At 66.5% G+C, this 57671-nt stretch carries 50 protein-coding genes (1 of these 50 running past the window's edge); 22 read left to right on the plus strand and 28 right to left on the minus strand.

The window, feature by feature from the left end:
- The 6 genes from G7Y85_RS07225 to der form a co-directional block, all read left to right on the plus strand.
- A protein-coding gene (locus G7Y85_RS07225; protein WP_166254141.1) for a RodZ domain-containing protein crosses the window boundary here: on the plus strand, nt 1-681 show its 3' portion. 270 nt of this gene lie to the left of the window's left edge; only the last 681 of its 951 coding nucleotides appear in the window; the start codon falls outside the window, past its left edge; its stop codon occupies nt 679-681.
- A gap of 30 nt (nt 682-711) precedes the next feature.
- On the plus strand, nt 712-1851 hold the full coding sequence (gene ispG, locus G7Y85_RS07230; protein WP_166254664.1) for a flavodoxin-dependent (E)-4-hydroxy-3-methylbut-2-enyl-diphosphate synthase: 1140 nt from the start codon (nt 712-714) through the stop codon (nt 1849-1851).
- A gap of 3 nt (nt 1852-1854) precedes the next feature.
- Nucleotides 1855-3141: a histidine--tRNA ligase gene (gene hisS, locus G7Y85_RS07235; protein ID WP_166254144.1), complete on the plus strand. Its 1287-nt coding sequence runs from the start codon at nt 1855-1857 to the stop codon at nt 3139-3141.
- 26 nt (nt 3142-3167) lie between these two features.
- Nucleotides 3168-3806, plus strand: coding sequence for a YfgM family protein (locus G7Y85_RS07240; RefSeq protein ID WP_166254148.1), 639 nt, complete (start codon nt 3168-3170; stop codon nt 3804-3806).
- Nucleotides 3803-4972 (plus strand): outer membrane protein assembly factor BamB, encoded by a 1170-nt coding sequence (gene bamB / locus G7Y85_RS07245; protein WP_166254151.1) that lies wholly within the window; start codon nt 3803-3805, stop codon nt 4970-4972. Before G7Y85_RS07240 ends, bamB begins: the two co-directional genes overlap by 4 nt.
- Nucleotides 4973-5062: 90 nt before the next feature.
- On the plus strand, nt 5063-6463 hold the full coding sequence (gene der, locus G7Y85_RS07250; RefSeq protein WP_166254154.1) for a ribosome biogenesis GTPase Der: 1401 nt from the start codon (nt 5063-5065) through the stop codon (nt 6461-6463).
- A 132-nt stretch (nt 6464-6595) separates the two neighbouring features.
- Here der and G7Y85_RS07255 read toward each other — a convergent pair whose 3' ends face one another.
- The 4 genes from G7Y85_RS07255 to G7Y85_RS07270 all read right to left on the minus strand — a co-directional run bounded on the left by G7Y85_RS07255 (nt 6596) and on the right by G7Y85_RS07270 (nt 10968).
- Entirely contained in the window at nt 6596-7813 is a 1218-nt protein-coding gene (locus G7Y85_RS07255; protein ID WP_166254157.1) for an MFS transporter, read from the minus strand.
- 8 nt (nt 7814-7821) lie between these two features.
- Complete coding sequence (locus tag G7Y85_RS07260; protein ID WP_166254160.1) at nt 7822-8487, minus strand: DUF502 domain-containing protein; 666 nt, start codon at nt 8485-8487, stop codon at nt 7822-7824.
- Complete coding sequence (locus G7Y85_RS07265) at nt 8487-9116, minus strand: fumarylacetoacetate hydrolase family protein (protein WP_166254163.1); 630 nt, start codon at nt 9114-9116, stop codon at nt 8487-8489. Before G7Y85_RS07265 ends, G7Y85_RS07260 begins: the two co-directional genes overlap by 1 nt.
- A gap of 163 nt (nt 9117-9279) precedes the next feature.
- The gene (locus G7Y85_RS07270) at nt 9280-10968 is read right to left on the minus strand and encodes a winged helix-turn-helix domain-containing protein (RefSeq protein WP_166254166.1); all 1689 of its coding nucleotides are present in this window, start codon (nt 10966-10968) and stop codon (nt 9280-9282) included.
- A gap of 200 nt (nt 10969-11168) precedes the next feature.
- Here G7Y85_RS07270 and G7Y85_RS07275 point away from each other — a divergent pair, with 200 nt between their 5' ends.
- A complete protein-coding gene (locus tag G7Y85_RS07275) occupies nt 11169-11588 on the plus strand; it encodes a hypothetical protein (protein WP_166254169.1) in 420 nt (139 codons plus the stop codon).
- A gap of 110 nt (nt 11589-11698) precedes the next feature.
- Here the strand turns inward: G7Y85_RS07275 and G7Y85_RS07280 are convergent, their stop codons facing one another.
- The 10 genes from G7Y85_RS07280 to gshA all read right to left on the minus strand — a co-directional run bounded on the left by G7Y85_RS07280 (nt 11699) and on the right by gshA (nt 23002).
- Nucleotides 11699-13351, minus strand: a complete 1653-nt coding sequence (locus G7Y85_RS07280) for a phosphoenolpyruvate carboxykinase (ATP) (protein WP_166254172.1) — start codon at nt 13349-13351, stop codon at nt 11699-11701.
- Nucleotides 13352-13579: 228 nt separating this feature from the next.
- A complete protein-coding gene (locus tag G7Y85_RS07285) occupies nt 13580-15589 on the minus strand; it encodes a methyl-accepting chemotaxis protein (protein ID WP_166254175.1) in 2010 nt (669 codons plus the stop codon).
- Between the two features lie 30 nt (nt 15590-15619).
- Nucleotides 15620-15985 carry a response regulator gene (locus G7Y85_RS07290; protein ID WP_166254178.1) on the minus strand — a complete coding sequence of 122 codons (366 nt, stop codon included), beginning with the start codon at nt 15983-15985 and terminating at the stop codon, nt 15620-15622.
- A gap of 228 nt (nt 15986-16213) precedes the next feature.
- On the minus strand, nt 16214-17551 hold the full coding sequence (locus tag G7Y85_RS07295) for a dihydroorotase (protein WP_166254181.1): 1338 nt from the start codon (nt 17549-17551) through the stop codon (nt 16214-16216).
- Nucleotides 17548-18549, minus strand: coding sequence for an aspartate carbamoyltransferase catalytic subunit (locus tag G7Y85_RS07300; protein WP_166254184.1), 1002 nt, complete (start codon nt 18547-18549; stop codon nt 17548-17550). The genes G7Y85_RS07295 and G7Y85_RS07300 overlap by 4 nt, the downstream gene beginning before the upstream one ends.
- Nucleotides 18550-18609: 60 nt before the next feature.
- Nucleotides 18610-19023: a Holliday junction resolvase RuvX gene (ruvX, locus tag G7Y85_RS07305; protein ID WP_166254187.1), complete on the minus strand. Its 414-nt coding sequence runs from the start codon at nt 19021-19023 to the stop codon at nt 18610-18612.
- A gap of 156 nt (nt 19024-19179) precedes the next feature.
- Nucleotides 19180-19740, minus strand: a complete 561-nt coding sequence (locus tag G7Y85_RS07310) for a YqgE/AlgH family protein (RefSeq protein WP_166254190.1) — start codon at nt 19738-19740, stop codon at nt 19180-19182.
- A gap of 61 nt (nt 19741-19801) precedes the next feature.
- The gene (gshB, locus tag G7Y85_RS07315; RefSeq protein WP_166254193.1) at nt 19802-20761 is read right to left on the minus strand and encodes a glutathione synthase; all 960 of its coding nucleotides are present in this window, start codon (nt 20759-20761) and stop codon (nt 19802-19804) included.
- Nucleotides 20762-20819: 58 nt separating this feature from the next.
- Nucleotides 20820-21593, minus strand: coding sequence for a hypothetical protein (locus G7Y85_RS07320; protein WP_166254196.1), 774 nt, complete (start codon nt 21591-21593; stop codon nt 20820-20822).
- 74 nt (nt 21594-21667) lie between these two features.
- Nucleotides 21668-23002 carry a glutamate--cysteine ligase gene (gene gshA / locus G7Y85_RS07325; RefSeq protein ID WP_166254199.1) on the minus strand — a complete coding sequence of 445 codons (1335 nt, stop codon included), beginning with the start codon at nt 23000-23002 and terminating at the stop codon, nt 21668-21670.
- Nucleotides 23003-23367: 365 nt separating this feature from the next.
- Between gshA and G7Y85_RS07330 the strand changes: the two genes are divergently transcribed.
- From G7Y85_RS07330 to G7Y85_RS07360, 7 genes are read left to right on the plus strand one after another with little or no spacing between them, the layout of a single operon-like run.
- Nucleotides 23368-23721 carry a response regulator gene (locus G7Y85_RS07330; protein WP_166254667.1) on the plus strand — a complete coding sequence of 118 codons (354 nt, stop codon included), beginning with the start codon at nt 23368-23370 and terminating at the stop codon, nt 23719-23721.
- 16 nt (nt 23722-23737) lie between these two features.
- Nucleotides 23738-24295, plus strand: a complete 558-nt coding sequence (locus G7Y85_RS07335) for a chemotaxis protein CheW (RefSeq protein ID WP_166254204.1) — start codon at nt 23738-23740, stop codon at nt 24293-24295.
- Nucleotides 24292-30504, plus strand: coding sequence for a hybrid sensor histidine kinase/response regulator (locus G7Y85_RS07340; protein ID WP_166254207.1), 6213 nt, complete (start codon nt 24292-24294; stop codon nt 30502-30504). Before G7Y85_RS07335 ends, G7Y85_RS07340 begins: the two co-directional genes overlap by 4 nt.
- Nucleotides 30501-30992 (plus strand): chemotaxis protein CheW, encoded by a 492-nt coding sequence (locus G7Y85_RS07345; RefSeq protein WP_166254210.1) that lies wholly within the window; start codon nt 30501-30503, stop codon nt 30990-30992. Before G7Y85_RS07340 ends, G7Y85_RS07345 begins: the two co-directional genes overlap by 4 nt.
- Nucleotides 30989-31915, plus strand: a complete 927-nt coding sequence (locus G7Y85_RS07350; RefSeq protein ID WP_166254213.1) for a cation diffusion facilitator family transporter — start codon at nt 30989-30991, stop codon at nt 31913-31915. The genes G7Y85_RS07345 and G7Y85_RS07350 overlap by 4 nt, the downstream gene beginning before the upstream one ends.
- A 51-nt stretch (nt 31916-31966) precedes the next feature.
- Entirely contained in the window at nt 31967-32908 is a 942-nt protein-coding gene (locus tag G7Y85_RS07355) for a helix-turn-helix transcriptional regulator (protein WP_166254216.1), read from the plus strand.
- 43 nt (nt 32909-32951) lie between these two features.
- Nucleotides 32952-33923 (plus strand): MBL fold metallo-hydrolase, encoded by a 972-nt coding sequence (locus G7Y85_RS07360; RefSeq protein ID WP_166254219.1) that lies wholly within the window; start codon nt 32952-32954, stop codon nt 33921-33923.
- Here G7Y85_RS07360 and G7Y85_RS07365 read toward each other — a convergent pair whose 3' ends face one another.
- Nucleotides 33924-34946: an AI-2E family transporter gene (locus G7Y85_RS07365; protein WP_166254222.1), complete on the minus strand. Its 1023-nt coding sequence runs from the start codon at nt 34944-34946 to the stop codon at nt 33924-33926.
- Nucleotides 34947-35166: 220 nt separating this feature from the next.
- Nucleotides 35167-37029 (minus strand): CocE/NonD family hydrolase, encoded by a 1863-nt coding sequence (locus tag G7Y85_RS07370; RefSeq protein WP_241696053.1) that lies wholly within the window; start codon nt 37027-37029, stop codon nt 35167-35169.
- Between the two features lie 69 nt (nt 37030-37098).
- On the opposite strand from G7Y85_RS07370, the gene G7Y85_RS07375 reads away from it, so the two are divergent.
- The 3 genes from G7Y85_RS07375 (at nt 37099) to cysS (ending at nt 39875) form a co-directional block, all read left to right on the plus strand.
- Complete coding sequence (locus G7Y85_RS07375) at nt 37099-38166, plus strand: aminopeptidase (protein ID WP_166254225.1); 1068 nt, start codon at nt 37099-37101, stop codon at nt 38164-38166.
- Nucleotides 38167-38289: 123 nt separating this feature from the next.
- Nucleotides 38290-38412, plus strand: a complete 123-nt coding sequence (locus G7Y85_RS20430) for a hypothetical protein (RefSeq protein ID WP_277817138.1) — start codon at nt 38290-38292, stop codon at nt 38410-38412.
- An 86-nt stretch (nt 38413-38498) separates the two neighbouring features.
- Complete coding sequence (gene cysS / locus G7Y85_RS07380) at nt 38499-39875, plus strand: cysteine--tRNA ligase (RefSeq protein ID WP_166254228.1); 1377 nt, start codon at nt 38499-38501, stop codon at nt 39873-39875.
- Between the two features lie 129 nt (nt 39876-40004).
- Here the strand turns inward: cysS and G7Y85_RS07385 are convergent, their stop codons facing one another.
- From G7Y85_RS07385 to G7Y85_RS07420, 8 genes are all read right to left on the minus strand, one after another.
- Nucleotides 40005-40832 (minus strand): MerR family transcriptional regulator, encoded by an 828-nt coding sequence (locus tag G7Y85_RS07385; RefSeq protein WP_166254231.1) that lies wholly within the window; start codon nt 40830-40832, stop codon nt 40005-40007.
- A gap of 43 nt (nt 40833-40875) precedes the next feature.
- Nucleotides 40876-41757 carry a metal-dependent hydrolase gene (locus G7Y85_RS07390; RefSeq protein ID WP_206675521.1) on the minus strand — a complete coding sequence of 294 codons (882 nt, stop codon included), beginning with the start codon at nt 41755-41757 and terminating at the stop codon, nt 40876-40878.
- Nucleotides 41758-41898: 141 nt separating this feature from the next.
- A complete protein-coding gene (locus G7Y85_RS07395) occupies nt 41899-44448 on the minus strand; it encodes a heavy metal translocating P-type ATPase (RefSeq protein WP_166254234.1) in 2550 nt (849 codons plus the stop codon).
- Nucleotides 44445-44879 carry a MerR family transcriptional regulator gene (locus G7Y85_RS07400; protein ID WP_166254237.1) on the minus strand — a complete coding sequence of 145 codons (435 nt, stop codon included), beginning with the start codon at nt 44877-44879 and terminating at the stop codon, nt 44445-44447. The genes G7Y85_RS07395 and G7Y85_RS07400 overlap by 4 nt, the downstream gene beginning before the upstream one ends.
- A gap of 56 nt (nt 44880-44935) precedes the next feature.
- A complete protein-coding gene (locus G7Y85_RS07405; RefSeq protein WP_166254676.1) occupies nt 44936-46276 on the minus strand; it encodes a multicopper oxidase family protein in 1341 nt (446 codons plus the stop codon).
- A gap of 1 nt (nt 46277) precedes the next feature.
- Entirely contained in the window at nt 46278-47777 is a 1500-nt protein-coding gene (locus tag G7Y85_RS07410; protein ID WP_166254240.1) for a TolC family protein, read from the minus strand.
- Between the two features lie 54 nt (nt 47778-47831).
- The gene (locus G7Y85_RS07415) at nt 47832-48212 is read right to left on the minus strand and encodes a hypothetical protein (protein ID WP_166254243.1); all 381 of its coding nucleotides are present in this window, start codon (nt 48210-48212) and stop codon (nt 47832-47834) included.
- 65 nt (nt 48213-48277) lie between these two features.
- Entirely contained in the window at nt 48278-48838 is a 561-nt protein-coding gene (locus G7Y85_RS07420; RefSeq protein ID WP_166254246.1) for a DNA-3-methyladenine glycosylase I, read from the minus strand.
- Between the two features lie 132 nt (nt 48839-48970).
- On the opposite strand from G7Y85_RS07420, the gene G7Y85_RS20170 reads away from it, so the two are divergent.
- Nucleotides 48971-49459, plus strand: a complete 489-nt coding sequence (locus tag G7Y85_RS20170) for an SRPBCC family protein (RefSeq protein WP_206675523.1) — start codon at nt 48971-48973, stop codon at nt 49457-49459.
- Entirely contained in the window at nt 49456-49800 is a 345-nt protein-coding gene (locus G7Y85_RS20175) for an ArsR/SmtB family transcription factor (protein ID WP_206675524.1), read from the plus strand. The genes G7Y85_RS20170 and G7Y85_RS20175 overlap by 4 nt, the downstream gene beginning before the upstream one ends.
- A 24-nt stretch (nt 49801-49824) precedes the next feature.
- On the opposite strand, the gene G7Y85_RS07430 is transcribed toward G7Y85_RS20175, so the two are convergent.
- A complete protein-coding gene (locus G7Y85_RS07430; RefSeq protein ID WP_166254249.1) occupies nt 49825-51147 on the minus strand; it encodes a dihydroorotase in 1323 nt (440 codons plus the stop codon).
- A gap of 84 nt (nt 51148-51231) precedes the next feature.
- Here G7Y85_RS07430 and G7Y85_RS07435 point away from each other — a divergent pair, with 84 nt between their 5' ends.
- The 3 genes from G7Y85_RS07435 to G7Y85_RS07445 all read left to right on the plus strand — a co-directional run bounded on the left by G7Y85_RS07435 (nt 51232) and on the right by G7Y85_RS07445 (nt 54388).
- Entirely contained in the window at nt 51232-53427 is a 2196-nt protein-coding gene (locus tag G7Y85_RS07435) for a molybdopterin-dependent oxidoreductase (RefSeq protein WP_166254252.1), read from the plus strand.
- 129 nt (nt 53428-53556) lie between these two features.
- The gene (locus G7Y85_RS07440; RefSeq protein ID WP_166254255.1) at nt 53557-54030 is read left to right on the plus strand and encodes a DUF2780 domain-containing protein; all 474 of its coding nucleotides are present in this window, start codon (nt 53557-53559) and stop codon (nt 54028-54030) included.
- Nucleotides 54017-54388, plus strand: coding sequence for a hypothetical protein (locus G7Y85_RS07445; RefSeq protein ID WP_166254258.1), 372 nt, complete (start codon nt 54017-54019; stop codon nt 54386-54388). The genes G7Y85_RS07440 and G7Y85_RS07445 overlap by 14 nt, the downstream gene beginning before the upstream one ends.
- Nucleotides 54389-54406: 18 nt before the next feature.
- Here the strand turns inward: G7Y85_RS07445 and G7Y85_RS07450 are convergent, their stop codons facing one another.
- The 3 genes from G7Y85_RS07450 to G7Y85_RS07460 form a co-directional block, all read right to left on the minus strand.
- The gene (locus G7Y85_RS07450) at nt 54407-55078 is read right to left on the minus strand and encodes a DUF2799 domain-containing protein (RefSeq protein WP_166254261.1); all 672 of its coding nucleotides are present in this window, start codon (nt 55076-55078) and stop codon (nt 54407-54409) included.
- A gap of 166 nt (nt 55079-55244) precedes the next feature.
- Nucleotides 55245-56744, minus strand: coding sequence for an aldehyde dehydrogenase family protein (locus G7Y85_RS07455; protein WP_166254264.1), 1500 nt, complete (start codon nt 56742-56744; stop codon nt 55245-55247).
- Between the two features lie 148 nt (nt 56745-56892).
- A complete protein-coding gene (locus tag G7Y85_RS07460; RefSeq protein ID WP_166254267.1) occupies nt 56893-57630 on the minus strand; it encodes a 16S rRNA (uracil(1498)-N(3))-methyltransferase in 738 nt (245 codons plus the stop codon).
- Nucleotides 57631-57671 lie beyond the last annotated feature (41 nt).

The raw sequence follows: 57671 nt of genomic DNA on the forward strand, positions 1-57671 counted from the left end.
AAAGCGCTGATCGACGCCTATGCGTCGCGCGTTGCGCAGCGTGCACCGCAGGCGCCGGCCAAGCTGCGCCTGGCGTCCGGAACCGAGCTCGGTTCCAGCAGCCGTCTGCCGATGGCGATGGCCGTGCTGTTCGTGATCATCGCGGTGGCCATCTGCGCATTCCTGTGGTGGGTGCGTGGTGCAACGTCGAAGTTCGATACGGCCCGCCCGGGGCTGCCGTCGATCAATGCGACGCCGAGTCCGGCAGCACCGAGCGCACTGACGCCGCTGGCCAGCGATACCGTGGCGGCGCCGGCTGAAAGTGCAACGGCGGGTGCGGCGCAGGGCAATGCGATGCCGCCGGTGCCGCAGGCGGGCGAATCCGCGGCGCCGGCCGGTGAGGCGGCCGCGAACAGTGACAATCCGGTGCCGGCCTCGGCAGCGGCGGTCGGCAGCGGCAGGCTGCAGCTGGTCTTCACCGGTCAGTCCTGGGTTCATATCACCGACGCCAGCGGCAAGACCCTGCTCGATGGTCTGATCGCATCCGGAGCACGACGCGGACTGGATGGCCAGCCGCCGTTCGAGCTGGCGATCGGCAAGGCATCGGCGGTCAGCGTCCAGTTCGACGGTCAGACGGTCGATCTGCAGCCGTACACGCGTGACAACGCGACCGCGCACCTGAAGCTGCCGGCAACGCCCTGAACACCGTCTTGCCGAGGTAGACACATGGCGATGACCAGTCACCACCAGATCGAACGTCGACTGTCGCGGCAGATTCGCGTCGGCCGCGTCGCCATCGGCGGCGGCGCACCGATCGCGGTGCAGACCATGACCAATACCGACACCGAGGACGTCGCCGCGACCGTCGCGCAGATCCGCGCCGCGGTGAAATCCGGCGCCGACATCGTGCGTGTGTCGGTGCCGACACTGGCCGCCGCCAAAGCCTTCGGCGAGATCAAGAAGGAAGTCGGCTACGTGCCGCTGGTTGCCGACATTCACTTCAACTACAAGTGTGCGCTCGCGGCGGCCGAGGCCGGCGCCGATTGCCTGCGCATCAATCCCGGCAACATCGGCAGCGACAAGAAGGTTTCGGAAGTCGTGGCCTGCGCGCGCCATCACGGCGTGCCGATCCGCATCGGCGTCAATGCCGGTTCGCTGGAAGCCGAGCTGCAGGAAAAATACGGCGAGCCGAATGCCGATGCGCTGGTCGAATCGGCGCTGCGCCACATCGAGATTCTCAAGCGGCACAACTTCGAGGACTTCAAGGTTTCGCTGAAGGCCAGTGAAGTGTTCCTGACCGTGTTCGCGTACCGCAAACTCGCCAGGCTGATCGACCAGCCGCTGCATCTGGGCATCACCGAAGCGGGCGGTCTGCGTGCTGGCGCCGTCAAGAGCTCGATCGGGCTGGGCATGCTGCTGGCCGATGGCATCGGCGACACGATCCGCGTCTCGCTGGCTGCCGATCCGGTCGAGGAAGTGAAGGTCGGCTGGGACATTCTCAAGTCCCTGCATTTGCGTTCGCGCGGCATCAATCTGGTCGCCTGTCCGTCGTGTTCTCGCCAGAATTTCGATGTGATCAAGGCGGTCACCGAACTCGAATCGCGTTTCGACGAGGTCGACGAGCCGCTCGATCTGGCGGTGATCGGCTGCGTCGTCAATGGCCCCGGCGAAGCGCGCGAGGCGGCGATCGGTGTCGCCGGCGGCTACCCGAACTCGATCTACGTGGACGGCAAGATCCAGCACAAGGCCCACAATGCCGAGCTGGTCGATGTGCTGGAAAAGCTGGTGCGCGAAAAACTGGCGCAGCGTCGCGCGGAGCGCGCGGCGGCGGTGGACCGCAACGCAGAAGACGCCGAAACGGCGCACTCCTAGATCATGGCGAATCTCTTCCGATCCGTTCGCGGATTCAATGACGTATTGCCTCCCGATGCCGCCGCCTGGCAGCAGCTGTACCGGATTGCCGCCGAAGTTTTCGCGGGATACGGGTACGGCGAGATCAAGCTGCCCTTGCTGGAGCAGACGGCGCTGTTCAAGCGCTCGATCGGGGAGGTCACCGACATCGTCGAGAAGGAGATGTTCAGCTTCGTCGATCGCGAGGGCGACAGCTTGAGCCTCCGTCCGGAAGGCACCGCGTCCTGCGTGCGCGCCGGTCTCGAACATGGTCTGCTGCACAATCAGCAGCAGCGGCTCTGGTACGCGGGCCCGATGTTCCGTCACGAACGGCCTCAGGCGGGTCGCTACCGCCAGTTCCATCAGTTCGGAGTGGAGGCCTACGGCATGGCCGGGCCGGACATCGACGCCGAGGTGATCGCCCTGTCGGCGCGTCTGCTCAAGCGACTCGGCCTTGGCGATGTGACCCTGGAGCTCAATTCGCTGGGTGGCAGCGACGTGCGTCTGCGCTATCGCGAAGCCCTGCTCGAATTCCTGTTGCGGCACGAGTCGTCGCTGGACGCCGATTCCCAGCGGCGGGTGCGTACCAATCCCCTGCGCGTGCTGGACGCGAAGTCGGCGCAGACCCAGGCGATTCTCGCCGACGCGCCGAGTATCGCCGAGTCGTTCGACGACCACGCCCGCGCCCATTTCGACGGCCTGCAGCAGGCACTTGGCGATCTGGGCCTGGCTTTCACGATCAATCCGCGGCTGGTGCGTGGCATCGACTACTACACCAGCACCGTGTTCGAATGGACCACGAGCCAGCTCGGCGCCCAGGGCACCGTGCTCGCCGGTGGCCGCTACGACGGCCTGGTCGAGCAGCTCGGTGGCAGCTCGACGCCGGCGGTTGGCTGGGCCTGCGGCATCGAACGCCTGTTGCTGTTGATGAAGGCGCAGGGCGTGGCGATCGACAGCGGTGCGGCGCACCTCTATTTCTGCTCGCTGGGCGATGCTGCGCAGCGTGCGGCGGGACAGCTGGCGGAGCAGCTGCGCGACGCCGATCCGTCGCTGCGGGTGGTGCTGAACGCCGGGGGCGGTAAACTGGCCGCCCAGCTCAAGCGCGCCGACCGCAGTGGTGCACAGTTCGCGCTGGTCCTCGGTGACGCCGAAGTCGAGGCTCGTACCGTTCAAGTAAAATCGCTGCGCGGCGAGCCCGGCAGCGGCGCTGCGCAACAAATTCTGCCTTGGCCGGAACTGGCGAGTCGCCTTGCCGGTCTTGTGAAGCACTGAAGAATCAATACCAAGAGTATCCATTCGTGACTACGCATTACGACGACGAAGCACAGGCCGAACAGCTCAAGCTCTGGTGGAAGGAAAACTGGATGGCGCTCGCCGCCGGTCTGGTGATCGGCCTGGCCGCGATCTTCGGATGGGAGGGCTGGCAGAACCACAAGACGCAGCGCGCCGCCGACGCGTCGCAGATGTACGAAGAGCTCAAGCAGGCGCTCGCCGACGGCAAGGCCGATGTCGCCAAGCCGCTGGCCGACAAGCTGGTTGCCGAATACACGGATACGCCGTATGCCGCCGGCGCGCAGCTGCGCATGGCGGCCGACGCGGTCAAGAACAGCGAGTTCGATGATGCCGCCACGCGCCTGCAGTGGGTGCAGACGCATGCCAGGGACGACGGCCTGCAGCAGATCGCCGAGCTGCGCAGTGCGCGCGTGCTCTGGCAGCAGGGCAAGCTGGACGACGCCCTGAAGCTGGTCGACGGCAAGACCGGCGCGTTCGCGCCGCTGTTCGACGAGCTCAAGGGTGACATCAAGCTGGCGCAGGGTGACCGCAGTGCCGCGCGCAGCGCCTATCAGAAGGCTTTCGCCGCGACGCCGGAGGATCAGCCGAGCCGCAAGCTGTTGCAACGCAAACTCGACGATCTCGCCGACACGGAGCAGTCATGAGGCGCACCTTGCGGGATCATGCCCGCGTCGCGGCTGTCGTCGCGCTGGCGCTCGGCGCGGTGGCGCTGGTCGGCTGCTCGAAGAAGAACCTTCGCAAGCCTGCCGAGCTTCAGGACATCGTCAATCCGGCCATCAAGCTGCAGACCGCCTGGACCGCATCGGCAGGCAACGGCGGCGGCAAGTACTACAGCGAAATGACCCTGTCGCTGGCGCCGGACGCGCTGTTTGCGGCGGACGTCGAAGGTCGCATCTTCGCCTTCGATCCGGTCAAGGGCGAGCGGATCTGGACCGCTGATACCCGGAAGCGCCTGATTGCCGGACCGACGGTCAGCGGCGACGCGGTGCTGGCCGGCACGATGGATGGCGAGCTGCTCGCAGTGAAGCGTGCCGACGGCAAGCCGATGTGGTCGTCGCGTCTGGCCAGCGAGGCGCTGTCGCCGCCGGCCGGTGACGGCGATCGCGTGTTCATGCGCACCGGCGACGGCAAGATCTACGGTCTCGAAGCGACGACCGGCACCGAGCAGTGGATGGTCGATCGCAGCGAACCGAGCCTGACCCTGCGTGGCCTGTCGCCGCCGCTTGCGGTCGGCAACCGTGTGTATGTCGGTCTCGACAACGGTCGCGTGCTGGCATTGCGGGCGAGCGACGGGCAGGTCGCCTGGGAGCAGGTGGTGTCGGCGCCGACCGGCCGCAACGAGCTCGAGCGCATCACCGATATCGACGCGCCGCTGCTGTCCGACGGCGGGCAGCTGTACGTGGCGAGCTACGGTGGCGAGATCGCCTGCCTCGATGACGACACCGGCCAGATTCTCTGGCGCCATGCCGTCAAGAGCTACAGCGGCATCGCGCGTGTCGACAACACGATCGTGGTGACCGACGACGACGGTACCGTCTGGGGTCTGGATGCGACCAGCGGCACCGAGATCTGGAAGAACAGCGATCTCAAGTATCGTCAGCTGTCGGCGCCGGCCGTGTTCAAGGGCTACGTCGTCGCCGGCGATTTCAAGGGTTATCTGCACTGGTTCGACGCCAAGGACGGCCATCTGGTCGCCCGCACCCGTGTCGGCAGTGACCCGATTCGCGTCGCGCCCGTGGCCAGCGATGATCTGCTGTACGTGCTGTCGAGCGAGGGACGCATCGCGGCGATCAAGATCGAGCTGCGCTGAAAGCCTGAACTGAACGACGGAGGCGGGCAGGGCCGACCAGGCCCTGCCCGCCTTTCTTGTTGTACCGGCATCACCGACAATCATCCCTTCATGAGCGACAAGCTGCCCACTCTCGTACTCGTCGGCCGACCCAATGTCGGCAAGTCGACGTTGTTCAATCGCCTGACCGGTACGCGCGACGCGCTGGTCGCCGATCTGCCGGGGCTGACGCGCGATCGCCAGTACGGCAGCGGGGTGTTCGATGAGCGTGCTTTCATCGTCGTCGACACCGGCGGCCTGATGCCGGACTCCGGCGATCCGCTGGCCGCGCTCGCCGAGGAGCAGGCGCAGCTGGCGCTGGCGGAAGCCGACCACATCCTGTTCCTGGTCGACGTGCAGCAAGGCCGTACCGGCGCCGACGAATCGATCGCGCGTCACCTGCGCAAGTTCGGCAAGCCGCTGACACTGGTCATCAACAAGTCCGAAGGCTATCCGCGCACCAGCGCCACTGCGGATTTCTATGCGCTGGGTCTGGGTGAACCGCTGACGATCTCGGCCGAACAAGGGCAGGGTGTCGACGCGCTGCTGCGTCAGGTGCTGGAGAAGTTGCCGGTGGTGGCGCCGGAGCCGCCGGACGACGACGGTACCGTGCGGGTCGCGATCATCGGTCGGCCGAATGTCGGCAAGTCGACGCTGATCAATCGCCTGATCGGCGAGGAACGGGTGCTGGCGGCCGACTTTCCCGGCACCACGCGCGATGCGATTGCCGTGCCTTTCGAGTACGACGGCCACCCGTACACACTGATCGATACCGCCGGCATCCGTCGCCGCGCACGGGTCTGGGAGGCGGTCGAGAAGTTCTCGATCGTCAAGACCCTGGGCGCGATCGAGCGCGCGCACGTGGTGATCGCGGTGGTCGATGCGCAGAGCGATATCGGCGAGCAGGACGCCAAGCTGATGGGGCTGGTCGCGCAGCGTGGTCGCGCCATGGTGTTTGCCGTCAACAAGTGGGATGGCCTGGACAGCGGCGAGCGCGAACGCGTGCGTTATCAGGTGTCGTTGAAGCTGCCGTTCCTGGACTACGCGCCGCTGCATTTCATTGCCGCGAAGCACGGGTCGGGACTCGGCGAACTGATGGAAGATGTACAGCTGGCGTACGAGTCGACGACCCGCGAATTCTCGACGCCGGAGCTGAACCGCATTCTTGGCGAGGTCGTCGAAGCGCATCCGCCGCCGGCGGTGCTGGGCCGCCGCATCAAGTTGCGCTATGCGCACCAGGCCGGCAGCAACCCGCCGCGGATCATGGTGCACGGCAACCAGACCGACAAGCTGCCGGACCACTACAAGCGCTATCTCGCCAACCAGTTCCGTGCACAGCTCAGGCTCAAGGGCGTGCCGCTGTTGATGAGCTTCAAGACCGGCGACAACCCATTCAAGGACAAGAAGAACGAATTGACGGGTCGGCAGATCAAGAAGAAGCGCCGGCTGATGGCGCGCGTCAAGAAGCGCTAGGTGTAAAGGTTCGAGGCGTCAGGCACCGTCACGGCGTGCCGGGCAGCAAGCCGCCTTCGGCAGTGTCGCGCGCAAGGCACCTGAGGGGCTTTTCGCAGGGCCGCGTGCATCGCACACATCCCGGCGGGCAATTCAGGATGCTGTCTGCGCGCGCCATACCGCTCGCAGGCGCGCGGGTCCGCGTCCGCGATCGAGCGCCGTGATCAGCATCAGGCAGCCACACGCCGACAGCAGCACGCTGGCGAGGAACATCGGTGCATAGCCGAACAGCTGGGCGACGACACCGGCGCTGAGCGTGGCCGCACCCTGCGCGATCACGACCGCGCAGGCCAGCAGGGTGTAGTCGCTGCTGGCGTGCTCGCGATCGGCGGCGTCCATCATCAGGGTGAACAGTGCGACGGTCGCGGCGCCGCCCAGCACGTGCTCGGCGATGCAGGCACCGGCGATCAGCGGGTAGGCACCGATGCCGGATGCCGCAGCTGCATACAGGGCAAGACTCAGGGTCTGGCTCAGGCCGCCGATCAGCAAGGCGGTGCGCCGACCGAACGAGAATGCGAGCCAGCCGCCGGCCGCGGCACCCAGCAAGGCCGCTGCCGAAGCCAGCGTGCCTTTCAGCCAGGCGATCTGCGCAAGGCCCAGGCCGGCATCCTTCATGAACGGGCCGACCAGCGCCGCGCCCATCGAATCGCCGAACTTGTAGAAGCAGATCAGCATTGCAAACATCGGAAAGCCCGGCTGGCGCAGGCGACGCAGCCACGCGTGTCGTGCCGGAGCGACCTCGACTGCCGGCGCACGTGGTGTTTCGTGCAGCCCCAACACCGGCAGCACGGTCAGACCCAGCAGGATGGCCATCGTCGCGAACATCGGCCGCCATCCGGCCAGACCGTAGATCCACAGCAGCAGACCGCCGCCGAGCACCATGCCGAGCCGATAGCCGCCGACCTGAATGCCGTTGGCAAGGCCGCGGTCGCGCGGTCCGAGCAGGATGACGGCGAGGCCATCGGTGACGATGTCCTGTGTGGCCGCCAGCAGGTTGAAGATCAGCAGCGCTACGAAAACCAGGCGCAGCGAGCCTGAAAAGTCGATGCCGGCGAGCAGCGCGGCGCCGATTGCGCTCGCCAGCTGCAGCGGCAGCAGCCAGCGCCGACGTGTGCCGTAGCGATCGACATACGGTGCCCACAGGAATTTCAGCGCCCAGGGCACGAACAGGAAGGTCGTGGCACTGATGCTGATCAGCGAATAGCCGGCGTCACGCATCAGGACCGGCAGCGCCTGTGTAAAAAATCCGTAGGGCAGGCCCTGGGCGAGGTACAGCGCGGAGAACAGCAGCAGCCTGGCGCCGCGTGTCACCGGTGAACTTACAGCTTCGTCGTGCGCGGGATTCGTGATTCGCCATCCGCCGCCGAACGCGACACGCCGGCGGTGACGACGAAGCGCATCGCATCCTCCAGGCTCATGTCGAGCGGCGTCAGGAATTTGCGCGCAATGAAGACCGTATGGCCGCCGATCTGGTAGCTCATCGGCAGGTAGACGGCAACGCAGTCTTCGTCGTCGGCGATCTCGAAACGACTCAGGTCCTCGACCGTGATGAAGCCGACCATGCGCACCGGCTGGCCCGGCCACTGCAGCATGACGACCTTGCCGAGCTTCTGTCCGCCCTTGTTCGAGACCAGCTCGGTGAGATCGCGGACCGCGCCGTAAATGGTCTTGATCAGCGGGATGCGATGCAGGTTCTGGTCGATCCACGCCAGCACCTGCTTGGTCACCAGCCCCTGCATCGCGACACCGACGACGAAGATCAGCGCAATGCCGCCGACCAGTCCCATGCCGCGACGATAGGCGTCGCTGGGCAGCACGACGCTGAGCATGCCGCCCAGCACCGATTCGGCGGCGCCGATCAGCCACATCACCAGACTGATGGTGACCAGAATCGGCAGTACCGCGAGCAGGCCGGTGAAGAATATCGACGTCGCCTTGCGCATGGTGGCGCGCGCGGCGTCGGACAGCAGCGGACGTACGGCCATTACACGCATCTCCAGCTGAAGCGGCCGATCGCGGCGCCGTCGAGAACGATCTCGTCGCCCGCGACCAGCGGACCGACGCCCTTGGGGGTGCCTGTATAGATGATGTCGCCGGGCGCCAGCGACCAGGTTTGCGACAGGATGTGAATCTGCCGCGCGACCGGATAGAGCATGTCGCGCGTGTGTCCGTGCTGGCGCAGTTCGCCATTGACGTGGCAGGTGAATTCCAGGGCCTGCAGATCCTGTCCGAGGTAGGGCCTGAAGTCGCCCAGCGGTGCGGCGCCGTCGAAGGCCTTGGCCAGTTCCCAGGGCTTGCCCTTGTTCTTCAGTTCGGTCTGCAGATCCCGCAGGGTCAGGTCGAGCCCGAGCGTGATGCCGGCGACGCAATCGAGCGCTTCGTCGAGCGGAATGTCGCGACCGCCGCCCGTCAACTGCACGACGAGTTCGGTCTCGTGATGAATGCTGCCGCGCTGCTTCGGCAGTTCGATCGCGCGGCCTTCTTCGACGATCGCCGACGGTGGCTTGAGAAAAATCACACATTCGCCGTCCGGCGCGTGGCCGAGATGGGCGAGTTCTGCAACATGCTCGGCGTAGTTCTTGCCGATGCAGAAGATGCGTCTGACGGGGTTCATGAAGTAGGGGAGCAGAATCTTCGGCCCAGTATAAGCTGGCCCTGGCGGATGCCGGGTGCCCCGCGACCAGATTTGCCCTTGCGTCGCAAGCTCTTTCGGCTGATGCGAACTTGATCAGGTCGGCTCGGCGTGATTGGCCAGGCGCCCGTGGTTCTTACGCACCCTAACGCCTGATGGGCGCAGACGCGATTTCGGCGGCGAATCGGTATCCATAGCCGTGCGCGGTCTTGATGATGCACTGGTTGTCGTCGCGAAGCGCTTCGCGCAGGCGACAGACACACTTGGTGACAGCGGTGTCATTGAGCACGCGCCCCGGCCAGACGGCGTCCAGCAGTTCCTCTTTGGTCACTACGTCGCCAGCATGCCAGAGGAGATAACGGAGGACCTCGAGCGGTTTACGTTCCAGATTGATGAGCGTGCCGGCGACGCTCAGTTCGAGACTGCCCTCGTTGAACACTGTGTCGCCAAATTGCCAGATCGTGGTGCTGGAGTTCGCAAGTGCAGGTGATCCGGATTCGGGCGTATGTCTGGCCTGATACAGGGTCGGCTGCTGTCGCAGTAGTGACTGGATGGCATAGACCTGCAGTGGGGCGCCCAGACCGGCAACCGGAAGTTCGCCGTGTTTTACGCAGCGAATCTCGTCGTGGACCAGCGCCCAACTCGAATGACTCATCAGCACACCCCCTGGCTCGCATTGGCTCTGCAGGTGCTTGGCGAGCCTCGTTTGCACACCAATGCCGGCGTACAGCTTGCGGCCGGCCGAGCCAAAGTCACCGACACTGGCATACCCCGTGTTGATTCCTATGCTGATCTGGAATGGACGGTTCAGCCCGTATCGCGACCACATGTCGCGTAGGTTTTCTATGCAGTCCTGCATCTCGAGCGCCATGCGAGCGGCGCGCAGGGCGTGATCCCGGTCGCTGGTCGCACGAGGGGCGCCGAAGAAGACCATCACGCCATCGTCCACGATCTGGTTGACGGTGCCGCCGTGACGATCGGCGATTGCCACCATGTCCGCGATGTACTGCGCCAGTATGGAAGCGAGATCTTCAGCCTCCAGCTCCTCCGCTGCGGCCATGAACTGCTCGACGGCGGCGTAGACAACGGTCAGTTTGAGGCGTTCCGGTTTGGCACTCTCCACGTAGTGGCCCGACGCAATCTGGTCGCCGAGCTGGGCTGGTACATAGCGGCGAATCAGGCGGTTGGCCTGTTCCAGTGCCTCGTGCGCCGCCAGCAGCCGACGCTGCTGAGCGCGCTGAGTTCGCTGAAATAGAACGCATAGCGAGGTGACGAAGCCAAGCAGGATCAGAATGTGCATCGATACTGCGGTAAACCAACGTGGATCGTTCTGAACGTCAATCTGCCGGGTCAAGATGGCAGGCGCATAAGGCAACAGCTGTGCGATTTCCAAGGTGCCGACAATGCCCATCCACACCACAAGGTTGCAGAAGCCAAAAAGTCCGATCCACTCGTCCAAAACCAATGTCCACAGGATCACGATCGCCGGGTAAATGGCCACCAGCGGCGTGCCCATGGTTCCGAACAGGTGCAACAGTCCGACGATGAAAGGGGACTGCACCGCAGCGAAGAGATAGGCTGCCCACTTGCCTTCCCGGCCAGCCCGACCGGCGGGGATCGCCGTCGCCGTGACGGCGATCTGCACGACGATCCACGTGCTCATGTAGTGATCGATCAGGCCAAGGTCCAGCGCCGATCCTCGGCTCGCCCCGAAGATCAATTCGTTCGCTACTACGGCCAGTGTCGTGGTCAGCGCGCCAGTGAAGCCGAGCAACAGCAGCCGACGGCTCGTCGGCCAGTGAATAAAGCCGCGCAGATGCGCTCGAATGACCATGCGTCCCCACCCAGCAGATGCACGCAGCTTAGCGCGGCGTATGGCTAAAAAGTGCGCAACACTGTGCGCTCTGTCACAGCTGGACGGTTTCGTCATAAGAATGGAAGGAAATTTCCAGCCGTCGGGAAGAACTTCCGAGGATCACGGCGCTAGGCTTGTTCTCACGGCGGTTGTCTTTGCGACCGGCAGAAGGGGGCGACATGGGCACGCGTTCAAAGGCGGCGCAGCGGTGCTTTCGAGTAGTCCGGACCAGTGCCGTCGGGGCGGCGATCAAGACCGGCAGCGCCGCGGCGGGCGGCGCCGGGCTGGGACAAACTATGGTTCCGACTCTGCTGGCGGCGCCACTGTGGGTCTTGCCGGCCGTCCTATTGGCTCTCTGCCTGTCCGCTCTGGTTGTCCTCATCAGCCTGGACTGGCTTGAGGAGCGACGGCTCAAACCGGCCTCCACCCCGACGACCACGACATCGACGCCCGCCGTCCGAAGGCCCGCCCGCCCCATCGCGAAGAAGGCGAAGAAGGGCAAGCCACAGAACTTGCGGAAGCGTTCCCTGAATGCCATCCGGTTGTCCAAACGGGTGTCGCATCGAGGCCGCTCCTCGCGCCGGGCCGAGCTTTCCTGAGACTCCTGTGCGGCTGCGGTTGCGGCGCGCCAACGAAAATGCCGCAGCATTGCGCTGCGGCATTGCCTACTTCTGAGACTCGGGGCGGCCGGCCCGGGCGGGCCGAGCGTTCAGATCCGTTCTTCGATGCCGTAGTCGGCGAATCCCTTCTTCTTGAAGTTGTCGCGGAACATGTCGCGCAGCTTGGTTGCCGTCGCGTCGTACGCATCCTTGTCGGACCAGGTGTTGCGCGGGTTGAGAATGGCGCTGTCGACGCCGGGGCAGGACTTCGGCATTTTCAGATTCAGGATCGGCTGCGTCTCGGTTTCGACACCGTCGAGTTCGCCGTTGAGGGCTGCGTTGAGCAGGGCGCGCGTGACCGACAGTTTCATGCGCTTGCCGGTACCGTAGGCGCCGCCGCTCCAGCCGGTATTGAGCAGGATGCAGCGCGCGTGGTGCTTCTCCATCTTTTCGGCCAACAGCCTGGCGTAAACATTCGGCTTCTGCGCCATGAACGGGCCACCGAAACAGGCCGAGAAAGTCGGCTGCGGCTCCGAGACGCCGACTTCGGTGCCGGCAACGCGCGCGGTGAAGCCCGACACGAAGTGGTACATCACGTCCTTCGGTTCGAGAATCGAGATCGGCGGCAGCACGCCGAAGGCATCGGCCGTCAGCAGCACGATGGTGCGCGGGTGCGGACCCTGACCGTTCGGCATGACATTCGGGTTGGCTTCCAGCGGGTAGCTGAAGCGCGTGTTCTCGGCGATGGAGCCGTCGAACAGATCGAGCTCGTCCGGATGGCACTCCTCCATCTTCTTGCCGGGCAGCGGCGGCACGTTCTCGATGATCGTGCCGGCCTTGCTCAGGGCGTCGGCGATGACCGGTTCGGCGTTCTTGTCGAGGTCGATCAGCTTGGCGTAGCAGCCGTCCTCGAGATTGCACAGGCCGTTGTCGGACCAGATGGTTTCGTCGTCGCCGATCAGGCGCCGCGACGCGTCGGCCGACAGCGTGGTCTTGCCGGTGCCGGACAGGCCGAACAGGATCGCCGCGTCGTTGTTCTTGCCGACGTTGGCCGAGCAGTGCATCGACAGGCGGCCTTCCTTCGGCATCAGGTAGTTGCCGACCGTGAAGATGGTTTTCTTGTTGACGCCGCAGTAGTCGGCACGGCCGGCGACGAGACAGATCTTGTTGCGCGTGTCGATGATCACCGCAGCTTCCGAGCGGGAACCGTCACGCGCCGGTTCGCAGACGAAGCTCGGCACGTTGAGCATGGTCCAGCGGCGTGCGTCGACGTCCTTCACGCCGGCGAGGTTCTTCGGAAACATGTTGTGCACGAACATCGCGTGCGTCGCGTATTCGCCGACGAAACGGTACGGCACCGCAAAGTCCGGATCGGAGCCCATGAAGACGTCCTTCACGTACAGCGTCGCCTTCTTCGCGTTGAGATGGTCGATGACGCGCTTGAGCAGGCCTTCGTACTGGGCAGGCTCGTAGCGGTTGAGGTCGGCCTTGAACCAGATTTCGTCGGCGACCTCCGGCCAGTTCACCGCGTAGGTGTCCTTGGTGCGGCGGCCGGTGCAGTCCGGATCGGTGTAATAGACCAGCGGACCATTGACGCCGAGCCGGGTCGGGAAGGCCTTCTGTTCGTCGCTCGGACCGTCGCGATGGACGCGGCCCCGGTCATTGGCAATTGCCTCGTGAAAAAGCTCGGCTTTCGACAGTTCGTATTTGTAGGAAATGTCTTTGAGTCCGAACAGCTTCTCAAGATCGGCCTGAAAGCGCATGCAAAGTCCTCGGAAATGGCGGAATTCGATTTGGCGGCCGCGGGCCGCAGGCGCCGGCAGGCGCGAAAGGGGGCAAATGGTAAGGGGAGCTCTAATATCGGCGCAAGCGAGCAAGCCGGGCGCACTTTTTACCAGTTCGGAGCTTGCCTGACACTGACCGCAAAACCAAAAAAACCCGGCGCTGGGGCCGGGTTTTTGCGACAGCTTTTGTGCTTTTTGGCGGGATACCTACTGCGGCAGGGTGAAACCGGCGACCGACTCGCGGAGCTTTTCCGACATCGTGTTGAGGTTGCCGACCGCCTGGGCGGTCTGGCTGGCCGAACCCGAGGTCTGCACGGCGATGTCGCGAATGACCTGCATGGTGCCCGCGATTCGCGTTGCCGCCGCCGACTGGTTGCGCGCCGAATCGGCGATTTCCGTGATCAGCTTCGACAGGTCCTGCGACGAGCTTTCGACCTTGGTCAGCGCCTGGCCGGCTTCCTCGGCGCTCTTCGCGCCGCTCACCACGTTCTGCGTCGAGCGTTCCATCGAGGTGATCGCTTCCTGCGTGTCGGCCTGAATGGTCTTGACCAGGGTTTCGATCTGGCGCGTGGCGGTGGCGGCGCGCTCGGCGAGCTTCTGCACTTCGTCGGCGACCACCGCGAAGCCGCGGCCCGCTTCGCCGGCCATTGCCGCCTGGATCGAGGCGTTCAGTGCCAGCGTGTTGGTCTGTTCGGCGATGTCGTTGATGAACTCGATGATGTTGCCGATTTCCTGCGAAGACTCGCCGAGGCGCTTGATGCGCTTCGAGGTGTCCTGGATCTGCTCGCGCAGCGCGCTCATGCCGAGAATCGTCCGATTCACGGTGCCGGCACCGTCGTGGGCAACCTGCACCGAGGCCTGTGCCTGCTGTGCCAGACGTTCGGCCTGGCTGGCCACCTGCTGCATCGACTGCGAGGTGGCGGCGATCGTGCTGGTCACGGCGGTGACCTCACGCGCCTGGCGTTCCGAGGCGGCGCTCATCTTCAGCGCGGTCTCCTGGGTGCCCGATGCGGCGTTGGCGACGTCGTCCGAGGTCGACGTGATGGTGCCGACCAGGTTGCGCATGTTCTGCACGGTGTAGTTGATCGAGTCGGCGATGGCGCCGGTGAAATCCTCGGTCACGGTAACGTCGACCGTCAGGTCGCCGTCGGCGAGATTGGTGATTTCGTCGAGCAGCGACAGAATCGCCTGCTGCTGGCGGGTATCGCGTTCTTCGGCGCGTGCCAGCCGGCCGCGGGTCGCGACGACCGTCAGCACGCCGAACGCGATCAGCGCCAGGATGGCCAGCGCACCGGCGACGTACACGACGATCGGCAGCACCAATTGCTGGGTGCGCGTGTCGATCAGGCGTTGTTCGAGCTCGGACGCGGCCGAAATGACATTGGCGGCGCGTGCCTTGAGGTCGGCGGCGGCAATCTGCATCTGCGCCACAGCCGGCGCCGATGCCTTGATGTCGGCCACGGCGCTGCTCAGGTTGCTGAACTGGTCCTGGGCTTCGCGCGCGGCGGCGGCGGTGGCGGCGTCGGTGATCAGCGCTTCGTTGTCGGTATTGAAACCCTGCAACTCGTCGACCAGCGCGTCGGCATGGACCTGCGCGTCGCGGCCCTCATTGAGCACGCGGCGCGCTTCGCTGGTGATCCGCTCCAGCCGGACGACCTGCTGCACGGCGCGGGCGATCTGGTCGGGCGAACCGCTGCGGCTCAGTCGTTTGGCGGCCTGCTGGTAGAGATCCGACAGGCCCTTCTTGTCGGGATCGGCCGGGTGGATGGCGTCGATGATGGCCGCCGTTGCCATCGCCGTCTTGCCGTACGGGTCTTCGGCCTTGAGGATCGTCCGTGTCGCCTGCTGCATGGATTTCCACGCGGCGTCGGTCGCGGCCAGTTCCTTGGAGACGGCGTCGGGCACCTGGCTGACGCCGGCGTCGCTGTCGCCATTGCTCAGGCCCTGGACGATGGCATCGATGTCTTCCGAACGTGCCGACAGCAGCAGGAAGTCCGGCTTGCTGCCGCGCGCGGCTTCGTCACCGACCTTGCTGATGTCGCCGAGATTGGTCGACAGTGCGTGCGCCTGCTGAACCCAGGTTTCCTCGCGGCCCTTGGTGTGCTGCGACAGAAAGAAGCCGACCAGTGCGATCGTGATCAGAATGACGGCGCTGGTGAACAGCAAGGTCTCGCGCCGATTGCCCAGCGAGCGTGCCGATGCGGATGGTTCCGCCATATGTCCTCCCCTGGGACGGTGTGACCGGCGTCAGACGCCGAGCACGGTTTTGATCTTGGCGAGCAGGTCGCTTTCCTTGACGGGCTTGACCAGATATTCCCGGGCGCCCTGACGCAAGGCCCAGACGCGATCGGTTTCCTGGTTCTTGCTGCTCACGACGATGACCGGAATGTGTGCGGTACCCGGATCCTTGGACAAGGTGCGCGTGGCCTGGAAGCCGTTCACGCCGGGCATCACGACGTCCATGATGACGACGTCCGGCTTTTCGCCCTTGACGCGCGTCAGCGCATCCTGTCCGGAGGTCGATTCGATGACCTCGTGTCCGGCTTTCTGCAATATGCCCTTGAGATTCAGAACATCCGTGGGTGAATCATCCACGATCATGACCCGCGCCATACGTTCTCCTGCGCCCCCCGCGGGCGTCGTCCGTCACTTTATACCGTGCATCGTGCGGCGAGGGAATGGCTCGCCAGCGCCATGCCATCGGCAAACCGTTCGTTCCAGGTGCGTTCCCGTCGTGCCGGCAGGCGCTTGCGTGTCGTCGTCGCCGGCCCTTCGATCCGGGTTGCCGTCGGCACAAGGCCCGGCAGCACTCGCCGGCGTTTCCTCCGTGTCGGAGCAGCGCTAGCCGACGAACACCGGTTCGCCGCGATACAAGGTGGTGCTTGCGCAGCCTCTGAAGCTGCGGCCGTCGAACGGCGTGTGGCGTCCGGCGCTGCGCAGATGATCGGCGCGCAGCACCCACTCGCGCGCCGGATCGATCAGGGTCAGATCGGCAGCCGCACCGACGGTGATCGTCCCGGCGTCCAGTCCGGCGATGCGTGCCGGACCCAGACTCAGGCGCGCCGCGGCATCCAGTGCCGTCAGCACGCCTTCATGGACCAGCGCCAGACTCAGCGGCAGCAGGGTCTCCAGTGCCGAGATGCCGGGCTCGGTCATCGGGAACGGATTGATCTTGGCGTCGGCTTCGTGCGGCTGGTGATCGGAGCAGATCGCGCCGATCACGCCGTCGGCGACCGCCTGGCGCAGGGCATCGCGATCCTCGCTGCTGCGCAGCGGCGGCATGACGTGGCAGAGCGCATTGAAACCGTCGACGTCGGTGTCGGTCAGGAACAGCTGATGCGCCGCCACATCCGCGGTGACCGGAAGACCGCGTTCCCGGGCGAGGGCGACCAGTTCGGCGCCGCGCGCGGTGGACAGCCGGCAGAAGTGGATGCGCGCGCCGGTGTCCTCGACCAGCGAAATCCAGAAGCGGATGCCGGAGACTTCGGCGGCAACCGGAATCGAGGCCAGGCCAAGACGCGTCGCGACCGCGCCTTCGTGCGCACAGCCGCCGGCCGCCAGCGCCGCGTTCTGCGCGAACACATGCACCGTCAGTCCGAGTCCATGTGCGTATTCGAGCGCGCGGCGTGCGACCAGCATGTCGCGAATCGGCTGCAGGGCCTGGCTGGCGCCGACCGCTCCCGCGCTGCGCAATGCCGAGAGCTCCGCCAGCGCTTCGCCACCCAGACCTTTGGTCAGGGCGCCGAGCACGCGCACATCAAGCCCGCCGACCTGAGCAGCGATGCGCTGCACGCGCAGCAGCGTCGCCGGCGAATCGATCGCCGGCTGGCTGTCGGGCGGCAGGATCACGGTGGTGATGCCGCCGACCTGCGCGGCCGGCGTTTCGCTGGCGAAGCTGGCCTTGTGTGTCTGCCCGGGTTCGCGGAAGCGCGCACACAGATCGACGATGCCGGGCATCAGCCACTGACCGCGGCCATCGATCGTCTGTTCGAAACGGTCCGTCGGCAGACTTGCGCCGATGTCGCTGACGACGCCATCGCGAATGCCGACATCGGCGATGCCGTCATGGCCGCTGGCCGGATCGAGCACGCGGGCGCCACGGATCAGCAGCGAGCGTGGTGGCGTGCCGGCTGCCGGGGCCGCGCGTGCTGCCGACCAGTCCTGTGGGCCTGCTGTCATCGGCGGCTCCGTCGGGCGCGCGCGCGTTCCGTTGCCGGCGCGCCGAGGATCATCGACATCACCGCCATGCGCACCGCAATGCCGTGGCTGACCTGCTGCAGGATCAGCGATTGCGGGCCGTAGGCAACGTCGCCGCCGATCTCGACACCGCGATTGATCGGGCCGGGATGCATGACGATGGTTTCCGGCTTGAGCCTCGCCAGGCGTGCCTTGCTCAGGCCGAAGTCGCGATGGAATTCCGCAAGCGACGGCAGGAAGGCGCCGAGCATGCGTTCCTTCTGCAGCCGCAGCAGGATCACGACATCGGCGCCGGCCAGGCCCGCGTCGAGGTCGTGGAACACTTTGACGCCCATGTCGGCGATACCGGCCGGTATCAGGGTCGGCGGCGCGACCACGCGAATTTCCTTCGTGCCGAGCGTGCGCAGGCCGTGGATGTCGGAGCGGGCGACGCGCGAATGCAGCACATCGCCGACGATCGCGACGGTCAGCTTTTCGAAACAGTCGTCGGCCGGACCCTTGTAGCGGCGGATCGTAAACAGATCGAGCAGCCCTTGCGTCGGATGCGCGTGGCGGCCGTCGCCGGCATTGAGGATCGCGACGCCCGGCGCCGCGTGTTCGGCGAAGAAGTGCGCGGCGCCGGAGGCTTCGTGGCGGACCACGAACATGTCGGCCTGCATCGCCTCCAGGGTTTTCAGCGTGTCGAACAGGGTTTCGCCCTTCGAGGTCGACGATGCCGAGACCTGAAGGTTCAGGACATCGGCCGACAGACGCATCGCCGCCAGCTCGAACGTGGTTCGGGTGCGCGTGCTCGGCTCGAAGAACAGGTTGATGATCGAACGCCCGGCGAGCGTCGACTGCTTCTTGTCGGCACCACGCAGCGCCTTGTCGTGGGCCTCGGCTTCATCGAGGATCTTCAGCAGCAATTCGCGGGACAGGCCTTCCAGCGTCAGCAGATGGCGCAGGCGGCCTTGTGCGTCGAGTTGTAGCGTCGGCTTCATGCGGGCGTATTCATGCGATTTGCATATTCTCGCCCACTGCGCCGCCAATTGCGAAGTACCTCAGCTTTCGCCGGCAAGCCACTGCTCGAGAATGACCCGCGCCGATTGCGCGTCGCGGTCGCCCTTGCGGATACGGCGCGTCATGCGGCCGCTGGCGCGGGCGTCGCGCAGGGCATCGTCGGCGGCGCGCGACGAATAACGTTCGTCGACGTGATGGACCGGCAGTCGGTAGCGCTGCGCGAGTTGCGCGGCGAAGCGTCGAGCCGCGACGCTGGCCTTCTGTTCGGCGCCATCCTCGTTCAGTGGCAGTCCGACGATCAGCGCCGCCGGCCGCCACTCGGTAATGATGCGTTCGATCGCCGCCCAGTCGCCGTCCGCCAGCGCCGGCAGCGGTCGCGCGGCACCGGTCAGATCGTCGCCGAGTGCGACGCCGATGCGTTTCTCACCGTGATCGAAACCGAGATAGACGGGCATCGTTTGATTGAGTGGGAATCGCTTCAGAAACCGTAGCGAGCGAAGGCCTGTGGCGCTTCGAGCAGCGCAGGCACCGCAGCGTACAGACAAGTACGTGAGGATGCCGGGCAGCGCAGAAGCGTCACAGGCCGAGCGCAGCGGGTCGATGAAGCGATTTCAGGCGTGGCCGGCGTCGCCGGTCAGTTGTGTCACATCGACGCCCAGCAGGCGCGTTGCGGCCTGCCAGCGGTCGCGCGCCGGCATGTTGAACAGGATCTGCTCGTCGACCGGCGTGTTGAGCCAGGAGTTGTGCATGATTTCGCTTTCCAGCTGGCCCGCGCCCCAGCCGGCGTAACCGAGCACGACGATGTAGTCGTCCGGGCCTTCGCCGAGGCCGATCGCACGCAGGATGTCGCGCGATGTCGTGATGTAGAGGCCGCGCGCCACTTCCATGCTCGATTCCCAGCCGCCGGGCTGGCGATGGACGACGAAGCCGCGTTCCGGCTGCACCGGTCCGCCCCAGAACACGATTGCCTCGTCGGCAAGGGCCGCGTGTTCGAGGTCCATCTGTTCCATCATTTCGCTGAGCTTGAGGTCGGTCGGGCGGTTGATGACCAGGCCGATCGCACCTTCGTCGCTGTGTTCGCAGAGCAGCGACACGGTATGCGTGAAGTTCTCGTCCTCCAGGCTGGGCATCGCCACCAGGAACTGATGCTTGAGATAGTCCTCGTCGCTCATGGCTTCAGTATCGGCATCGACCTGCCGCTCGACAAGCGCGCCGCCGCCGAACGGTCGCCATTCACAGACGGCGCTCGATTGCCGCGATCAGCTGGCCGCCGATATCGGTGCCGCAGGCGGCATCGATCTCGCGCGCGCAGGTCGGGCTGGTGACGTTGATTTCGGTCAGATGGTCGCCGATCACGTCGAGCCCGACGAACAGCAGGCCGCGGCGTTTGAGTTCCGGACCGACGGTTTCGGCAATTTCGCGGTCGCGTGCGGTCAGCGGCCGCGCTTCGCCCCGCCCGCCGGCGGCGAGATTGCCGCGCGTCTCGCCGGCCTGCGGAATGCGTGCCAGGCAGTAGGGCACCGGTTCGCCGTCGACGACCAGGATGCGTTTGTCGCCTTCGGCAATCGCTGGCAGATAGCGCTGGGCGACGATCGCGCGCGTGCCCATTTCCGTCAGTTGTTCGATGACGGCGCCCAGATTCAGACCGTCGCGACCGACGCGGAACACGCCCGTACCACCCATGCCGTCGACCGGCTTGTAGATGACGTCCCGATGCTCGGCATGAAACGCGCGCAGCACCTGCGGATCGCGCGCGAACAGCGTCGGCGGCGTCAGCCCGGTGAACCAGGCGGTGAACATCTTCTCGTTGCAGTCGCGCAGCGAACCCGGCCGGTTGACGACCAGCGCGCCGGCCGCTTCGGCGCGTTCGAGCAGGTAGGTGGTCGTGATGTATTCGAGATCGAACGGCGGATCCTTGCGCATGAGGATCGCACCCAGCGATCCCAGCTCGACGGTTTGCGTGTCGCCGAATTCGAACCAGCGCTGCTTGTCGTCGAACACCGTGATGCTGCGTGCGCGACCACATGCAACGCCGTCGCGCAGCCACAGATCGGCCATTTCGAAGTACTGAAGCTGAAAGCCGCGCCGCTGCGCGGCCAGCATCAACGCGAGCGTGGTGTCCTTGTACGGCTTGATGGATCCGATCGGATCCATGACGACGCCGAGCGTGCGGCGTGAAGCGTTCTTGTCCATGGCGCGAGCCTAACCGAAAGGCCGCATCCGGCCCATGGTGCCGACTCCGGCCTGTGCCCTAGTTCGCCTGCTCCGGTTCGCCGACGACGCTGAGCCTGAGGCCGTCGCTGGTGACCGATTCGATCTTGAGCCGGAAGCCCGCGAACTGTATTTCGTTCAGCGAACGGTCGAACGCCTGGTGCGTGGCTTCACCCATCTTGCCGTTGGCCGCGACACGGCTGGACAGGTCGATGGCTGCGGCGTCGATACCGTTCAGAATCAGCGTCGTACCGTTACCGAGCGACGCGTCAGGCGTGCCCGTGGCGATGGTCGCCGCGATATCGGGGCTGGCCTTGTAGCTGCCGATCCGGTAGTTGATGGCCTCGTTCCAGTGGGTGTAGGTCAGCACGTGCTCGCAGAGCTGACCATCCTTGGTGAGGAACAGGTATTCGTCCATGCCGTCGTGCAGCGCCGGCAGTACCAGCGCGCGCAAATCCGGCGCTGCGGGAATGGCGAGCAGGGTATAGGACTGATCCTTGGCGAGCTTGTACTTGACCGTGAACGGCAGGCTGGAGCCGTAGCTGACATCGTCCGCGAAACTTGCGGTTTCGCCGGCGGGATTGATCTGGCGACGCAGGATCACGTCACCGACCTTGACGTCAAAAGCCTCGCCGAGCCGGTAGCTGGTGGTCACCACCGGCGCCGCGGCCGGCGTGAACAGATCGCTGGGCTTGGTCGCGAACAGTTGCAGGACAACCTGCTTCTCCAGGTTGCAGTCCGCTGCCTGCGCGGTGGGCAGGAGCATCAGCAGCGGTACGGCAAGCGCCAGATGGCGTGCGACCGAAAAAGCCATGAGTTGCAACTCCCTTGCGATCAAAGATCCGTGTTCGCATTCCCCAGCAATTCAGATGCCAGCCGTGGCGTGATTCAGGCGGCGACCGGCGCGCTCTGCGCACGAACCTGACTGACCGCCTCGATTTCGCGGGCTGCGGCCAGCGCCGCGAGGCGGGCGACGACACCGTAGGCATAAAAGCGATTCGGGCTTTCGTCGGGGCCGCAGTCGTGATCCGGCGCGCTGCAGGGTTCGTCGAACGCCAGCGGCTCGAAGCGCATGCCGGGCGCATTGAGGTTTTCCTGATTGCCGCGCTGCGAGTTCAGGCGGTAGAAGCCGCCGACCACATGGCGATCGATCATGTAGACCACCGGCTCGGCGGTCGCTTCGTCGGTGCCCATCTTCTCGAAGGTGTAGACGCCCTCCTGGATGATCGCGCCGGTCACTTCGCGGCCCTCCTTGGCGGAAGCCATGTGGGTGCGCGCCTTGCGGTTCATGCTGCGCACGTCCTCGACACTCCGGGCCGTCATCACGCCCATGCCGTAGGTGCCGGCATCGGACTTGATGATGACGAAGGGCTCCTCCTTGATGTCGTACTCGGCGTATTTGGCGCGGATGTCTTCCAGCAGCAGTTCGACATTGGCTTCCAGGCATTCCTCGCCTTCGCGCTTCATGAAGTTGATCTGGCCGCAGTTGCGGAACAGGGGATCGACCAGCCAGGGGTCGATGCCGGCGATCACCCCGAATTCGCGCGCGACCTCGCGGTAGAAGCCGAAGTGGTTCGATTTCTGGCGCAGGTGCCAGCCGACGTCCGGCGGCGGCACGATATCCTGGCTCAGGTCCTTGAGCACGTCCGGCACGCCGGCCGACAGATCGTTGTTGAGCAGCACGCTGCAGGGGTAGAAGTCGCCGACGTGGATGCGATCACCGTCACGCCGCACGGGTTCCAGCAGCAGCTTGCGGCCGGAAATCTCCAGCGTCAGCTCGCTCGGCTCGCGCAGTTCCGGAATCAGCGACCCGATGCGCACGTGGAAGCCCGCCTTCTTCATCAGACCGAACAGGGTCGCGACGTTTTCGAGATAGAACTTGTTGCGCGTGTGGTTCTCCGGCACCAGCAGCACGCCGGAGGCTTCCGGGCAGACGCGCTCCATCGCCGCCTGCAGCGCCTGCACGCACAGGGCCTCGAACGCCGGATTCAGGTTGTTGAAGCCGCCCGGGAACAGATTGGTATCGACCGGCGCGAGCTTGAAGCCGGCATTGCGCAAATCGACCGAGCTGTAGAACGGCGGCGCCGTGTGCTGCCACTGCTGGCGGAACCAGGCTTCGATGTCGGCCGCGCGTTCCAGCAGCGTCGATTCAAGCTGCAGCAACGGGCCGGTCTGGGCGGTCAGCAGACGCGGGACGGGGTGAGTCGCAGTGCGGGTATTCATGGGAACGGATGGTAACGCATGCGCGTCCGGTGGCCGGGTAGGTGTTCGGGCATCTGGTGGCGATAGGCAGCATTACAAGACTGTGCTAAAAAACCACAATATTGGTCCGGTCGCCATCAATATGACGGATAGTGCCGGTCAATCGCCGAGCGCCGTCCTGCAATCGGGGTGGGAAGAGGCCGGATCGATGACAAAACCATGCTCTGTGTTATTGAAGCGACCATCGTCCTCCATCTTCGGATCAACGATGCAGGCTGGCACCGACACTTCGTTTCCGGGGCCTGGTGACCGCTTGAATCAAGGCGCAGTGCAACCGTCTGAAGGGGAAGGGAGTGTCTACTGAGGCAAAAGCTGCTGCACGCGTGATGGTCATCGACGACAGTCAGACCATACGGCGTACGGCCGAGACGCTGCTCGCGCGCGAGGGCTACGAGGTCGTCACGGCGCAGGACGGGTTCGAGGCGCTGTCGAAGATCTCCGACCACCGTCCGGACGTGATCTTCATCGACATCATGATGCCGCGCCTGGACGGCTACCAGGCCTGTGCGCTGATCAAGAACAATCCGCAGTTCCGCAACACGCCGGTGATCATGCTCAGCTCCAAGGACGGGCTGTTCGATCGCGCACGCGGTCGCATCGTCGGCTCCGACGAATATCTGACCAAGCCGTTCACGCGCGACGAACTCCTGGGCGCCGTGCGCGCACACGTTCGCGTCTGACCCCGGTCCACGTCCCATGAGCACCACCGACCTGCGGGCCCTGCGCAACGAACCGTTTGCAATCCTCGAACAACTTGAGGAGCGGCTGGGTGCCGCCCGCCTCGATGCCCTCGGCAGCGGCGGTCAGGCACAGAGCTGGACCGGTCTGGGTTTCCGGCTCGGCTCGCAGTGGTTCGTGGCGCCGCGCGAAGACGTCCGCGAAGTGATTGCGCCGCCGCGTACCACGCGCGTTCCGAACGCGCAGCCCTGGCTTAGCGGTCTGGCCAATGTCCGCGGTGAACTGCTGGCCATCATCGATCTGCCGCGTTTCTTCGAACTCCCGCCGGGCGACAACACGCGTGGCCAGCGCGTGCTGGTCCTCAATTCCAAGCGCACGCCGGCCGGGCTGCTGGTCGACGAAATTGCCGGCTATCGCCAGTTCACTGCAAGCGAGCAGCGCAACGAGATGAAGTCCACCGCGCAGCCGTATACGCCGTTTCTGCTCGGTGCTTTCGTGCGCGAAGGGCATCCCTGGTTTGCGTTCAGTCTGCACCGGCTTGCGCACAGCGAGACCTTCAGGGCGGCCGCCGCATGAATGCCCGGCTCAAACCCGCTTCCGTCAACGGCCTGCATTGGGTCCGCGGCGAACTCGACCAGAGCGTGACACGCGCACGCTCGCTGATCGAACTGCACCTCGACAATCCGGACGACGCCCTGCCGTTGCAACAGGCCTACGTCGAGCTGCATCAGGTGCGTGGTACGGCGGCGATGATCCGCTGCTTCGGCGCGTCGATGCTGGCCGGCGAAATGACAGCCGGTCTGCACGATCTGCTGCAGAAGCGTGCGCGCGAGACCGAGGTACTGTTCACGGCGCTGCTGGGTGGCACGGTGCAGCTCACCGACTATCTGCAGGCGCTGTCGGAAGAGATGCCGGACTGCGTGCTGGTGCTGCAGCCGGCGATCAACGAATTGCGTCTGGCGCGCGGTCAGGCAGTGCTGACCGAGGCCGAGCTGTTCACGATGCAGATGCAGGCGCTCGGCGCCATGCTGCCCTTGCCCGAGGATGCGGTCAGCGACGCGCGCGCCGCGCAGGCGCAGGCGCAGCGCTATCTCAGTGCGTTCCAGGTTTCGTTGCTCAGCTGGATTCGCAGTGCGCCGGACGCGAAGCTCGCCGAGACGCGGATCGGCAAGATCAGCGAACAGCTCGCGCAACAGGCGACGCGCGCCGAAACGCATCAGCTGTGGCGCAGTGCCGCGGCATCGATCGAAGCCCTGCTAGGGCGCACGCTGGAAAATTCCCTCGAGCTCAAGCGCCTGTTCGGCCGCGTCGGCCAGCAGATCAAACAGATCGCCGACCATGGCGAAGATGCGGGCGCCGCCGGTTCGTACGAGCTGTCGCTGCAATTGCTGTTCTTCGTCGGCCGTTCGCGCGGCCGCGGCGCGCGCGTGCAGGCGCTGCGCAAGCACTTCCAGCTCGCGGCCTGCCTGCCGGACGCAGTCGAGCTCGATGCGCGCCGCCGTCGAATCCACGGCCCGAGCACCTCCCTGCTGGCCAAGGTTTCCGACGAGATTCGCGCCGACTTCACCCGCATCAAGGACCAGATCGACCTGGTCGTGCGCGCCGGTGGCAGCAGCACCGACGGTTTTGCCGAGGCGCGCAAGAGCCTGCAGCGCATCGCCGACGTGCTCGGCGCACTGGGCTTGCGCGTCCTGCAGCAGACCGTCGTTCATCAGGCACAGAGCCTTGAGGGTCTCGGCAGTGAAACCCCGTTGCCGCAGTGGCTGGCGCTGGCCGAATCGATCCTGCGCGTGGAAAGCAGTCTCGAGGACGCGCTGTTCCGGCAGTTCCAGCCGGCCGACGGCCATTCCGAGCTGAACGACGAGACGCCGACACCGCGCGATCTGTCCGAAGGCGTGAACGCGCTGTACCGCGAATCGCTGGTCAATCTGGCACGCGTCAAGCAGTCGGTCGACAGTTTCCTGAAGACCGGTGCCGGCAACGAGTTGCCGAACGCCGCGCTGTTGATCGACGAAGTTGCATCCGGCTTGCAGATCCTGCGCAGCGAGCAGGTCGCCGACAGTGCGCGGCGGCTGCAGCGCTTCGTCGCCAGCGCGGAATTTCCGCGCCTGCGCGGCAATACCGTGCTCGCCGAGCGTTTCGCCGACACCGTCGCCGTGCTGGAGTACTACATCGAAGCGGCGCGCGATCAGTCGCCGCTGACCGAAGTCCTGCCGGCGCAGATCGAGGCGTCGCTCGACGAGATCGACCGTCTGCTGTTCGGTGACCGTGACGCATCGGATCGTGCCGACATGGCGCCGATGGCCGGAGCGGGCGAGGAAGCGGCGTCCGAACCGTCCGCGCCGCCGTCGGGCGAGGCTGCGGAAACAGTCGCCGCACCGCTTGTCGATACGGCGCCGGCCGGCGACGATGACGAAATACGCGAGATCTTTCTCGAGGAAGCCGGTGAAGTGCTGGCGACGCTGCGTGACAACCTGCCGCCGTGGACGCGCGATCCGCGCGAGCGCGAGCGTCTGGCCACCCTGCGTCGCGCCTTCCACACGCTGAAAGGCAGCGGCCGCACGGTCGGCGCCAAGGCGCTCGGCGAATTCTCGTGGGCGATCGAAAGTCTGCTGAATCGCTGCCTCGATGGTTCGGTGGCGACCTCGTCCGGTATCGTCGCGGTCGTCAATGACGCCGTTGCACTGCTGCCGGCGCTGATCGAGGCGTTCCGCGACAAGCGCGAGGCGGACAGCGCCGTCGAGGCCGTGGCGCATCGCGCGCGTGAATATGCCGAGGGCCGCAATCCGGACGCGGCGCCCGAGCCGGACATGGCCACGGTTTTTCGTGAGGATGCACGTGAGAAGCTCGCCGAAGTCCGTGAATGGCTGGCAAAGCTCGATCACGACATGTCGCGGCACGTCATCGATGCCGACGCGGTTCGCGCCTTCCACACGCTGCGGGGTTCGGCGCGACTGGTCGATGCGCCTGCGGTCAGCGAGCTGGCGACCGCGCTGGAGCAGTGGCTGGAGCGACTCAAGAACGCCGACGGGCGGCTCGACGACGCCGGGCTGAGCCTGATCGAAGCCGCGACCGAAACCCTGGGGAACTGGTGCGAGCAGGTCGGCAGCGACGCCGTCGGCCAGCAGAACGCGAGACTGTGGCTGGAACAGATCGAGTCGCTGCAGGGCAGCGTCGATCGTCTGCACGAAGACGACGAAGCGCGCCAGCTCGCGGAGATTTTTGCCGCCGAGGCGTTCGACCTCGTGCAGAAGGCCGAAGGTCTGCTCAAAGTCTGGGCACAGTCGCGCGACGATCTGGCGACCCGCCAGGAACTCAAGGTCGTTTTTCACACGCTGACCGGTGCGGCGCTGATGGCCGAATGTCCGGCGATCGGTCATGTCGCACGCGCGCTGCAGAAGCGCATCGAACAATGCAACGCCGACGCGATCGTGCCGTCGCCGGCGGCGTTCACCGAACTCGATGCGTTCTGCGAGGCGATCTATCAGCAGCTCGACGACTATCGCGACGGCAAGCTGGGCAGCGAGTCGCCGGAGCTGCTGGCACGCATCGCGGCGCTGCGCTGGGACGAGGGCGAGGCGACGCCGGTCGCGACGCCCCCGGACGAGCCGGCGGCGTCGCTGGTTCCGGAAGTGGTCGAGTCGCTCAGCGTGGCGGCCGAACCGGACGCCATCGAAATGCCGCCGGTCGCCGACAGCGAAGGGGCCGCAGACGACGCTATCGATGATCCGTTCTCCACCGAGGTGCTCGGTGCGCCGGTCCCCGTTCCGGCGGCCCTGTACGCGATGTCGGAGCAGGGCGTCGATCCCGAGTTGCTGAACATTTTCATCGCCGAGGCCGAGGAGCTGCTGGAGTCCTTCGACCACTGCAATTCGGCGCTGGAGCAGGACGCCCGCGACGGCCGGGCGCTCGGCGAGCTGCGTCGCGTCCTGCATACCCTGAAAGGCAGCGCGCGCGTCGCTGGCGTCGAGTCGATCGGCGACGTGGCGCACGCGCTCGAAAGCCTGCTGGATCGCGCCGGTGCCGATCCGCAGCTGGTTGCCGGCCGTCTGCAACTCGCCGCGGACGGACTGCACTATGCGCTCGACGACCTCAAGCGCGGGCATCTGCCGGATCTGCGCGCCCTGCTCGCCGAGTTCGAGGCCACGCCGAACGGCTCGGCGTCGCCGGCGTTCGGTGGACCGGAGGTTGGCGCCGAAGCCGCGGACAATGCCGACGACGAGACGATCGAACTGAGCGGCGACGGCGGTGCTCCGGTGTTCGAGGCCGAGACGGCGCCGACGCTCGATGAGCCGGCCTTCGCGTTCTTCCAGGAACATGAGGCCGCGCCTGCCGACGAGTTGCCGGCAGTCGAGCCGGTGCCTGATGCGCCTGCCGTGGCCGACGCTGTCGTCGCGATTGCCGTCGATCCCGAGAACGCCGCGTCACGTACGGACGGCGAACGCCCTCATGCCGGCCCGGCGTACGCGCCGGCGCGCGAGAGCGCGACGCTGGACGCCGATCTGATGCAGATCTTCGGTGGCGAGGCGACCGAACTGCTGGAGCAGCTCGAACAGGCGTATGCGCGCTGGCAGGTTGCACCGACGCAGGCCGGTCCGGCGCAGGAGATGCAGCGCGCGCTGCATACGCTCAAGGGCGGTGCCCGCATGACCGGCCTGTTCGCGATGGGCGACGCGGCGCACGAGCTGGAAACGCGACTGGCGGCGCTGGAAGCCTCCGGCGCGTTGCAGGCCGACGCGCTGGCGCCGGTCGGCGAGGCTGTCGCCGGCTTGCGGCGTATGACTGATCGTCTTGAACGCGGCGATTTTTCCGGGCTGCTGCACGCCGACGATGTCGGCCCGCAGCCAGCGCCGCCGGCGCCGGTGCCGACCGGTCTCTGGGACCCGGAACTGTTCTGGCGACCGGACGAGGATTCCGAGCGCGAGATCGGACTCAAGCGCGAAACCGCGCGCGTGCCGGTCGAGGCACTGGACCGCATGCTCAACGAAGCAGGCGAAATCTCGATCTACCGTTCGCGCCTTGAAGAGCACAACAGCGGCATCGAGGCGCAGCTCGCCGAAATGGCGCAGGCGGTGACGCGTGTCCGCGAACAGCTGCGCCAGCTCGACATCGAGACCGATGCGCAGATCGCCGCGCGTGGCCTGACCCAGGCCGACAACGCCGATCGCTATGCCGGCGAGTTCGATCCGCTGGAAATGGATCGCTACACGCGCATGCAGGAACTGTCGCGGGCGCTGGCCGAATCGGTCGGCGATCTCTCGGCCCTGCATACGGCGATGGAAACCTATGCGATCGGCGCCGAAACCCTGCTGCAGCAGCAGGGGCGCATCAACACCGAGGTCCAGCAGGGCCTGATGCGCACGCTGATGGTGCCCTTCTCGCGCCAGGCGGCGCGTCTGCAGCGCGTCGTGCAGCAGACCGCGATCGAGAACGGCAAGCGCGCCGACATCCTGTTCTCCGGCGCCGATGCCGAACTCGATCGCAACGTGCTGGAACGAATGACCGCACCGCTCGAGCATCTGCTGCGCAATGCGGTCGTGCACGGCATCGAGCCGCCGGCCGAGCGCGTCGGTCGCAACAAGGCCCCGAACGGCGAGATCCGCATCAATCTCTGGCGTGAAGGCACACAGCTCAACGTCGAGGTTCAGGACGACGGTGGCGGTCTGGATTTCGACGCGATTCGCGCCACCGCGATCAAGCGCGGCCTGATGCCGGCCGACGCCGAAATCGGCGACGAACAGGCCGCGCAGTTCATCTTCATGCCGGGCTTCTCGACCGCGCGCACGCTGACCCAGGATGCCGGTCGCGGTGTCGGCATGGACGTCGTCGCAGCCGAAGTCAAACAGCTCGGCGGCACCCTGGAGTTGTCGTCGCAGCCGGGCAGGGGCGCACGCTTCCTCGTCCGCCTGCCGCTCAATCTGGCCTTGTCGCAGGCGCTGCTTGTCGACGTCGGTGGCGAGTCCTACGCGATCCCCTTGTCGAGCATCGAAGGCATCGTCCGCATTCCGCGCCAGGAACTGGCGGCGTACTACGCCGACGGCGGTCCGGCCTTCGTCTACGGCGGCGCCGACTATCGCGTGCGCTCGCTGGCGGCTTTTCTCGGCAGCGTCGCGGCGCCCGCTTCGCAGGATTCGAAAGCGGCGCACGCAATACTCGTGCGTCTGCCGGAAGGCATCGGTGCCGGCGATCGCCGCTATGCGGTGGTCGTCGACAATCTGCTCGGCAATCGCGAGATCGTCTCGAAGGCGGTCGGCGCGCAGGTCAGCAGCGTGCCGGGTGTCAGCGGCGCCACCATACTCGCCGATGGTCGCGCGATGCTGATCCTCGATCTCGCGGAACTGGCACAGGATGCGGCACGCCGCGCCTTGCGTACGGCCGTCGGTGGCAGCGAGCCGGTGGCGCCGGCGGTGACCACGCGTGGCCTGATCATGGTCGTCGACGATTCCCTGACCATCCGCCGTGTGACCGAGCGTTTGCTGACGCGTCAGGGCTATACGGTGGTGACCGCCAAGGATGGTCTCGACGCGATGGCGCAGCTGCAGACCGAAGCGCCGCTGGCGATCCTGCTCGACATCGAAATGCCGCGCGCCGACGGTTTCGAGGTCGCCGCCTATGTGCGCAATACCACGCGCATCGCGAAGACGCCGATCATCATGATCACGTCGCGTTCCGGCGAAAAGCATCGTGACCGTGCGCAGTCGCTGGGGGTCAACCGCTATCTGATCAAGCCTTATCAGGACGATCAGCTGCTCACCGAACTGCGCGGAGTCCTCAAGGAATCATGAGCGCCGAAACCAGCAAGCAGCTCTACGCGGTGCTGATCGCACTGGCCGGCGACACGCTGTTGTTGCCGAACATCGCGATCGCCGAGGTCGTCGCGCGCGATGCGGTGCAGCCGGATCTGCGCCTGCCGTCGTGGCTGGCCGGCTTCATCGAGTGGAACAGCCGTCGCTTGCCGGTCCTGCATTTCGAGGTCCTCAATGGCGCTGCAGTTCCGGCCGACTCGCGGCGCGAACGGGTGGTCATCATCAATTCCAACGGCCGCCACCTGCCGTCGGGTCAGTTTGCGCTGATCACGCAGGCGTATCCGCATCTGGTGACCCTGACCCGCATCGCCCTGCAGCCGGAGCCGCTGCGCGAAAGCGATCGCAACGAGCTGCTGCTGTCGCGCGTGCGCGTCGCCAACCAGGTCGCGCTGATTCCGGATCTCGACATGGTCGAGGCGGAAATCGCCCGCGCCTTGTCCCCTGCCAGCGTGCCGGTCGCCGGATGATGTCAGCGCAGGCCGGGTCGCCGGCGCGCTACGCCCTGATCTCGGCTGCCGCGGCGGCAGTGACGATGGCGCTGAAATTCGCTGCCTGGCATCTGAGTGGCTCGGTCGGCCTGCTGTCCGATGCCTTCGAGTCCTTCGTCAATCTCGGCGCCAGCATCGTCGCGTTCCTCAGCCTGCGCTGGGCCGGACAACCGCCCGATGACGAGCATGCGTTCGGGCACGACAAGGCCGAGTACTTCTCCAGCGGCTTCGAAGGGGCGCTGGTCTTCATCGCCGCGCTGGCGATCATCTACAGCGCCTGGCCGCGGCTGCTCGATCCGCAGCCTCTCGATCGGCCGGTAATCGGCCTCGCGATCAGCGTGCTGGCGTCGCTGGTCAACCTGGTGGTCGCGCGCCTGCTGCTGCGGAACGCGCGAATCCACCGCTCGCCGGCGCTGGAAGCCGATGCCCGTCACCTGCTCAGCGATGTCTGGACCACGGCCGGGATCGTGCTCGCGGTCGGCGTGGTGGCGCTCAGCGGCTGGCTGGTGCTCGATGCATTGATCGCGATTGCGGTCGCCGCCTATCTGCTGCTGACCGGCTTCCGGCTGCTGCGCAGTTCCGCGCGGGGCCTGATGGATCATGCCTGGACCGCGGAAGAACGGGCGGGGCTCGAAGCAGTGCTGGCCGAGTATCGCGCGCAGAACATCGATTTTCACGCGATCCGCACGCGCACCGCCGGCAGTCGCCGGTTCGTGACCATGCATGTGCTGGTGCCCGGCGCCTGGACCGTGCAGCAGGGTCACGATCTGGTCGAGGCCATCGAGCTGGCGGTCGCCACCAGACTGGGACCGGTGGCGATTCTCACGCATCTGGAACCGATCGAGGACCCGGTCTCGCAGGACGACGAGCAGCTCGAACGCTTTGCGCCGGAACCGCCCTGAGCGCATGCCGATCGCGTCGTGCTCGACGGAGGGTGGCGGCGGATGCTTACAATGGCATCGATGACTTCGGCAGGCCCGACCACCATGGATGGCGATTCGACCCGCGACCTCGACCGGCTGATCGAGTCGGTCTACGCGGACGCGTTCCAGCTCGACTGGCTCGCGTTTCGCGAAAATGCCCTGCGTCTGCTGTGCGAGTGGACGCATGCGCGTGGCGCCGCCTGGTGCATACATGTGCGCGACAACCGGCACGGCGAGTTCGCCTGCTGGCCGCCCGGTTTTCCGGTTTCGGAAGGGACGCTGGCCGCGCTGGAGTTCACGCCCGGTCATCGCGAGCAAATGATCGCGACCAGCCCGGAAGCCAGGCCCGACGTGCTGGCGCTGGCGATGGATCATCGCGGCGCGCACCTGCGCAGCGTGCTGGCCCTGCAGCCGAGTGATGCGACGCTCGACGGCGTCGCACTGCGCCGTGCCGCCGGCCATCTGGTGCAGGCGGCGTCGCTGGCCCTGCGCCAGTTCGTCGCGCGTGACGAGTGGCTGATCAACATGGGCCGCGCCTCGCGTGGTTCGGCGGCACTGGTCGACGCCCGTGGTGCGATCTATGTCGCCAGCGAGCGCTTTCGCGAACTGCTGGCGCTGGAATTCGGCGATCGTGATTTCGCCAGGTTGCCGTTTCCGCTGTCCGCCGAGCGCCTCGACGAGCCTGCGCCGTTCCAGATCGGCAGCCTGCATTTTCGCGTGCAGGCGCAGGGCGCATTGTTCCTGCTCAATGCGCGACGGCCGCATCCGCTCGATGTGCTGTCGCCGCGCGAGCAGGAAATCGCCCGCGCGCTGGCGCTGGGCAAGACTTTCAAGAGCGTCGCCCGCGAGTATGAAATCGCCATCAGCACGGTCGCCAATCACGCGTCGCGGATCTATCGCAAGCTCGGCATTTACCGGCGTGAAGAGCTTGTCGAGCTGCTGCGTCGCGCGGTCGAGGTCAAGGCGGCCTAGCGCTCGCCGTCCTTTCCATTTTCAACCTGTTCCGCTGCCCGTCATGTCCAATACCAAGCAAGCCGCAATGCCGGCGCCCGCCCGCGATCTCGGCTTCGGCATCAGCTGCATCGACACGCTGCAGAACCGGCCACTGATGGCCTGCTGCTATCTGCTCGAACGTGGCGACGATCTGGCGTTCATCGAAGCCGGCACCTCGCACGGCGTGCCGCGCCTGCTGGCCCTGCTCGACGAACGCGGACTCGCCCGCGAGCGCGTCCGCTACGTCATTCCGACGCATGTGCATCTCGATCATGCCGGCGGTGCCGGCGTGCTGATGAGGGAGCTGCCGAATGCGCAGCTGATCGTGCATGCACGCGGCGCGCGGCATCTGATCGACCCCGGCAAGCTGATCGCCGGGGCTTCGGCCGTCTACGGCGCCGAGGCCGTCGAGCGCATGTACGGCGAGATTGCGGCGGTGCCGGAAGCCCGTGTGCGCAGTCCGCAGGACGGCGAGCAATTGCCACTCGGTGACGGCACGCTGCAGTTTGTCGATACGCCCGGGCACGCGCGTCATCACTTCAGTATCTGGGACGCGGTCAGTCGCGGGTTCTTCACCGGCGACACTTTCGGCTTGTCGTATCGCGAGTTCGATACCGCGGCCGGACCGTTCGTGATGCCGACGACGACCCCGGTGCAGTTCGAGCCGGACGCCTGGCGGCAGACCCTGGACCGCTATCTGTCGTTTGCGCCGCAGCGCATGTTCCTCACGCACTACGCCAGTGTCGAAAACGTGCCGGCGCTGGCGCAGACCCTGCGCAACGGCATCGCCCGCTACGAGCTGATGGCCACCGAACTGGCCGCCGTGCAGGATCGCCACGCACGATTGCGGCGTGCGCTGACCGATGACGTGCTCGCCGCCGTGCGCGCGCATGGCTGCCGGTTGCCGGATGCCGAGGTCCGGGCGCTGCTCGATGACGACCTCGAACTCAACGCGCAGGGGCTGGGCGTCTGGCTCGACCAGCGACGCGCCTGATCAGACCAGGTCCTTCTCGCGCATGACTTCCTTGAAATACGCGTAGAAGATCGGCGCGGCGATCAGGCCCGGAATGCCGAACGCGGCTTCCATCACCAGCATCGCGATCAGCAGTTCCCAGGCGGCGGCGCGGATGTTGGCGCCGATGATGCGCGCGTTGAGGAAATACTCCAGCTTGTGGATCACGATCAGATAGCCGAGCGACGCGGCCGCGATCGGCAGGCCCTTGCTGAAGCTGACGATGATGATCGCGCTGTTGGAAATCAGATTGCCGAGGATCGGCAGCAGGCCGGCGAAGAACGTGATCGCGACCAGGGTCTTGCTCAGCGGCAGGTGTACTCCGAACAGCGGCAGCACGAGATCGAGATACAGCCAGGTGAACAGGGTATTGATCGCCGATATCCAGGCCTGCGCAAACACCACACGCCTGAATGCCGTCGCCAGCCTTGCGGCATAGCCGGTGATCGCGGTCGACAGCGGCCGCTGTTCGGCGCGTGGTGTCGCTTTCTGCAGGGACAGCAGCGCGCCGATGATCATGCCCATCAGGACATGCACGAACGAGCGTCCGAAGTCGCGACCCGCCAGCTGCAGCGACCCGGCGTGCTGGCGCAGCCACTCGACCAGCTTGATGCGCAGCGCATCGGCATCTTCGGGCACGTAGGCCAGCAGGCTTTCCGGAAGATGCGTGCGGGCATCCTCCATGATCTGCGCCATTTTCTGCATCAGGATCGGCAGGCTGTCGGCACTGTTGCGCAGGAACGCGACCGCGCCGAGACCGGCCGCGGCGAGCGCGGTGATCACCAGGGTCGCGATCAGGGTCACGGCCAGCAGACGAGGTCCGTCGCGCCCCAGTGCACTGACCCGCAGCCAGGGCGTCAACACGTCGACCAGCTGAAACACCAGCAGGCCGGCCAGCAGTGCCGGCAGCAGATGAAGTTCGATGATCAGGATCAGCGCGGCGGCGCTGATGCCCCAGGCGGCGAGGTCGCAGGACGAGACGTGACGGGTCGGGGCGTTGTTCATGAGTGGGCGGGGGAGAACCTGCGGCCATCATAAAGGAGCCTTCGTGCCGGCTGCTGCAGATGGGCTGCGCCACGGGCCCCTTCAGGCCGGATCGAAAGACGATTCGTGTCGTTGCGGTTGTTGAACGGCTTCGGCTTCCGGTCGCCGCGGTGCCTGAAGCGAAGACGCGCGGAAGCGATGGGGCGCTGCGGATTCCGCTCCGCAGCGCCACTGCAGCGTCTCAGACGCCGTCGCGGACGATGTCCGAAGCCTTCAACAGCGGCAGTTCGACGCTGCCCGACAGCGTGGCTGCAGGCACCGCGATGTCGCGCGACCAGGTGATCGGGAATTGCGCGTTGAAGGCGTAGATCAGCAGGGCCACCTGCTCGCCTTCGGCGAGGCGCTCGGCGATGCCGTTCATTTCCAGATCGTGCTGGCCGAAGCCGCGTACCGGCGTGATCTGATCGTCGATGATGTCCCAGCGTGTCTGCCCGGCGGGTCGATGGCCGATGGCCAGGAAGTAGATCGGGTCGCAGGCGACCTGCACCACGTCGGTCGTGCAGCTGGCCTGCTCGACGCCGCTCAGGCCCTCGATGTCGACGTGCAGCATCGGCACCCCGGCGATGATCGCGCCGCCGGCCGGCACCGTGTACAGCGGCTGGTCGGCGAGCAGGAGGCTGTCGCGGACCCCGTTGCCGAGCAGCGAGCCGACGACGCCGAGCAGGCTGTTGAGCTGCGGCGTGCTGGCGTCGATGTCGAAGCTCTGGCCACCGCGCTTCACCGATCGGGTTTCGATGGCGTCGCCTTCGGCCAGGCTCAGGCAGAAGTCCTTGCCGGTCGGCAGGGCCGCATCGAGTGCGCCTTTCCGGCCCTGCAGCTTTTCCTCGAACCAGGCGAACTGCACGTCGTCGAGATTCAGCGAGCCGCAGCTGCGCGTGCCGCCGGCATCCTGGAAGCCGGGGAAGGTCAGCGCTTCGTAAAAGGGGTCGAGCGGATCTTCGAGACCGACCGTGCCGAGTGACACGGGCAGGATATGCCCGCTCTGATGCGTCAGCAGGCGCACGTCGCCGCCGATCGCGTGCAGGCACTCGTAGTTGTGCAGGCCGTCGTTGAAATTGAACAGCGTGTCGCGAAAACCCTGCGTCAGCAGCACGTCGGCCGGCGGCGGCAGGTCCGGTGCGACGCTCAGCTGATCCGGCGTGCCGAGCAGGAAGCTCTGCGGACCGGCCGGCACGCCGTCGCAGAAGTAGCGCATGCTGTGATAGCGCATGAAGTTGTAACCGCTCTGCGGGAAATTGTTGGTGATGCCGGCGGTCAGCAAGGTCTCGTAAAGGGTCGTGTCCTGGCGCAGGCCCTTGCGCTGCAGCAGATCGGTCACGTACGGCACGACGACCGTCGGATCGAAGCCCAGAGCCAGGCTCAGGATCGGCGTGTCGCCGCCGGCAATCAGCGCCAGCCCCCAGCCCGACTTGACGACATTGTTCGGGTCCAGCGAGTAGGTCAGATCGTGCGGCGTGATGTCCGGTGCCAGCACGCGCAGGCGATGCTTCGGATCCACCGAATACAGCAGGACCTGGTACATGCCGCCATAGGAGCCGCCGTACGACCCGACCATCATCTCGCCGTTGCTGCGCCGGCGCAGGCCTTCGAGGTTTTCCGCCCAGTCCAGCACGCCGATCAGATCCTGGCCTTCGTACTCGGGGTCCATGACGCGCACCGTGCCGCTGGATTCGCCGAAGCCGCGCTCGTCGATCGAGATCACGTAGTAGCCGGCATCGTTGAGGCGCTTGATGAAACTGCCGTCCGGCGCCGTGGTTTCACGCGAACCGCCGTAGCCGTGCCCCTGCAGCACCAGCGGATAGGATTTTCCCTTCTCCAGATGTGTCGGTTCGAACACCTGCACGACGATGGTATCGCCGGTTCTGGCGACCGGAATCTCCTGACGGTAGATCGTGCCGTCGCGGTCGCTGCTGACCGGTGTGGTCGTGGCGCCAGTGCCGGAAGCGATGCTGTTGTCGTTGTTCGACGACGAACTGCTGCACGCGCCGAGCAGCATGGCAAGACAGAACGCGGCAGACAGCCGCGTGGCGATGTTGATGTTCATCCCTCGACTCCCCCGTGGCACTATCGTGTGCCTTTTGTGATCCCTGACGATAGCGCAAGCGGAGTGTCGATGCTGCATTCCCAGCGGGTAATTCCGACCCTGTTTCTCGCATTGCTGCTCGGCGGCTGCGGGACGCTGGATTACTACGCGCAGGCGGTATCCGGGGAAATTGCCGTGTTGCGCGCCCGGCAGCCGATCGGCGAACTGCTGGCCGACCCCACCACACCACCCGAGTTGAAGGCGCGGTTGGCCTTGATCCGGGACGCCCGCGACTGGGCGGTCACGGCGCTCGACCTGCCCGACAATGGCAGCTATCGCAGCTACGCCGACATCCAGCGACCGTACGTCGTCTGGAACGTGTTCGCGACCGGCGAGTTTTCCACCGAACCGGTACAGCACTGTTTCCCGGTCGCCGGCTGCGTCGGTTACCAGGGCTGGTACAGCGAAGCGGCAGCGCGGGCCAGCGCCGCGGCGCTGGCGAAGCAGGGCGACGACGTCTATGTCGGTGGTGTGCCGGCGTATTCGACGCTGGGCTGGTTCGACGATCCGGTGCTCAGCACCATGCTGCGCTGGGACGATGCCAGCCTGATCGCGACCCTGTTTCACGAACTTGCGCATCAGAAGCTCTACGTCAAGCACGACACCCGTTTCAACGAGTCGTTTGCCGAGTTCGTCGGCGAGCAGGGTTTGCGTGAATACCAGGCGCAGCATCCGCTGCCGCAGGCGGTGGATCTCGATGCACGGCGGGCACGCAGCGAACAATTCACAACACTGTTGTTGTCCGTCCGCGCCAGACTGGCGGCGCTCTATCGTCAGCCGCTGACCGCGGACGCGATGCGCGCGCGCAAGCTGGCCGTGTTCGACGAATTGCGCACTGAATACGCACAGCTGCGTGCGCAGGACTGGGGCGGAAAGGGCTGGTACGACGGCTTTTTCGAAGCGGCGCCGCTCAACAACGCGCGCTTGCTGCCGTTCGGTTTGTATGACGACGATTTACCGGCGTTCGCGACACTGTTTGCCGACGCCGGCGGCGACTGGCGGCGGTTTTTTGACGCCGCTGCGCGGCTTGCGGCGCTCCCGGCCGCGCGTCGCGCCGAACAGGTGCAGAAGCTCAAACTCGCCGCACCGAAGACGTAACACCGCCCATTCAGAATGCACCCGAGCCCCCCTTTTCGGGGGTGTGCTATCGTTTTGTTGCATTGCACACTTCTTGCGTGTGGGCGACATCCACGTCGGTGTGCTGTCGAGGTGTCTATGTCAATGCGGTATTACGATTCGGTCGCAGGTCGCGAGCGTATCAAGCGCCGTTATGTCTGGGCGTTCTGGGCTTTTGGTATCGGCTTGGCAGGCGGTCTCACCATCGCCGAGACGCTGATGCGTTGAAGCGCCGTGCAAGGCGGCGCGTGGCTGGTCTGCCGTTCCGGCAGTCCAGCAGGTATCCTGCGCGGGTTTTTTGCCAGCGATACCCCATGCAACTCCACAACACGTTTACCGGTCGCAAGCAAGAATTCGTCCCGCTCGATCCCGCGCGGGTGACGATGTACGTCTGCGGGCCGACGGTCTACAGCTACGCGCATATCGGCAATGCCCGCCCGGTCGTGGTGTTCGACGTGCTGTCGCGTGTGCTGCGTCGGCGGTACGAGAACGTCGTCTACGTTCGCAACATCACCGACATCGACGACAAGATCAATGCCGCCGCGCAGAAGGAAGGCGTCGACATCCGCGTGATCACCGATCGTTACGCGGCGATCTATCACGATGACATGGCGGCGCTCGGTGCGCGCGACCCGGACCACACGCCGCGCGTCACCGAACACCTGCCGCAGATCGTCGCGATGATCGGACAGCTGATCGACAGCGGCCATGCCTACGTCGCCGAAGGCCATGTGCTGTTCCATACCCTGAGCTATGCCGATTACGGCAAATTGTCGGGCCGCGACGAGCAGGCGCTGATGGCCGGCGCGCGGGTCGAGATTGCGCCGTACAAGAAGCACGCCGGCGATTTCGTGCTGTGGAAACCGTCGGCCGACGATCAGCCGGGCTGGGATTCGCCGTGGGGTCGCGGTCGGCCGGGCTGGCACATCGAGTGCTCGGCGATGGCCGAGGCACTGCTCGGCGAGACGATCGACATCCACGGCGGCGGCCACGATCTGATCTTCCCGCATCACGAGAACGAGATCGCGCAGTCGACCTGCGCGCATGGCGGCAAGGTCTTCGCCCGCTACTGGCTGCACAACGGTTTCCTCAACATCGACAGCCAGAAGATGTCGAAGTCGGTCGGCAATGTGCTGCTGGTGCACGAGCTGTTGAAGACGATTCCGGGCGAAGTGATCCGCCTCGTGCTGATGACCGGCCATTACCGCCAGCCGGTCGACTGGAACGACGAGGTCGTGGCCGAGTCACGCAAGAAGCTCGATCGGCTCTACGGCGCGCTGCGCGAGTTGGCCGACATCGAGCGGGCGCCCGGCATCACGGCGCCGGACGCCTTCGTCGCCGCGCTCGAAGACGACCTCAATACGCCGATGGCGCTTGCCGAGCTGTTCGAGCTGGCGCGCGCCGCCAACAAGGCGGACAGTGCCGGCGACAAGGCGCGCATCAAGGCGCAGATGCTCGATGCCGGCGAACTGCTCGGTCTGCTGCAGCAGGAACCGTCGGCGTGGTTCGCGCAGGCGCCGACAGCCGAAGGCGTGCCGGCGGCCGACGAGATCGAAGCCCGGCTTGCCGAGCGTGCGGCGGCACGTCGGAACAAGCAGTGGGCGGAATCGGATCGCATTCGCGACGAACTCAAGGCGCGCGGTGTACTGGTCGAGGATTCGAAGGATGGCCAGCGCTGGCGCTACGCCTGAGAAGCGCTGAACAAGCTGCTGCGCTCGGCAGCGTGCCGGCGGGCGGCGCCCGCAGTGCTCACGTACCGAAGTGCGCTGCGCCTGCTCTGCTCCGTCCTCGCACGATCTGCCGTCGCTCGCTGCGCTCGTTCAGCGCTTCGCGGGCTCGATCGCATTGGCCGGCTTCATGTGCTCGAGGATCTCGGCGACGCGATCGCCCAGAAACTTGTTCGCGGACTTCTCCAGCGCGCGTGACACTTCGGCATCGACCGCCATGTTGGCGAGCGGCCGCAGCCGCCAGATCAGGTCGGCGAGTTTCGGCACATCCTCGGCAGGCGGCAGCCGACCGTCATAACGATCGAGCAGGCGCACGACCATCTGCACGATCTCGTCGGCCACGCGTTCGACGTTGAGGCGCAGGTGCTCGACCAGCATCAGCATGTCGTCGAGCGGCATGCCGGCCTTGGTCAGCTCGGCGCCGGCGACCAGGATCTTCGGATTCGGCGCGCGGAAACGCAGACCTTCCGGCACCAGCAGGCCGAGCTTGAGCACGCGATTCAGTGTCGCCGGCGCGAAAGCGCTGATGCCGTACATCTTCAGCAGTTCCGGCATCGTGAACAGCCGCGGCGTTTCGTTCGACCAGGGGCTGCTGATCGCGCGCTCGAGACCGATGATGTCGTGCAGCTGCTGGCCCTTGTCGAGGCCGTCGAACAATTCGCCGATGTTGGCGATCGTGTAGCCACGCGACAGCAGCTGGTTGACGAGCTCGAGCCGGCGCCGGTGTTCCCCGGTGTAGATGCCGACCCGGCCGCGTCGTTCCGGCGGATTCAGCAGGCCGCGATCCTGATACGCGCGCACGTTGCGCACCGTGGTGCCGGCGACACGCGCGAGTTCGTCGATCGTGTATTCGTCGCTTGCGTTCGCGTCGTCGTTGGCCGGCCCGGCCTTGTCGGCCGGTGCGTTTTCGGAAGAAGCCATGGCGCGGATCATAAAGGAGCCTCCGCGCCAATGGCGGATCGCATCAGGCGGCGCGGGCGAGCGCGCCCGCATCCAGATCGCGCAGCAGCGGTTCGATGCCGCCGAGATATTCGCGATTGTCGTGCTGCCAGGGGTGGAAGCCCGGCTTGAAGTAGTCGAACCATTCGCCAGTGGCACGCCGCAAGGGGCCCGGATTGACGAACAGGAAGCGCAGCGTGCGGCGCCAGCCGCCGCGCTCGGCGCGGGCGCCGGCATCGGCGCGCGTCAGCTGCCACATGAAGATCGTGACCAGCGGCCAGAACACGAGGCTGGCGGTGATCAGGCCGATGCAGCGCTGCAGATAGCGCAGGGGATTGCGACCCATGACGGTCGCCCAGACGTCGTACGCCACGGCCTTGTGCTCGGTCTCCTCCAGCGCATGCCAGCGCCACAGCCGCGCGAAATGTGGTTCGGCCTCGCCGACGACGCGTGAGTCCTGCAGCAGGCTGTTGGCCATGATCGCCGTCAGATGTTCGAGCGCGATCGTGACCGACAGTTGCGACGATTTCGGCAGTACGCGCTTCATGAACTCGGTGAACCTGAATACGAAGCGTTGCAGCCGCGCGCCCGGCAGGCCGGCTTCGTCGAGCATCGCATTGCATTCGGTGTGTTCGCGGCCGTGCATCGCTTCCTGGCCGATGAACGCCGTCACGGCCTGTTGCAGTTGCGGTTCGGCGATCTGCGCGCGGTAGTGACGCACGGCGTGAATGAAGAAGCGCTCACCGTCCGGGAAGAACAGCGACAGCGCATTGAAGAAGTGGCTGACGTGGCGACCCTGGTCATGCCAGTCCCCGACGCGAGCGGCCGGCAGGCTGAAATGCAGATCGCGGCGGGTCGGCATGACCGGCTCGTGTTCGCCGGCACTTGAAGGGGTCTGGCTCGTCATTTCTCACTCCGTCAATGTTACATTTATGAATGTAACTATCTTGACTGAGCTGATCAACTGGCCGCACCGCCCGAGCCCGCTGGCGTTCTGGCCCGCGCTGTCGAAACGGCATCGGGAGACGCTTTCAGGTCAATGAAATGATTAGACAATCCTTGCATTTCTGAGTCGCAGTGCATTGCCGATCACGGACACCGACGAGAGGCTCATCGCGGCGCTGGCGATCATCGGCGACAGCAGCAGACCGAAGATCGGATACAGCAGGCCGGCCGCGAGCGGGACACCGAGCGCGTTGTAGGCGAAGGCGAAGAACAGGTTCTGGCGGATGTTGCGCATTGTTGCGCGCGACAGCCGCACCGCCGTGGCGATGCCGCGCAGATCGCCCGACAGCAGGGTGACGCCGGCGGCCTGCATCGCGATGTCGGTGCCGGTGCCCATGGCGATGCCGACATCGGCAGTCGCCAGCGCCGGCGCATCGTTGACGCCGTCGCCGGCCATTGCCACGCGCCGGCCTTCGCCCTGCAGTTTCTTCACGGCGCCGGCCTTGTCGGCCGGCAGCAGGTCGGCAATGACCTCGTCGATGGCCAGGCTGCCGGCGATGGCGTCGGCCGTGCGGCGATTGTCGCCGGTCAGCATGATCACGCGCAGACCCGCTTCACGCAGTGCGCGCAGCGCCTCGGCGGTGGTCGGCTTCAGCGCGTCGGCGATCGCCAGTACGCCGGCGACGCGATCGTCGACCGCGACCAGTACCGCCGTCTGCGCGTTACCGCGCGCGGCATCGGCGGCGGCCTCGCAGGCATCGACGTCGATCTGCCGCTGCCGCATCAGCTGGCGGTTGCCGACCAGCACACGGCGCGCGTCGATCCGCGCCCAGGCACCGAGGCCCGGATCAGAGCCGAACTCGTCGGCTCTCGCGCGCGGCAGCCCGCGCGCAGCGGCGGCCTCGACGATGGCGCGCGCCAGCGGATGCTCGCTCGCCGTCTCGACGGCGGCGGCGAGCCCCAGTACCTCGTCCTCGCTGAAACCGGGCAGGACCGTGACGCCGCGCAGGCCCGGCCTGCCCTCGGTCAGCGTGCCGGTCTTGTCGACGACGACGGTATCGATGTTCTGCAGGGTTTCGAGCGCGGCGGCATCGCGGATCAGCACGCCGCTGCGCGCGCCGCGGCCGATGCCGACCATGATCGACATCGGCGTCGCCAGGCCGAGCGCGCAGGGACAGGCGATGATCAGCACCGAGACCGCCGCGATCAGCGCATGCGCCGCGGCCGGTGCCGGCCCCCAGACCCACCAGGCGACGGCGGCGACGACGGCAGCCGCGATCACCGCCGGCACGAAGATCGCCGAGACGCGGTCGGCAAGCCGCTGCACCGGCGCGCGCGAGCGCTGCGCCTGCGCAACCTGTCGGACGATCTGCGCGAGCAGGGTGTCGCGGCCGACGCGGCGCGCTTCGATCAACAGACTGCCGGTGCCGTTGACGGTGCCGGCGGCGACCGCGTCGCCGGACTGCCGCGTTTGCGGATTCGGCTCGCCGGTCAGCATCGATTCGTCGACGTGGCTGCGGCCTTCGATGACGGTCGCATCGACCGGGATCTTTTCACCCGGTCGCACGCGCAGGCGATCGCCGACCCGGACGGCTTCGAGCGCGACATCGCTGTCGTCGCCGCTGGCATCGACGCGGTGCGCGATCGGTGGTGCCAGCGCCAGCAGCGCGCGGATGGCGCCCGAGGTCTGCGCACGCGCGCGCAGTTCCAGCACCTGGCCGAGCAGCACCAGCGTGATGATCACGGCAGAGGCTTCGAAGTACAGCGGCGTCATGCCTCTCATCGCGAAGCCGGCCGGCAGCGCCTGCGGCAGCAGCAGCGCGTACAGGCTGAAGGCGTACGCGGCGGCGACGCCGAGCCCGATCAGCGTGAACATGTTGAGGCTGCGGTTGCGCAGCGATGCCCAGCCGCGCTGCCAGAACGGCCAGCCGGCCCACAGCACGACCGGCGTCGCCAAGGTCCACTGCAGCCAGCCGCCAAGCGCCGGTCCGAGCCTGTGCATCAGGTTCAGACCGGCTGGCAGCAGATCGCCCATGCCGAGCGCCAGCAGCGGTACGCTGAGCACGATGCCGACACCGAGTCGACGCGTCATGCTGCGCAGCTCACCGTCGTCCTCGACGTTCGCGGTCGGCGCTTCGGGTTCCAGCGCCATGCCGCATTTCGGGCAGGCACCCGGATGATCCGCGCGGACCTCCGGGTCCATCGGGCAGATCCAGAACGTGCCGGGTACAAGTTCGATCTGCGCGTCCGGCGCGGCGGTGCCGCCAAGGTAGCGCTGCGGATCGGCGACGAACTTCTGCCGGCAATGCGCCGAGCAGAAATGCAAGCGCTGCCCGTCGTGATCGGCATGCAGCGCGCTGGTCGCCGGATCGACGCGCATGCCGCATACCGGATCGGTCGCGCCGGTCGCATCGTCGGTCTGCCGATGTGCCGCGCCAGCGCAGCACGAAGCCGCCGCCGTCGTTTCGCGCGAGTCGAGATAGGCGCGCGGATCGGCCGCGAAGCGCCGGCGGCAGCCGTCGCAGCAGAAGTGGTAGGTCTTGCCGCCGTGCTCGTGACGATGGGGGCTGCGGCCCGGATCGACCTGCATGCCGCAGACCGGATCGTTCACCGCCGCGGCGGCATTCTCCGTCGTGCCTGCGCAGCCACTCATGCCGCGTCTCCGGACAGGGCCTGCAGGATCGGGCAGGCCTGCAACGGGCCGTGACCGGGGCAGGCCTCGATCAGCTGGTACAGACCGTCGCGCACGCGCCGCAGTTCGGCGAGCTTGTGATCGACGACCGCGAGCTTGGCCTCGGCCGCCTGCTTCACCGCGCGCACCCCGCGTTTGCCGGCGTCCCCGCGCAGGCCGCTCAGCTGCAGCAGTTCGGCGATCTCGGTCAGCGTGAAACCGAGTTCCTTGGCGCGGCGGATGAAGCGCAGGCGCTGCACGCTGTCGGCCGGATAATCGCGATAACCGGACGCGCGGCGCGGCGGCGCCGGCAGCAGGCCGGCGCGTTCGTAATAGCGCACGGTGTCGATGCCGACGCCGGCGCGCTCGGCGAGCCGGCTGATGGTCAGGCTGGCGCTGGCGGATAGCGTCATCGGGCGTTCCTCATTCTCAAGTCGCGCCATGCTAAACCCTGGACCAAGGCCCAGAGTCAAGCCTTTGGCCGGCGCAGCGGCGTGCCGAAGCCGGGATCGTTCGATACGCGCCGCGCGAGTTCGCGGCCTGGGGGCCGGTACCAGCCAGGATCGCGCCCGTCACCGGGCAGTTCGTCGCGCACTTTCAGCACGGTGAACATGCCGCCCATCTCGATCGCGCCGTGCGGCCCCTGACCGGTCATCATCGGCAGGGTGTTGCCGGGCCCCGCCATCATGCCCATCGCCAGATGCGCGCTGTGCTCCGACATGCCGTTGCCGCCCATCGCCATGTAGCCGGGCAGCAACTGGCGCACGTCGTCGGCGACTCCGCGTGTGTCGACACCGAGCGGGTTGGCGATGCCATGGCCCATCGCGTTCATCGTGTGGTGCGACATGTGGCAGTGGAACGCCCAGTCGCCGGCCGCCGCGACGAACTCGATGTCGCGCGTCTGGCCGACGCCGACGATCTCCGTGACTTCCGGGCGCCACAGCGCATGCGGCCAGCGGCCGCCGTCGGAGCCGGTGACCAGGAAGCGGTGGCCGTGCAGGTGGATCGGGTGATTCCACATCGACAGATTGCCGAGGCGTATGCGTACGCGCTCGCCACTGCGCGCGAGCAGCGGTGCGGTTGCCGGATACACCTTGCTGTTGAAGGTCCACAGATCGAAGTCGCTCATGATCGACGGATCGGGGCGCGACGTGCCGGGATGCAGCGCCCAGTTGTGCAGCAGGATCGCGTAGTCGCGATCGACCGGCACCGCCTCGCCGTCGCGCGGGTGAATGACGAACAGGCCCATCATGCCGAGCGCCATCTGCGTCATCTCGTCGGCATGCGGGTGATACAGCTGCGTGCCGTGCTGGCGCAAGGTGAATTCGTAGACGTAGGTTTCGCCGGGGGCGATGCCCGGCTGGTTGAGGCCGCTGACGCCGTCCATGCCGCTCGGCAGCAGGATGCCGTGCCAGTGCACCGACGTTGCCTCCGGCAGATGGTTGGTGACGTAGATGCGCACGCGATCGCCTTCGACCGCTTCGATCGTCGGGCCCGGCGTGCCGCCGTTGTAGCCCCAGCATCTGGCAACACAGCCCGGGGCGAATTCGTGCTCGATTTCCTCGGCGACCAGATGGAACTCCTTGACGCCGTCGTTGATCCGGAACGGCAGCGTCCAGCCGTTCGGCGTGTGCACCGGCCGGTAGCGCGCGCCGCCCAGGGCCGGCGCCGGCGACGGCTCCGGCGTGGCGGCTGGCGGCATCGACATGCCCGGCATGTCGTGCATCTCGTGCTGCGCGCGGGCGCGGCCGATCAGGCCGGCGCCGAGCCCGGCGGCGCCGAGTGCGGACAGCAGATGACGGCGGTTCAGATCAGTGCTCATGAGCAGTCTCCGGCGTGGCGGATGCGGGATCGGGGATGCAGTCGGCCGTTGCCGGCATCGGCATGTCCATCGGCATGTCGGGCATCGCCGCCATGCCGCAGTCGCCGGCAGTCGGCGCCGGTACGGGCAGGGGCACGGCGGCTTCGCTTGCGGGTGTGCTCGGCAGGCGCCTGCCAACGGCTTGTGCCAGGCCAGCGCGCGCCACCCAGTAGTCGCGCAGGGCGTCGATGTAGCCGGTGTACGCGGCGTCGGCCTGCTGGCGCGTCGCCAGCAGATCGAAGACGTCCACCAGCATGTAGTTGAACGCGCGCTGCGTCTGCTCGACGACGTCCTCGCGGGCGGGAATCAGCTGCGTGCGGTAACGCTCGACGCGTTGGCGTGCGTCGCGTACGCGTGCGTCGGCGGCTCTCACCTCGTGGATCACGTCGAGTTCGCGCGCCCGGACTTCGGCCTCGGCGATCTGCAACTCCGCCGCGCCGCGCGCGGCGCGGCCGCGTCCCCAGTCGAACAACGGCAGCGCGATGCGGGCGCTCGGTCCGCCATGCACGCTGCCGTCGTAATCGCGCTCGCGCTCGGCGCCGACCTCGATGTCGCCGAGCCATCGGCTGCGACGCGTCAGTCCGTAGCGTTGCGCGACCGCGTCGGCATGCCGGCGCGCGGCCGCGAGATCGAGACGTGTCGCCATCGCCAGTTTCAGCAGGTCGTCCACGGAATCCTCGGCGGCCGCCGGCAGGGCCAGCGGTTCGGCCAGGCGCCATCGATCGTCGTCGTCTGCGCCCAGGCCCAGCAGGCGGCTGAAATCGGCACGCGCCAGTTGCCGTTCGAGGCCGGCGGCGTCGGCGGCGAGTGCCGCCTGGGTCGCGGCGGCCTGCTCCAGCGCGAGATCGCGCGGCGCGAGATTGCCGGCGGCGGCATAGCGCTGCGCCAACGCCGCCGCGGTCTGCGCCGCCTGCGCCAGTTTCGCCTGCAGCTGCGCCTGCTGTTCGGCGGCCGCCACACGCCGGTAGGCGGCTTCGACCTCGGCCGCCAGCGCCAGCGCCGCATTGCCGACCGTCAGCCTGGCACTGTCGAACTGCGCAGCGGCGATCCGCGTGCGGGCATGCAGAAACAGCAGATCGGTGAAGTTGACGGCGATGCCGAGCGTGAGCTGCGTATGCGGCTCGCCGCCGGCCGACAGCGACGTGGCCGACAGCAGCGGATTGGCGAGTCGGCCGGCTTCGTAGACGTCGGCGGCGGCAATCCCGAGCTGCGCGGTGGTGGCGCGCAGCTCGGGATTGTCGAGCAGCGCGAGCTGGATCGCACGGTCCAGGGACAGAGGTTCGGCCAGCCACGATGGTGCGGGGTCGCGGCGCGCCTCCGGCAGGTTCAGGCCGCGGTCGGCGAGCTGCTGCTCGACGTCGTGGCGGCCGAGATCGGCGGGCAGACTGCTGCATCCGGCGAGCAGCACGGACAGGCACAGCGTCGCCGCGATCGGACGATGGGAAAACATGAGGAACTCCGGGAACGGTCACGGAACCGGTACACGCGGCGCGCGTGCCGGGCTTCAGGCGAAGCGTGTGCGTTTTGGAGGTCGCAAAAGATCGAAGCCCGGCGGCGGCCGTGGTGCGGCGATGCGGCGCGCGGCCGGCGTCTCGACACGGCCGAGGCCGGGATCGAAACCGTTGCCCGGGACCGAGAGCGTCGCGATGCCGGCGCACTGTGCGCCGCAGAGCGCGCCGCAGTGGCACTGGCGGTCGGTTGCCGAATGATGCGCCCCGTGCGGCGTCGCCATCGCCATGCCGGCGTGGTGGTGATGTACCGGCGTCGCCGGCATCGACGCCGGCTGGCGATGCGACGCGCAGCCGCTGGCGATCGCATTGGCATAGCCGTTCAGCGGCAGCAGCACGATCAGCAGCCAGAGCACCAGGGCGGATGCGGATTTCACGGCCGCAGTATCACGACGCGCCGGGCCGGCGACAAGCTGGAGTCAGGTCCGGACTTGCGCGGCGTTCAATTGCGCGACGGGCAGGTGGCAAGGTGATCGTTGACGACACCGACCGCCTGCAGATAGGCGTAGACGATGGTGCTGCCGACGAACTTGAAGCCGCGCTTGAGCAGGTCCTTGCTGATGCGATCGGACAGCTCGGTCTTCGCCGGCACATCGCCCGTGCCGCGCACATTGTTGATCAGCGGCGTGCCGCCGACGCAGCCCCAGAGGTAGGCGTCGAAGCTGCCGAATTCCTTCTGCACTTTCAAAAAGGCCTGGGCGTTGATGCGTGCCGACCGGATCTTCAGCCGATTGCGGACGATGCCGGGATCAAGCATCAGCTTTTCGAGCTTCGCGTCGGTGAAGCGCGCGACCTTTTGCGGATCGAAGTCCGCGAACGCCTTGCGATAGCCGTCGCGCTTTTCGAGGATGGTCCGCCACGACAGGCCGGCCTGCGCGCCTTCGAGGATCAGGAACTCGAACAGCACGCGGTCGTCGTGCTGCGGCTTGCCCCATTCCTCGTCGTGATAGCGGATGTACTCGGGTGTCGAAAGGCACCAGCTGCAGCGTTTTTCGGCAGGCATGCGGATCGCGATCGTCGGACGGAAACCGCATCGTCGTCGCTTTGCGCGTCCGGCGCCAGTCCGTCAAAGAGCAACCACATGGTTGCATGATGAGGTCGGCTCGGCCCAGAATCAGCCACGAGGAGCTTGTTCATGAGCATGGATCAGATCGAAAAGAAGGTGGTCCTGAAGGCGCCGCGCGAACGCGTCTGGCGCGCGGTCAGCGAGGCCGATTCGTTCGGCCGCTGGTTCGGCGTCGACTTCGACGGGCCGTTCGTCGCCGGTCGGAAGCTGAGCGGCCGGATCGTGCCGACCACGGTCGATGCCGAGGTCGCGAAGCTGCAGGCACCGCATGCCGGCACGCCGTTCGCGTTCGTCGTCGACGCGATCGAGCCGATGGATCGTTTCGCGTTCCGCTGGCATCCGTTCGCGATCGATCCGGCGGTCGATTACTCGCTGGAGGCGATGACGCTCGTCGAATTCCTGCTCGAGGACGCGGAGGGTGGCGTGCTGCTGACGATTCGCGAATCGGGCTTCGAGCGCATTCCGCTTGCGCGCCGCGCCGCGGCGTTTGCCGCCAACGACGGCGGCTGGACGCACCAGACCCGGCTGGTCGCCAAGTATCTCGCGCTGCCGGCGTGAAACGCGCAACGGCGCTCAGGGCGGCCGATACCGCACGCGCATTCTCGGCGCTTGGTGATGCGACGCGCCTGCGTATCGTCGGCCGGCTTGCTGACGGCGGCCCCCTGTCGATCGTGCGCCTGGCCCAGGGTGGTGCGATCTCGCGGCAGGCCGTCACCAAGCATCTGCGCGCGCTGGAACACGCCGGCCTGGTGCGCAGCCGGCGCGCCGGCCGCGAGCGGCTGTGGCAGCTGGAGGGACAGCGGCTCGCGGACGCGCGCCGCTACCTCGATCAGATCTCGGCGCAGTGGGACGCCGCGATCGCGCGCCTGCGCGCGTTCGTCGAGGACGCGCCGGCCTGATCTGCCGCGGAACAGCGCGCGATTTCAGCTGAAGTGCATGCGTTCGCCCAGCGGCTTTTCGTTGACGACGCCGTCGCGGTAGGCAAGCCCGCCGTTGACCCAGGTCGCGAGAATCCTGGCCGGAAAGGTGCGGCCCTCGACCGGTGACCAGCCGCACTTGTACAGGATGTCCTCCTTCTTCACGGTCGTCGTGCCGTGCGGATCGACCAGCACCAGGTCGGCGAAATAGCCCTCGCGGACATAGCCGCGATCGCGGATGCCGAAACGCTCGGCGACCGCATGACTGGTCTTGTTGACGACCGTGCGCAGGTTCAGTTCGCCGCGCTTGACCAGTTCGATCAGCATCAGCAGCGAGTGCTGCACGAGCGGCAGCCCGGACGGTGCCTTGAAGTAGCTGTTGGCTTTTTCCTCGGCGGTGTGCGGCGCGTGATCGGTGGCGATCACGTCGATGCGATCTTCCATCACCGCGTGCAGCAGCGCCTTGCGGTCGGCCTCGGTCTTGATCGCCGGATTGCACTTGATCAGATTGCCGAGCGTCGCGTAGTCGGCTTCGCTGAAATAAAGATGATGGGCGCAGGCCTCGACGGTGATCTTCTTGCCTTTCACCGGACCCGGCGTGAAGAAGGACAGCTCGCGCGCCGTCGTCAGATGCAGCACGTGCAGGTTCGCGCCGTATTTCTTCGCCAGGCCGGTCGCCAGTTCGGTCGACTTGTAGCAGGCGGCTTCCGAACGGATGCGCGGATGCTCGCTGATCGGCACGTCTTCGCCGTACTTCTCGCGCGCGGCGGCCTCGTTGGCGAGAATCATCGGCGTGTCCTCGCAATGCGTGACCACCATCAGCGGGCAGCGCGAGAAGATGCCTTCCAGGGTCTTCGGATCGTCGACCAGCATGTTGCCGGTCGAGGCGCCCATGAACACTTTCAGCGCGCAGGCTTCATCCGGCTGCAGCGCGGCGATCTCTTCGAGATTGTCGTTGGCGCCGCCGAAGTAGAACGCATAGTTGGCGAACGAGCGTCCGGCCGCGTTCGCATACTTCTCGGCCAGCAGCTTGCGCGTGGTGATCGCCGGCTTGTTGTTCGGCATGTCGAAGTAGCTGGTCGTGCCGCCGGCCACCGCCGCGCGCGACTCGGTGTACAGATCGCCCTTGTGTGTCAGGCCCGGCTCGCGGAAGTGCACCTGGTCGTCGATCACGCCCGGCAAAAGCCAGTGGCCGGCGGCGTCGAATACCTCGACGCCCGCCGGCGCATCGATCTTTTTCGCGATCTTCTCGATGCGACCGTTCCTGATCAGCAGATCGGCGGCGGTTTCGTGACCTTCGTTGATGATGTGCGCATTGGTAATCAGCATGTCCGTCTCCGCGGTGGTTTGCGCCCATGGTAATGGGTTTGGGCGATCGGACGGACTATGATCGCCGGCAACGAGGAGATATCGATGGACGAACAGATCCAGTACGGCGCCTGCAATCTCTGTGAAGCGATCTGCGGCCTGGAATTCCGCATTCGCGACGGCCACGTCGTGTCGATCCGCGGCGACGAGCGCGATCCGCTGTCGCGCGGCCACATCTGCCCGAAGGCCGTGGCGCTGCAGGATCTGCACGAAGACCCGGATCGCCTGCGCAAACCACAGAAGCGCGTCGGCGATCAATGGCTGGAAGTGAGCTGGGACGAGGCGCTGGATGAAGTCGCCGACCGGCTCGCTGAAGTCGCGCGCCAACATGGCGGCAGCGCGGTTGCCGGTTATCTGGGCAACCCCAGCGTCCACAACTGGGGGATCATGACGCACAGCAGCGCGCTGTTCGCGCCGCTGAAGACGCGCAGCCGCTACTCGGCGACGTCGGTCGACCAGTTGCCGCACCAGCTCGTGAGCTACTGGTTGTACGGGCACCAGCTGCTGGTCAATGTGCCGGATATCGATCGCAGCCAGTTCATCCTGATGCTCGGCGCCAATCCGATGGCATCGAACGGCAGCCTGTGGACGGTGCCGGATTTCCGCAAACGCCTGAAGGCCATGCAGGCGCGCGGTGGCAGGCTCGTCCTGATCGATCCGCGCCGCACCGAAACCGCCGAAGTCGCCGACGTGCACCATTTCATTCGTCCGGGTGCGGACGCTGCGCTGCTGCTGGCCCTGCTGCAGGTGATCTTCGAGGAACGGCTGGCCCAGCCCGGTCGTCTCGCCGGATTCACCGATGGCCTCGACGAAGCCGCAGCGCTGGTCGCGCCGTTTACGCCCGAGCGCGCGGCCGCGGTCAGCGGCATCGACGCCGAGACGATCCGCAGCCTTGCGCGTGAACTCGCAGCCGCAAAAGCGGCTGCCGTCTACGGGCGCATGGGTGTTTCGACGCAGGCGCACGGCACGCTGTGCCAGTGGGCGATCGCGATGCTCAACATCGTCACCGGCAACCTCGATCGCGAGGGCGGCATGATGTTTCCACATCCGGCGATGGACCTGATCAAGGGCGCGGGCTCCAGGCCCGGTCACTACGGCGCCTGGAAATCGCGTGTACGGGGCCTGCCGGAATTCGGCGGCGAGTTGCCGGTCGCAGCGCTGGCCGAGGAAATCCTGACGCCGGGCGACGGCCAGCTGCGCGCGCTGATCACGATCGCCGGCAATCCGGTGCTGTCGACGCCGAATGGCCGTCAGCTCGAAACGGCGCTCGGCCGTCTCGATTTCATGGTGTCGATCGACTGCTACCGCAACGAAACCACGCGTTTTGCCGATTTCATCCTGCCGCCGACCGGTGGTCTCGAGCACGATCACTACGACATCATTTTTCACCACTTCGCGATGCGCAATACCGCGAAGTACAGCCCGCCGCTGTTCGCCAGGCCGGCGGGTGCACTGCACGACTGGGAAATCTTCGTCGCGCTGGGCCGACGCCTGCGCGCGCGCCTGCAGCCGCATGCCCGCAAGCCGCTGATGCAGAGGCTCGCCGCGAAGCTCAAGGACGAGTTCATGATGCGCCTGCCGCCGCATCGCATGCTCGACCACGCCCTGCGCAATGGACCGTATGGCAAACGCTCGTCGCACAAGCTGAGTCTGAAGAAGCTGCGCGCCGTGCCCGAGGGCATCGACCTCGGCCCGCTGCAAGCCGAGCTGCCCGCGCGCCTGTGCAACAAGACGCGACGCATCCAGTGTCTGAACGATGAGTTGCGCGCCGAACTGCGCCGCTACGACACGGTGCTTGCGACGCAGCAGGGCGAGGCGCCGCGTGACGGCGAACTGTGGCTGATCGGCCGTCGCCATGTGCGCAGCAACAATTCCTGGATGCACAACGCGCAACGCCTCGTCAAAGGCAAGCCGCGTCACCAGCTGTTCATGCACACGCAGGATCTGGCTGTGCGCAACCTCCGCGACGGCCAGATCGTGCGTGTCGTGTCGCGCGTTGGCCGGATCGATGTCGAAGTGCAGGCGACCGAGGACATCATGCGCGGCGTCGTCTCGCTGCCGCATGGCTGGGGCCATGCGCGGCCCGGTGTGCAGCAGCGCATCGCGCGTGAGCACGCAGGGCAGAGCGTCAACGATCTGACCGACGAGCGCGAGCTGGATCTGCTGTCCGGCAATGCGGCCCTGAACGGCGTGCCGGTGACGGTACTCGCGCAGCCACTGGAGACACCGCACGCCGCTTGAAGCGAAGGCCTCGGGTTTCGACCTGCCAATGCAACACTCGGACGGCCATACTCGCGGCCTGCGGCGCCGACGGGGTTTGTCGGCCTGCGACCGGCGACGGCCGGTATCGATTCCACGAAGGAGCAGGGCATGAGCAACATCATCGGAGAGTTGGCCAGTCAGTTCGGGATTGCACCGGAACAGGCCGAAAGCGCGGCCGGCAGCGTGCTCAAGTTCGTTCAGGCGCAGGCAGGCAGTGGCGAATTCCAGCAGTTGCTGGCCGCGCTGCCGCAGGTCCAGCAGTGGATTGCGCGGGCCGGACAGGCGTCGTCGGCGGGTGGCGCCGGACTGCTGGGGCAGCTCGGCGGCCTGGCCGCCAGCCTCGGCGGCGAAGCCGGTGGCATCGCTGGCGTACTGACCGCGCTGCGTCACAGTGGCCTGAAGCCGGACATGATCGCGCCGTTCGTGCCGGCGCTGCTGCAGCAGCTTTCGGCGCATGTCGATCCGGCGCTGGTGACTCGACTGATGGAGTCGGTGCCGGCGCTCAAGGAACTCGCTGCCACCGGCGGCGGCTCGCTGGGCGGGCTGGGTGGCTTGCTCGGAGGGCTCGGTGGCAGCCGCTGAACCCGGCGCCGGCCGGCGACTCCGGGCCGTGGCCGCGATGTTGCTGCTTGCCGCCGCGTCGTTGACCGCGCAGGCGGCGAGCATGGGACCGCTGGTCACCGACAAGCCGGTGCGCTGGAACGGTGGCACGTTCAAGCTCGGCGACGCCGAAGCGCAGGTGCGCAAGGCGGCGGGACGCTATCCGGACAGCGCACAACCGCTCTACATGTCGGAGCGATATCCGATCGGCGAGAGCTGGACCTTCCTCGGCAACAGGCAGGATCTGCGCGTGCTGCGGGTGGAATTCATGCGCGGCCGCGTGTCGCGCGTCTGGACGGAAAGCGGGGAGACCGCGGACGAGCCACTCTCGCGGCAATAGGCAGCGTGCCGGACGCGCTCAGCTTCGAGCGCCGGCATCGTCGCCCTTGTGCTGCTGGCGGTTCTGCGCCCGGCGCACCTGATCGAGCGCATCCGGATATGGCAGATCGTTCTGCCAGCGGCCTGCACTGTACGGGCGTGGATCGCGGTCGGCGGCGACGTCCCGTTCGGCGTGATCGAGAAAATCCTGGGTGTAGCGCAATTGCGCTTCGAGATAGCGCGCGTTCTGGTTGAGCATCTTGTACAGATCGAGATCACGGCAGTCGTTCATCGCCCGGCGCTGCGCATCCAGCGCCGAACTGATGTCGCCGACATCGGCATCGAGCTGGCGCAGGGCAAGGCCGCGCTGGTAGTAATGCGAAAACATCAGATTGCGCTCGCCCGGACAGACCGAGCGATAGCTGTTGCCGCTGCGTCCCTCGTTCACGGCATTGGTCGGCTGGCAGTACAGCTGCAGGCCTTCTTCGCGACCGCTGCCGTACGCCGCGGCATCCGGCGTGATCCCGTATTTGCCGCAGGCTTCGATGTGTTCGCCGAGTCGCGAGGCCTCGTAGCCATGCGCGCCGTCGCTGCGCCCGAGTTCGCGCCAGTCGACGGTATGACACTCGCTCTCGTTCAGCGTGGCGCAGCCTGCCAGCAAGGCGACCGCCAGACACGATACCGATGCCGCGCCGATCCCGATCCGATTCATCGTTTGCTCCCCCGAGCCCTGAGCGAGCTTAGCCGCTTCCCGGGCGGCTTGCGTCGTCGGCGATCGCGGGGCGACGCCTGCGGCACTTGTCGCTTCAGCTTCAATCGAAGCCCGCCACGAGGTTGACCATCGGCGGCGCATCGTCGCTCGCCTCTGCGCCCGCCAATCAGCTGTTTCGGGGTTTCTGGCTGTAGGCCTCGAGTCGCAGGCCGTGCCAGGCGATCGCCAGCAGCCGCCACCAGCGTGGCCGGTACAGTGCGTCGATGAAGCGCTGGAAGCGACGCAGTTTTTCGGTGGTGTAGGGGTACCAGTTTGCTTCGATCTTCGATCCGGCCTGATCGATCAGCACCGCCTTGCTGCGCGTGAAACCGAGCAGGCCTTCCGGTCCGCGCAGCTTGCCGAAACCGCTCTTCTTGGCGCCGCCGAACGGCAGGCCCGGATTGCCCTCGCTCATGTTGACGTTGTTGATCGAGACGCCGCCGACTTCGAGCGCCGCGGTCACGCGCATCGCCCGCGCCCGGTCCGCGGTGAAGACGCTGGCGCACAGGCCATAGTCGGAATCGTTGGCGAGCCGCAGCGCTTCGGGTTCGTCGGCGAAGCGCATCACCGGCAGCACCGGACCGAAGGTCTCGTCACGCCAGACGCGCATGTCGGGCGTGACCCGATCAAGGATGATCGGCTGCACGAGCAGCGATTCGCGATCCGGCACCCGCCCGTGGCGCAGACGCGCGCCCATTGCCAGGGCTTCCTCGACGTGCCCGATGACCTTGTCGCGCTGGAACGCGGCCGTCATGCGGCCGACATCGGCATCGCCGGCGTCGCCGCTGCGCACCACGAGCTTGCCGGCCTCGGTCACCAGCTCGTCGACGAAGCGCTCGCAGATGCCCTCCTGCACCAGCACGCGCTCGACGCCGCTGCAGGACTGTCCGGCATTGGTGAACGCGCCCCACAGGGCACCGGCCACCGCGCGCGGCGTATGGGCGTCGTCGAACACGATCATCGGGTCCTTGCCACCGAGTTCGAGTTCGACCGGGATCAACTGCCGCGCGGCCTGCGCCATGATCTTCGCGCCGGTGGCGCCACTGCCGGTGAAGAATATCTTCGCGGGTCCGGCATCGATCAAGGCCCGGCCCATGGCGCCGTCGCCATAGACCACGTGCACGAGGTCCTGCAGCAGCGGCGAGCAGATCATGAAGTCCTCGATCAGACCTTCGCAGGGCGCGTGCTCGGAGGGCTTATAGACGATGGCGTTGCCGCTGACGACGGCCGCGGCAATGGCGGTGATCGCGTTGTGGAACGGGTAATTCCAGGGACAGATCACGAGCACGGCACCGAGCGGTTCGTGCCGCAGCAGCGACTTCTTGCCGAGCAGGGTGATCGGCGTGCCGACCTTCTCCGGTGCCAGCAGCCGCTCGGCATGCTTCTGCAGCCAGGCGATCCAGTCGACGGCGCCGATGATTTCGGCGATCAGCGCATCGGTGCGGCATTTGCCGACCTCGGTCATGACGCGTTCGACGATGTCGTCGCGACGCGCGAGGATCAAGGCCTGCAGTCGGGACAGCTCGGCGAGGCGCTGCGCAACGCCGAGATGGCGGTGGCGGGCGTAAGCCTGGCGGGCCGCAGCGAAGGCGGCGGCGGCGATCGATTCGACGGTGTTTGCGGACATGGGTGGCCCCGGTGCAGCGATTCGCCCATGTTGCCTCGCGTCGAAGGTCCGGCCTTGACCGTTGCCGCCAATCTGGCGCCGCCCTGCGTCAAAACGACCCCGTCCCTCCGGACAGCAACGCAGCGATTTTGCTTGGTGTTGGCAGGCCCTAACGCCAGTCGCCCCAGATCGCCTGCATCGCGGCGATCGCGGCCACCCCTGCAGTCTCCGTGCGCAGGATGCGCGGGCCCATGCGCAGACCGATGAAACCGGCAGCCGTGGCCTGTCGCAGTTCGGCGTCGCCGAGTCCGCCTTCGGGGCCGACCAGCAGCGTGACCGGGCTGCCCGGTGCCGGCAGCTCGCGCAGGGATCGCGTCGCGAGCGGGTCCAGTGTCAGCCCGATGCCGGCGGCGGCCGCGGCCGGCAACCAGTTCGCGAGCGGCTGCACTTCGGCCAGCGCCGGGATGCGGGTGCGCCCGGACTGCTCGCAGGCCGAGGTGATCACGCCGCGCCAGTGTTCCAGCTTCTTGTCCCAGCGCTCGGCGTCGAGCCTGACGACGCTGCGCGATGACAGCAGCGGCACGATGCGCGTGACGCCGAGTTCGACGGCCTTCTGCAGCGTGTAGTCCATGCGATCGCCTTTCGACACGCATTGCGCGAGCGTCAGGTCCAGCTGCGATTCGCGGTCGACCGGCATCCGTTCGCCCAGCGTCGCGCTGGCATCGCGTTTGCCGACATCCTGCAGGGTCGCCGCGAATTCGCCGCCACGGCCATCGAAGGCCACGAAGCGCTCGCCGGCGCGCAGGCGCAGGACCTGGACCAGATGACGGAACGCGGCGTCGGGCAGGTGCAGCGACGCGCCGGCGAGCAATTCGACGTCGGTGATGTGAATGCGGGGATCGGCCATCCGCCAAGGATACGACAGCGTGCCGGCGCTGCTGAGCAAAG

The organism is Solimonas terrae (assembly GCF_011067135.1).
Taxonomy (GTDB): Bacteria; Pseudomonadota; Gammaproteobacteria; order Nevskiales; family Nevskiaceae; genus Solimonas; species Solimonas terrae.

Bases quoted from the DNA above. Each gene is read 5' to 3' on its own strand.
- ispG (WP_166254664.1), top strand. From the start codon at position 712: ATGACCAGTCACCACCAGATCGAACGTCGACTGTCGCGGCAGATTCGC.
- hisS (WP_166254144.1), top strand. From the start codon at position 1,855: ATGGCGAATCTCTTCCGATCCGTTCGCGGATTCAATGACGTATTGCCT.
- bamB (WP_166254151.1), top strand. From the start codon at position 3,803: ATGAGGCGCACCTTGCGGGATCATGCCCGCGTCGCGGCTGTCGTCGCG.
- der (WP_166254154.1), top strand. From the start codon at position 5,063: ATGAGCGACAAGCTGCCCACTCTCGTACTCGTCGGCCGACCCAATGTC.
- G7Y85_RS07260 (WP_166254160.1), bottom strand. From the start codon at position 8,487: ATGGCCGTACGTCCGCTGCTGTCCGACGCCGCGCGCGCCACCATGCGC.
- G7Y85_RS07265 (WP_166254163.1), bottom strand. From the start codon at position 9,116: ATGAACCCCGTCAGACGCATCTTCTGCATCGGCAAGAACTACGCCGAG.
- G7Y85_RS07270 (WP_166254166.1), bottom strand. From the start codon at position 10,968: ATGGTCATTCGAGCGCATCTGCGCGGCTTTATTCACTGGCCGACGAGC.
- G7Y85_RS07275 (WP_166254169.1), top strand. From the start codon at position 11,169: ATGGGCACGCGTTCAAAGGCGGCGCAGCGGTGCTTTCGAGTAGTCCGG.
- G7Y85_RS07280 (WP_166254172.1), bottom strand. From the start codon at position 13,351: ATGCGCTTTCAGGCCGATCTTGAGAAGCTGTTCGGACTCAAAGACATT.
- G7Y85_RS07285 (WP_166254175.1), bottom strand. From the start codon at position 15,589: ATGGCGGAACCATCCGCATCGGCACGCTCGCTGGGCAATCGGCGCGAG.
- G7Y85_RS07290 (WP_166254178.1), bottom strand. From the start codon at position 15,985: ATGGCGCGGGTCATGATCGTGGATGATTCACCCACGGATGTTCTGAAT.
- G7Y85_RS07295 (WP_166254181.1), bottom strand. From the start codon at position 17,551: ATGACAGCAGGCCCACAGGACTGGTCGGCAGCACGCGCGGCCCCGGCA.
- G7Y85_RS07300 (WP_166254184.1), bottom strand. From the start codon at position 18,549: ATGAAGCCGACGCTACAACTCGACGCACAAGGCCGCCTGCGCCATCTG.
- ruvX (WP_166254187.1), bottom strand. From the start codon at position 19,023: ATGCCCGTCTATCTCGGTTTCGATCACGGTGAGAAACGCATCGGCGTC.
- G7Y85_RS07310 (WP_166254190.1), bottom strand. From the start codon at position 19,740: ATGAGCGACGAGGACTATCTCAAGCATCAGTTCCTGGTGGCGATGCCC.
- gshB (WP_166254193.1), bottom strand. From the start codon at position 20,761: ATGGACAAGAACGCTTCACGCCGCACGCTCGGCGTCGTCATGGATCCG.
- G7Y85_RS07320 (WP_166254196.1), bottom strand. From the start codon at position 21,593: ATGGCTTTTTCGGTCGCACGCCATCTGGCGCTTGCCGTACCGCTGCTG.
- gshA (WP_166254199.1), bottom strand. From the start codon at position 23,002: ATGAATACCCGCACTGCGACTCACCCCGTCCCGCGTCTGCTGACCGCC.
- G7Y85_RS07330 (WP_166254667.1), top strand. From the start codon at position 23,368: ATGGTCATCGACGACAGTCAGACCATACGGCGTACGGCCGAGACGCTG.
- G7Y85_RS07335 (WP_166254204.1), top strand. From the start codon at position 23,738: ATGAGCACCACCGACCTGCGGGCCCTGCGCAACGAACCGTTTGCAATC.
- G7Y85_RS07340 (WP_166254207.1), top strand. From the start codon at position 24,292: ATGAATGCCCGGCTCAAACCCGCTTCCGTCAACGGCCTGCATTGGGTC.
- G7Y85_RS07345 (WP_166254210.1), top strand. From the start codon at position 30,501: ATGAGCGCCGAAACCAGCAAGCAGCTCTACGCGGTGCTGATCGCACTG.
- G7Y85_RS07350 (WP_166254213.1), top strand. From the start codon at position 30,989: ATGATGTCAGCGCAGGCCGGGTCGCCGGCGCGCTACGCCCTGATCTCG.
- G7Y85_RS07355 (WP_166254216.1), top strand. From the start codon at position 31,967: ATGGCATCGATGACTTCGGCAGGCCCGACCACCATGGATGGCGATTCG.
- G7Y85_RS07360 (WP_166254219.1), top strand. From the start codon at position 32,952: ATGTCCAATACCAAGCAAGCCGCAATGCCGGCGCCCGCCCGCGATCTC.
- G7Y85_RS07365 (WP_166254222.1), bottom strand. From the start codon at position 34,946: ATGAACAACGCCCCGACCCGTCACGTCTCGTCCTGCGACCTCGCCGCC.
- G7Y85_RS07370 (WP_241696053.1), bottom strand. From the start codon at position 37,029: ATGAACATCAACATCGCCACGCGGCTGTCTGCCGCGTTCTGTCTTGCC.
- G7Y85_RS07375 (WP_166254225.1), top strand. From the start codon at position 37,099: ATGCTGCATTCCCAGCGGGTAATTCCGACCCTGTTTCTCGCATTGCTG.
- G7Y85_RS20430 (WP_277817138.1), top strand. From the start codon at position 38,290: ATGCGGTATTACGATTCGGTCGCAGGTCGCGAGCGTATCAAGCGCCGT.
- cysS (WP_166254228.1), top strand. From the start codon at position 38,499: ATGCAACTCCACAACACGTTTACCGGTCGCAAGCAAGAATTCGTCCCG.
- G7Y85_RS07385 (WP_166254231.1), bottom strand. From the start codon at position 40,832: ATGGCTTCTTCCGAAAACGCACCGGCCGACAAGGCCGGGCCGGCCAAC.
- G7Y85_RS07390 (WP_206675521.1), bottom strand. From the start codon at position 41,757: ATGACGAGCCAGACCCCTTCAAGTGCCGGCGAACACGAGCCGGTCATG.
- G7Y85_RS07395 (WP_166254234.1), bottom strand. From the start codon at position 44,448: ATGAGTGGCTGCGCAGGCACGACGGAGAATGCCGCCGCGGCGGTGAAC.
- G7Y85_RS07400 (WP_166254237.1), bottom strand. From the start codon at position 44,879: ATGACGCTATCCGCCAGCGCCAGCCTGACCATCAGCCGGCTCGCCGAG.
- G7Y85_RS07410 (WP_166254240.1), bottom strand. From the start codon at position 47,777: ATGTTTTCCCATCGTCCGATCGCGGCGACGCTGTGCCTGTCCGTGCTG.
- G7Y85_RS07420 (WP_166254246.1), bottom strand. From the start codon at position 48,838: ATGCCTGCCGAAAAACGCTGCAGCTGGTGCCTTTCGACACCCGAGTAC.
- G7Y85_RS20170 (WP_206675523.1), top strand. From the start codon at position 48,971: ATGAGCATGGATCAGATCGAAAAGAAGGTGGTCCTGAAGGCGCCGCGC.
- G7Y85_RS07430 (WP_166254249.1), bottom strand. From the start codon at position 51,147: ATGCTGATTACCAATGCGCACATCATCAACGAAGGTCACGAAACCGCC.
- G7Y85_RS07435 (WP_166254252.1), top strand. From the start codon at position 51,232: ATGGACGAACAGATCCAGTACGGCGCCTGCAATCTCTGTGAAGCGATC.
- G7Y85_RS07440 (WP_166254255.1), top strand. From the start codon at position 53,557: ATGAGCAACATCATCGGAGAGTTGGCCAGTCAGTTCGGGATTGCACCG.
- G7Y85_RS07450 (WP_166254261.1), bottom strand. From the start codon at position 55,078: ATGAATCGGATCGGGATCGGCGCGGCATCGGTATCGTGTCTGGCGGTC.
- G7Y85_RS07455 (WP_166254264.1), bottom strand. From the start codon at position 56,744: ATGTCCGCAAACACCGTCGAATCGATCGCCGCCGCCGCCTTCGCTGCG.
- G7Y85_RS07460 (WP_166254267.1), bottom strand. From the start codon at position 57,630: ATGGCCGATCCCCGCATTCACATCACCGACGTCGAATTGCTCGCCGGC.